We start from the raw sequence: 57,671 nt of genomic DNA, 5'->3' as shown, positions 1-57,671 counted from the left end.
CGACAAATACAGGAAACACTTAATCAAAAGATTAAATAAAAATTGTAAAAGGTTATAAACAATAGAATTAAGGCTTTGTGGTGAAAATTGTTCTTTAATAAGAATATAATATTTATGTAATTAAGCAATTCATTTATTTGTTTATGGGAGAGGGAAATATGAGTGCAGTAGCTGGAATTTATCACTTGAACGAGGAACCAATAGATCTAGAACAAGCCGGAAAAGTAATGAAAGCTTTGCAGAAGTTTCCCGCCGATGATGTTCGAACATGGAATGACGAGAACATTTTTCTCGGCTGCCATTTACAATGGATTACACCAGAATCAGTTGGTGAATTATTACCATATTATGATACTGAAAGAAAAGCAGCGATCACAGCAGATGCAATAATTGACAATCGTGAAGAATTGTTTGAGAGATTACAAGTTCCCTCTTTTAAGAGAAGTTCAATAACTGATAGTGAGTTAATTTTACTTTCTTATTATAAATGGGGAGAGGATTCTCCTAAGTATTTAGTTGGTGATTTCGCTTATATGATTTGGGATGGGAGAAAACGACTACTTTTTGGAGCAAGGGATTTTTCTGGCACTCGCACACTTTATTATTATCAGAATAGAGGGAAATTCGCCTTTTGTACAGTAATCGCTCCTCTATTGTCTTTACCTTATCTTCATAAGCAATTAAATGAACAATGGCTTGCTGAATACTTAGTAATATCAGGAACGATTGATGCAGTCGATTCTAATATCACTCCCTATAAAAATATAGAGCAATTACCACCAGCTCATAGTATTACTGTGAGCGAAAATAAAATATCGCTATCAAGATATTGTACTATTACTCCAGGAGAAAAGTTGAAACTAACGTCAGATAATGAGTACGTAGAAGCATTCCACGAGGTTTTCCAAAAAGCAGTAAATTCAAGATTACGTACTCATCTTAATGTTGGTGCTCAATTAAGCGGAGGTTTGGATTCAGGTGCAGTTGTCAGCTTTGCTAGAAAAGCTATGAAATCAGAAAATAAGATTATACATACTTTTAGTTATATTCCCGCTAAGGGTTTTAAAGATTTTACGCCAAAGCAATTAGTTCCGGATGAAAGGCCTTTTGTTCACTCAACTGTTAAATATGTAGGGGGAATTAATGATCACTACTTAGATTTTGGAGATCGAAACTCTTATTCGGAAATAGACAGTTTGTTAGAAGTATTAGAAATGCCTTACAAGTATTTTGAGAACTCATTCTGGCTAAAAGGCATGTTTGAGGAAGCTAAAGAAAAAGATGTTGGAGTACTGCTCAATGGTGATAGAGGGAACTTTACTATATCTTGGGGATCCGCTCTAAACTATTATGCAATTCTTTTAAAAAAATTTAAATGGTTTCGCCTTTTTCAGGAACTAGATTTATATAGTGAAAAAATTGGTGGTGCCAGACTAGGTTTGATACCCGTCATAGCAAGAGTCGGATTTCCAATTATTGATAAAATTATTCCTCAAGGTAAGCCTTATAGGCTTCCAACTATTATAAATCCAGAATTTGCGGAGAAATCTGGAGTATATAAAAAACTGAAAAAGTTTGGTATTCAAGAAAATGGTTGGTATCCAAAGTCAAATTTATATAATGAAAGAAAAAGACATTTTGAAGATATCTTTCAATGGAACGCGAGTAATACTCTTGCTGCGAAGCTATCGTTACATTATTCCATTAGTAAACGAGATCCAACTAATGATATTCGGGTCATTCGTTATTGTTTATCATTACCTGAAGACCAATATGTAAAAAATGGATTAGATCGAGCACTTATTCGAAGGGCAACAGAAAACCTTTTACCAGATAATGTTAGATTAAACCAGCGTGCTAGAGGTGTTCAAGGTGTTGATTGGATTTATCGAATGATACCTTATTGGGATACATTTCTAGATGAACTACAACAGCTAATTAACGATAAAAGAGTTTTAGAATTTATTGATGGTGATGTAATTAAAACGGCTCTAACAAAGACAAAAGAAGGAGCGAGTATAGAATATGCGACTAATCCAGACTATAAAATTTTGATGCGTTGTTTAATTGTTTATCGGTTTCTTAAAAAATTTGCTTGAAAGGAGGTGAGAACATGAGAAAAGAATGGAAAAAACCTGTATTAGAAGTGCTTGATGTAAATATGACAATGCTAGGAGAAGATGGCGACTATACTGATGCTGCTTTCCCTGAAAACACTCCTAAAAAAGACCTTACTTTTAGTTGATTTTTTAAAAAAGTAAAATTAGATTTATTTTAAATGTATTAACTTTTAGATCTACTAGGAATTCATACATATGATACCTTGTAGGAAACTAGTAAAAAAGGGTTTACTTGTATCAAGGCTCCTATACATAAGAAGAGTATAGGGGCTTTTAAGATACTATTTTTGAATTGATAAAAATCGAAGGTGTAAATAGACATTAAAATAAGAATAAATAGATTTAAGGAAAAATGTAGCGGAGGAAATATGGATAAGACTGCAAAAGGAATCACCTATAAAGCTTTTGGATTGAGTATATATAGTTATTTTCATCTGCCGGAATTAAATCAAGTAACTATTCAGGACGATGAAGTGGATATTGTTATCGAAAATGATGACTTATCCAAGTTATGGTTGGAACAGGTAAAAGAAAATGAATATTTCTTCGTAAAGAAAAATTTTATACTTTTTCGAGTACCTGATGTTGCGATTTTTCTTGTAAAGAATGGGAAAGAGATTATTGTTTCTCCTATAAGAACAATCGATGAACAACAAATTAGACTTTATATCCTTGGTACTTGTATGGGGGCTATTTTATTACAAAGAAACATTCTCCCTTTACACGGTAGCGCAATAGCGATTGATGGTAAGGCATATGCAATTGTAGGGGATTCGGGTGCGGGTAAATCAACACTTGCTTCTGCATTGTTAGATAAAGGGTATAAACTCATTAGTGATGATGTCATTCCAATCTCTTTTTTAGGAAATCATATTCCTGTCGTAACACCAACATATCCACAACAAAAACTTTGGTTAGAAAGCTTGAATCAATTTGGAATGGAATCAAAAGAATTCCAACCAATTGTTTTAAGAGATACCAAATTTGCAATTCCAGTTGCACACCAATTTGCTTCCAATCAGCTACCACTAGCAGGAATATTTGAATTAGTTAAAAACGAGCATGATGAGATTGCCATACAATCTATTGAAAAACTTCAGAGATTGCATACATTATTTAAACATACATATCGTAATTCCTTTATTATACGTTCTGGTTTAATGCAGTGGCATTTTCATACCACTACAAATATAGTTAACAAAATATCATTTTATCAATTATGTCGTCCAACAGTTCGTTTTACAGCACATGAATTATCAGATTTGATCTTATCAACTATCAAAGGGGAGGAAAAAGTTATATGATAAAAATTCAAAGTCTATCAATTTCAAACTTTATTTGTCAGGTAGAGGGGAACATTGTCAGTGATATGGACGATGAAAAAGTCATTTTAAGCATTCAAAATGGTAAGTATTATAATTTAGGTGATCTTGGCGGCAAGATATGGGAACTAATAAAATCACCCATTTCAATTGAACAATTAGTTAAAGGGTTGATGGCTCATTATGAAGTAGAAGAAAGTGAGTGTTCGGAACAGGTATTGAATTTTTTAAAGTCATTATACGACGAAGGTTTAATTCAAGTGGAAAAAACATCTTAATTCTTATTACATTATTTGGAGAGGATATTGAGGCATTGAGAAAAGTATGGATTTTTTTATCGATGGATTGGAAAACAAAAAAATTATTAATAGAATCTTTTTTCTATTTAGGATGGGCTCGATATTTGAAAAGTATTCCCTTTTCAAAGATGGCACCAACATTAGGTAATCAAATGGAAGAAACAACTTTCAATCCTACGCCCTCGTATAATAAGACTTTATCTAGTATCTCTAGGGCCATTAATTTAATGAGTCGTTACACATTCTGGGAAAGTCAATGTCTTGTAAAAGCTATAGCAGCTATGAAAATGCTAGAAAAGCGTAATATTGAGAGTACACTTTATTTAGGTACTGCTCGAGATGAGAAAGGGGAACTAGTTGCTCATGCATGGTTACGAAGTGGTCCTCATTATATCACTGGTTTTGAAGTGATGGAAAGATTTACAGTTGTTGGTAAGTTTGCAAAAAGGATTGGAAAATAAGTTATTGAACTAAATATACAAGCCTTTGTTTCAAGATCACTTACATGATTAATTACTTGAATCAATAATAGAGAATGTTTTTACATTTCATTGGAGACATATTACCCTAGGGGGACCCATTTGTGAAAGAGATGTTTTATTTTCTTAAAATGATACATTCCTACTCTGGAAGTATTCTTTACTTTAATCTTGTAACAATGGTACTTATTAGTTTGCTAGAAGGAGTAGGTATTTTATTATTAATTCCAATGCTTAGCATGAGTGGAATTCTAGTAATGGATGCTGAGGGAATACCCTTTATTCATTTATTTACTTTCTTACAAGATATACCAAGTTCATTTAGCTTGCCACTTATTTTAGGCATTTATGTCATTATTGTCGTTGGTCAAAATTTACTCCAAAGCCATATTACCATTCAAAATTCTATCATTCAGAATGGATTTTTACGATATTTACGGTTAGAAACCTATCATTCATTAATACATGCAAATTGGAATTTTTTTATTAATAATAGAAAATCTGATCTCATTAATATATTAACGACAGAAATTACTCGAACAAGTGCTGGTACACAGTCATTTTTACAGTTTATATCTTCTCTTATTTTTACATTTATTCAGATTGCTCTTGCATTTTGGCTTTCACCAAATATAACGATCTTTGTTTTAATAAGTGGTTTAGCGTTAATCTATTTTAATCGGAAATTTCTAAAAAAATCATTAGCACTTGGAAATAGAAATTTCCATTTAGGAAAGAACTATCTAGCAGGTATTACTGATCAAATCAATGGTATAAAAGATATTAAAAGTAATACATTGGAAAAATCTAGACTAGATTGGTATCGATCCATAACGAAAAGCATGCAGGAAGAGCAAGTTGAATATACAAAATTAAAAACAAAGTCACAATTTTATTATAAAGTCGCATCTGGTTTATTAGTTGCAATATTTATATTTATTGCAATAAACATGTTCGAAGCTCAAGCTAGTCAATTGATGTTAATAATAGTCATTTTTTCGAGATTATGGCCGAGAGTTGCAGGTATTCAAGGGTCGATGGAACAAATTGCAACGATTCTTCCTGCCTTTAAGGCAGTTAAAGAATTACAAAATGAAAGTATAATGGCTAGGGAGTTTCTTTCTGAGGTGGGGGATGATGAAAATACAATTCCCCTTCAAGTTAATGATGAAATTGAATGTCGTAATGTTTACTTTCGATATAATCCAAGTGATTCTTCAACATATGCATTAAAAGATATTAATGTTTCATTTCCAGCTTATCAAATGACAGCAGTTGTTGGTCGTTCAGGGGCTGGCAAAAGTACTTTGATTGATTTGTTAATGGGTCTCAATCAACCGGAAAAAGGCATAGTATTGATTGATGGAGAATCTTTTACAAGTAACAAACTATTGTCATTGAGACGTGCTATAAGTTATGTGCCCCAGGAACCCTTTTTGTTTAATTCTAGTATTAGAGAAAACTTAATGTTAGTTGAACCAAATGCGACTGATCAGCAAATTTGGGAAGCGCTGCAATTTTCTTCTGCTTCTGAATTTGTTGAGAAGCTTCCTCAGGGACTTGATACATTAATCGGTGACCGTGGAATCCGACTTTCTGGTGGAGAGCGTCAAAGATTAGTTCTAGCTAGAGCTATTTTAAGGAATCCTTCTATCCTAGTTCTAGACGAAGCGACAAGTGCTTTAGACTCTGAGAACGAAAAAAAATTCCAACAAGCATTAGAGCAATTAAAAGGGAAGATGACAATTATCGTTATAGCTCACCGTCTTTCAACAATCCGAAATGCAGACCAAGTAATTGTGCTTAATCAAGGAGAAGTAATCCAAAAGGGCGGGTTTAATCAATTGGCAAAAGAGAAGAAGAGTATGTTCGGTCATCTCTTAAATAATCAGTTAGAAGTAATTGAAAAATAAATTTCTTTTGGTCATTTTTCTTCAAACACTCACTTATTATTTGTGGGTGTTTTCACACTAATCTGATAATAAAAAATTGGAGAGAGGCCAATGAGAAAAGGATGGCATAAATTTACGTTCGGTCTTTTTTTATTACTGTTCGTTTTAATCATTTATACGATTTGGGACAATAACCGAGTAAAAGTAGTAAATCAGGACATTGTAATCGACAATTTACCAGATGAGCTAGAAGGTTTTAAAGTATTACAAGTAACCGATTTACATGAAAAAAAATTTGGTGCAAATCAAGAAAGATTAATCGAATTAATTAATTCGATAGATTATGATGCTATTATTTTTACAGGTGATATGCTTATAAGTGAAAACAGCAAAAACTATGAGCCATTTTATACATTGTTAGAGGGTATTAATAATAAAGAACATGCATTATTTGTACCTGGTAATACAGACCCTAGCAGTTATGAAGTTTTCCAAGAAAATAAATTAAGTAAAGTTGAATTTATGGAGGGAATGGAAAAAAGAGGTGTGAAGCTGCTTGAATCTGAATATACAGTTGAAAAAAGGGATGCTTCCCTATATTTTGTGGATTTTGAATTATCTATTTTGAATCAAAAAAAGAAAGTTGTCATTCCAGAAGGGGCAAATTCAAAAGAATGGTTATTAATGAAGCATCGTAATCAGTTATTGGATGATCTGTCAAATTTATATAGAGCTATTAAACCTGATGATGTATTAATTGCGTTAAACCACTATCCAATTGTGGATTCTAGAATTGATCAAATAAGAGATGATCCGAATCAGGTTTTTAGAGAGTTTGATTTAATTTTGGCAGGACATTATCACGGTGGACAAATTAGACTTCCGTTTGTAGGTGCTTTGTTTGTTCCAGAACCTTACTACAAGCGGAGTGGGTTGTTCCCACCACAAGATAGAGTAAAAGGATTATGGGAGTATAAACAAACGAAACAATATGTAAGTACTGGTTTAGGCAGTAGTCAAACAATTTCATTTTTGAAGTTTCGCTTGTTTAACACCCCTGAAATAAATGTACTGAGTTTGAAGAGGAATAGATAATATTCTTGCTAGATAAAAAAGTTAAAAGAATTAATTTAATGGAGCTAGTTTTAATATTGTGGCTTAGTGCGATAATTTGTAAAAATCTTAAAATGTCTAATATTATTAAAAATAAGTAAGATCGAGATGAAATAAGAAAATGTTCTTAAAAAAAAACAGAATTTTAACTTATATAGAATATTTTGAACAAAAATAACTTTTAAAATAAAATCGTAAACTATGTCATATTCTCTTAGTAAATAAATAACTAGTCACTGAATATAACAAAGAGATAAATTATTTTCATAGATGGAGGTATTTTTTTGAGTAATCGTTATGAAGAACTGGATTCATTAAGAGGTTTGGCAGCTTTATCTGTTTTTTTTAGCCATATATATTTAATTTTTAATGAGACACTTTTATCGAAATTACTTTTTGAATATGGATTATTACGTGGTATGGTAGCTGGAAGTGAGGCGGTTACTTTATTCTTTGTATTAAGTGGATTTGTCTTATCTATACCTTTTTACTCTAATAAAGATTTTAATTATGGAGAATTTGCTGTAAAACGTTTTTGTAGAATATACATACCTTATATAGTTGCAATAGTTATTACATTTATTTTTAGAGAAATATTTTATACTGGTAAAATACACGGGTTAACGGATTGGTTTAATGTAAACTGGTCAGTTTCATTAAATGCTAATGCAATAATAGATCATTTATTATTACTAGGTACCTTTACAAGTAATCTTAATAATGTTGTTTGGTCATTGGTACATGAAATGAGGATCTCTCTTATGTTTCCGTTTATTATGTTTTTATTAATCAAATTAAATATGAAACAAGGAATTGGACTTGCATTTACATTGTCAGTTATGAGTATTCTTTTTTCACTTACTGCAGATAATCCATTTCTAGGGACTGAATTGTATTACTCTGTTCATTTAACATCCTTGTTTATTGTTGGAGCATTACTTGCTAAATTTAGGTATGATATTATCAATTATCTCTTAAATTTAAAATTTAAAAGTAAAATGTTTATATTCATTCTAGGTTTAATCTTGTACCTATATGCCCACCCATCGTTTGTATTAAATATATTAATAAGAGATTTTAATCCATTCTATAGAGCAGTGATTGATACATGGATTACTTCCATTGGGGCTGCTATTCTCATTATATTTGCATTATCGTCTGTAAGATTTTCAAAAATATTAAAAAATAAATTAGTAAATTATTTAGGTAAGATATCATATAGTTTATATCTATATCATCTTGCTGTCTTATTCACATTTATCCATTTATTTTATAATATTATGCCTCTTTGGGTTATTTGTTTAATTTCCATAATTGGAACATTTATTATATCAAGTTGTATGTATCATTTGATTGAAAAACCAGCAATTAAAATAGGTAAGTTATTGACAAAAAACACTAATTCAAAAAATATTGGGAAAAGCAGTAGTGACAGGCCTATTAATATTTCATAAATACATTTTTATAATTGTTCAATAACTCGATGCTTAGTAATTTTCAGTTAATGTGTAATAAAGTTAATTTATGGAAATGTTATTTGGTAGTCCTTTATATTAAATAAAATACTAGGACAATTTAAAAAGGTGCATACTTTTAATAACAATATAGATTAGTGTGTAGAAGTTTCAAGCATTTCTCAAAGAAAATTTAAGTCCACCAATACTCTTGGTTTCTATAGAAACTTTCAAGGGGAAATTGCTAAATCATTGAGCATCTAATTCTGTTAATGGAAATAAATAAAAGGAAGGAAAAACAAAGTTTTCACTTAGTTTTCCCTTCCTTTTTATTTAAGAAATAATAAAGATTTAAATAGACCAAAAAATCTTTTTTTATATAAATTAGCATAACTAATTTTTTCATTTGTTTCTAACTCTTGTGCCAAGTCATACTTTGATGGATGAATCCATTCTTTAAACGCAATTAACCGATGATTAGCTGTATCAAAACTAAAAATAAGATAATCAAAATAATCAAGATAGACTTTTACATTCCTTAAATTCGAATTTCTAATAGCTTCATATTGCCACCAAGGACCAACTTGATTGTTGAATGGAAGTTTTTGAATGGTATTTAATTGTGGAAAAGCTCGATAAACAATAGATAATGTCCGTTTCATTCTTTTAACCATTTTATGTTTTGCTGCATCAATAAAAAGAGAATCATAATCAATCTCTTCACCCAGAAAATAAATAATCTCCGTAATATCCAAGAAGTGTTTCATTGAATCTAAATTATGTCTCCAGGCGTGTATACATATCATGTAAAAAGTGTGATAAGCTGATAGTTCTTTAATATGTTTAAAGTTTTCCAAGGGGATTGCTTGTTCCCAAAATCCCTCAATCTTAAAATTACTTGTGTTCTCCTTTAAAATATTCCAATGAATTTCTACAGTAAGTGGAATTGGGCTGTTTGATACCTCTTTACTTAAACTACAATGAAAATGGTCTGGAGCATTTTTTTCCTCAATTGTGTAACCAATTTCTTTTAATGTCTTTATTACTTTATCGAGATCCTCGGGTTTTATTAGAAGATCAATATCAGATGTTGATCTAGCAGCTAAGTGACCAAAGTATTTTTCAGCAAACAAGACCCCTTTAAGAGGGATGGCTGGTATAGAGAGTTTATCAAATGTATTTAGAATCGTTTCGGTTTGTTTTTTTAAAAAGGTATTTCGTAACAGTACTTTAATAAATGTATTCTTTAGTCGATTTTGAAAAAAGAGAGGAGTAAGCTCAAGACGTCCTTGTTCTTTTAATTTAAAATAAACTTGAGGTGAAATTGAAAAGTATTCAATATCTTTAATTACTTGTTCATAAACTTTAGATTCACTTGGCAATGAAGCTTTTGGATTATATACGGATTGTAAAAACTCAATTAGCATATTTTCTTTCCCCTTCGTAACTAGAAATGACATTTAGTTGTGAAACTTGATTGTGATCCATTAATAACTGAGTTTTCGTTAATTTGCGATAAAGCCCTTCTTCCTCCATAAGCTCTTGATGAGTTCCTTGTTGAACAATTTTCCCTTCATCTATAACAATAATCAAATCAGCATGCTGGATCGTTGATAGACGGTGAGCAATGACGAGTGTTGTTTTATTTTTCATTAATCGATCTAACGCTTCTTTTACCAGTCTTTCAGATTCACTATCTAAAGCAGATGTTGCTTCATCAAGTAAAAGAATTGGTGCATCTTTTAATATTGCCCTGGCAATAGAAAGTCGCTGTTTTTGTCCCCCTGATAGTCGGACGCCACGTTCACCTATTTCGGTGTCATATTGATTTGGCAGGGTCATGATGAATTCATGAATGTTAGCATGAATGGCAGCATTCACCATTTCCGACTCTGTAATATCTGGTCGTGCTAATAATAGGTTTTCTTTAATTGTTCCTCCAAATAGGAAGGTTTCTTGAGTAACAGCTGCAAAGGAACTTCTTAGTACAGAAGGGGAAAGATTATGAATTGGTATGTCATCCATTAAAATCTGACCTGACTGTGGTATATAAAAGCCTTGGATCAAATGAAAAAGAGTTGTTTTTCCTGCTCCACTTGGCCCGACAAAAGCAATGACTTTTCCAGTTGGTATGTCTAAGTTTAATTGATGGAAGATTTGAGTGTCAGATTCATAATAAAAGGTAACGTCTTTAAGTCTAATCGATTTTGAGAAGGTGTTAGTTTTAGTATATATGGGTAAATCTAATGCTTCAGGTTGCTCATCCAACACAATTGAAATTCTTTCAACTGCAGAAGCTGAACTTTGAAAGCTGCCCCATAATCCTGCTAATCCTGTTAGAGGATTTATGAGGTGCTGCATGAGGGTGATAAAGGTTAGTAATGAACCAATTGTAATACTCCCATTTGTTACGAAAAATGCACCTAGACAAAGACTAATGATATAAGAAATAGATGATACGGCGTTACCTGCTACATAAAATGACCCGCGGAGCTTCGCGTTTTTCATTTCTAATCCAAAGAATTCATTGTTTTGTTCAGAGATTTTTTTAGCGAAAATTCTCTCGAGTAAAAAAGAACGAATGACAAATAGACCTTGAAAAGCCTCACTTAAGTTGCTGTTTAGTTCACCAATTTTATTGTAAATGAGTCGGCTGTTGTTGCGAATTAAGATACCAAACATGCCACCTATAACAATTGCAATTGGGAAGAGCAATAAACTAAAGGCAGCTAATTGCCAATGAATATGTAACATATAAAAAAATACAACCATTGAGATTAATGGCAGTTGAATGAGATACATGAGATTACTGCCAATAACTCCGTTAATACAATTGATATCATTTGTAAAATGAGTTAACAGGTCACCTGAGCGAATATTTGATAGTTTCGGTGTTGGTAATAACATAATCCTTTTTAATACATGTTCTTTTAGTTCTCTTTTAATGTTGCTTGTGATATACGATTCTAAATAAATATTAAAATAGGATACGACAAAATCAATGCAGATCAACACAATGGCAACAAATAATAAACTCTTTAATTTGTGAAATTCTCCTTGTACAGCAGTATCTGTGATTGTACCGTAAAACCAGGCAAAACTAATGGTAAGAAAAATTTCGATAAATAAAATAACAAAAAGTCCTAGGTATGCTCTCCAGTTTTTTAAGATATAAGGAAGTAACAAAATAAATGCTTTTTTAATCCCTTCTATATTAAAAAGCTGGATGATTGATAATAATTTCCTTGCGATCATACCGAGATTCCAGAGCCAGTTTTTAGATGTTCTTTACAACTAAGATAAGTTTTCAATAGTTTTGATGTAATTGGAACAGATGTAATGATGTAACTCCATATAATGGCTGAGAAATCATCCATATAAATAAGCTTTTTATTTCGATGTATTTTAACTAATTTTCCAATGATTTGTTCTTGAAAAATAGGTTCATCATGACAAAGATTTGTATCACCTTTTAGTTCAAATGTAAGCTTTCCATTACGATTGTTCACTCGTATGAAGCGATGAGCAATGAGTTGGCCACAGTTAGTATAATAGAGTAAAATATCACCTTTTCTTACATCCTTACTATTAAAGGCTGTAAATCTACATACGTTTCCTTTTTGAATAAAGGGGTACATACTTGTACCGTAAGAGGGAAGATCCATCCAACCATAGTTCTTGATTGTGCGAATTAGAAGTGAAATTGTCTCTTTATTAAACTGCATGCTTCACCAATCCATATTGCATCAGCTCTAGTAAAAAAGCTTCGATGTCATTTTGATGTAATTCATTTTCAAATTCATATTTTTCAGACATATATGTAATTAATGATGTTATTGTTTGTGGTTGTTTAAGCAATGTCCAACAAATACCTCCTAAAACATTAAGCTTTGTAACTGTATATTTATCTGTATTCATGATGATCCACTCATTATCAATCTCAATCGTTTCGTAATTCGTTGTTTGAATATAATATTTCATTAAGAGATCAACTCCCAGAATGCGTCATTTTTTTGGAAATGGAGGTCATAAACAGGGACATTGTCCACTACGCATTTAAGTAATTTAAAAATATTCTTAGTTTCTTCTGGATCGTACGTCCAGTAAAAGACTTTATCTAGCAATAAAAGAAGACTATCTGATTTCGCTACTTCAGTTCGTCTATTAGTAACAGACTGATTTAATAGTTGGATACTGCCTAGTGAATAGGATTCCTTCGCTGATTTTTCATTCATTTCGCTTCTAAAAGGAGAGTCAAATACAATAAGTTCATCACCTGTTATTTTTAAAATCGTAGCTTCATCAGATAATAATGTTCTTGGATAAGAGAGTTGCGCAGCAGTTGATTTACCCGCACCTGATTGACCGGTGAATATATGTGCTTTATTCCTTTCTACGACACAGGATGAATGGATCAGTAAACCCCAATTTATATGTACAATAAAACAGCTGTATAAATTCATAAGTGCGTGCTTTAATGATAAGTCATTATTTACATGAATGATTGCGTGAGAAAATTCTTGATCAACTTCAATTAAGTAATCAGCACGTTCAAAAATAAGTTTATTTTTTTCTTTTGTCGTTTTGACTTCATCATTTAAAAATGGAATACCAAAGCCTGTCATAATATCTATTGTCATATGTATAGCTTGGTGTTCATCATCGACCATATGGATAAAGTTATGACGGAAAAAATCCCGATATAAAAAAGAACGATTTTTAATATGAAAAACATGTTCTCCAATTTTCACGATACTTTCTTTCATATTTATTCTCCTTGGGTACTTGTTGATTTATGGTTGTATAGACCACTGAACAACAAGTTATAAATATATTACCATTTAGTTTTCTTTGGATCATATGGGTCATGTTTATAGTAATCTCCGTCACTTTTACCAGGATCACCTGAAACTGGACCATGCCCTTTATTCCAACTCTGTGATGTCTCAAAACGTATGGCTTGATGTGCTAAAACAAGTGGTCGCGACTCTTTTATTACCTGCTTTTCAGTCAAATTTCTCACCTTCCTAATCAGCCATTCTTTATAAAGAACAACAAAAAACTAATGTAATAGTGAACAAATAGTCTATTGGAACTATCTTATTCACTATTACATTATAAAGCGAAAAAGAGTTTATTAAAAGCTGATAATTTCGACATTAACTTGAGATATATGACAAAATTCGTATTTTAAAAAGAACAGAAGGGGATTAAGAAATTCAATGAATAGAACAAAACAAAAAAGCACAATCGGTGAAAAAATCACCAACCATGCCATTATTTATCATTATCATTCTGTAGCTTCCATTTATTAAATTCCAAAAACTCACGAAATTGCTCTTTTGAGACACCTGATTTCATCGCATCTTGTACAAGTTTTGTCCATTCAGAGTCAAGTTCCTTCGGATCTATATCATTTTCTTCATTTAGCAGAGTGTTAACAGATACACCAAGTACACCTGAAACTTTATCTAAAAATTGAACAGAAGGATTTGACTGGAGATTGCGTTCAATCGAACTTAAGTATGATTTTGCAACTCCTGCTCGCTCAGCTAGTTCAGATAGTGATAAATTTTTTTGCGTACGGTATTTTTTAATTCGTGGACCAATCACGTCAAGTCACCTTCCTTTGTTAGCATAAGTATAACATATAAAGAAGGTTTTAGTTTTATATGGAGAACAGAATTAAAAAAATTTACATTAATACGTAATCAATCTATAGCATTATTTAATTGTTGAGTGTGAGTTGCTTTTTGGGAGAAAAATTCTGTTATCTCGTCAACTGTAATCCCGACTTCAAGCGCTTCTAAAATTAACTCCACCCATTCATAATCAAGCTCCCCGTCATGTGTGATCTTTTCAACGATTTCCATATTCAACTATTCTCCTCCTAAAATACTAGCCTGTATTTCAGGCAGCCCAGCCATCATAGTATTCACTTTAGACCCGTGACTTTGCGTCCCTATTTTTCAATAAGTTTGCCCTTTAACTGATAGGAATGGCATTACCTGGTAATTTTATCTATCCAAAAGTCCTTTATGTACATCTAACTTTTTAACTATTCTTATTATAAAAAGGAATTTTCAGGAAGTGTGCAGAACGGTGTCGAGTGAAAAAATATTTTTATGAGTATATATATATATTGTGGATGTAACGATATATAGGTATTTGTGGCTATGTTTTACATATAAAAACACTTATTTAAATAGAGATTTAAATTATATTTTTTAAAGAGTAAATGCTATTTTTGTCGAACTATTTATACTTTTCAGTAAATTAAACAGAAGTGGAATCGATTGAAATTTCAACTCGAAGAAGACAAAGCAATTAGTCATTGCTTTGTCACACTACCCAAATATCGCCTTAGTCGTCAAATAAAATATCCCGCCATTTTGTATCGAAACACGAATCTCAGGTTCATATAGCTCCCGTAATGCTTCCTTCTCTAAATAATAGCAATCTGGCTTTTCCTCAATATCTTCATAAAAGTGATCTAAAAGCTTGAGATCCTCATTCCATCTTTGTCGTGCAGAATCTGCCCATGAATGATCTTGTGTTCGAATTGTTTGCTCAATAAAATTCTCAATTCGCTTTATCCCGCTTTGGGGTTTGATAAGTGGTGTCATATTAAAGCATAGATCCGGGATTTTTGGTGTTAGGTTAATCTTTTCTAGTTTGTCTTGAAAGTTTTCAACTAATGCTCCGCTTACAAGGTGTAGACCAATCGAGTAGAGATGATCTTTTTTCATATCACATTGATAGGAAACCATGATATTAACACCGAGCCATGGATGAAGGGGAACGTTTGCCCCAGTCGATTGAACTTTTTCGAATAAGCGAATATAGCTGCCAAGCTTTGTGGTTGATTGAAAGATTTGATGTAGACGAGGGGAGCCAAAATGCATAACTTCGCCCTTCAGGTCATTTGGAGCTTGCTGCTGATCAGTAATTAAGGTTAGTTTCATTGGGTTTGGGACACCATTTGTTTTTTCAAGGTAATGCCAATAGAAAGGTCTGTTCATTAACTCTTTGTCCATGTCAATTGTTAATTGAACCATCATGTAACCAGGTTTATTTTCGATAATGTCACAAGCATTTGCTGTAAAGAAATTTTCTAAGTAATTATGTATTTGCTCTTGTTGCATAAAAGGTCCACCTTTCATCAAGCATGTTAAGGATTTCCGCTTGCTGCTTTTCTTTGTTCCTGAGAATGATGTGCATAGTCAAGAATAGAAGTTAAGTTTTCCATTTTAATCTTCATTTCGCCATCACTTTTAGAATTGAGCAAAATGTCTTGGATGTGATCTTCGAAATTTTTAATTTCTAATTTTGTTAAAATTTCATCTAGTTCACCGATCACTTTTTCAAATAAATTAATTTTTTCATATAGTAACTTGAGAATGTGTTCTTCAACGGTATTTCTTGTTGCCATGTTGAAAATATGAACATCTTGTTCTTGTCCTAAGCGGTGAATACGACCGATCCGTTGTTCAAGTCTCATTGGATTCCATGGTAAATCATAGTTTATGATGTTGTGGCAAAATTGGAGGTTGATCCCTTCTCCGCCAGCTTCTGTTGCAATTAATACTTGTACACGATTTTTAAAGAGATCTTTCATCCAATCTTTTTTTCCGCGTTTGAAGCCACCGCGAAATGGTACAGATGTGATCCCGTTTTGCTGGAGAAACCATTGTAAATAAAATTGGGTGGCACGATATTCTGTGAAAATGATTACTTTATCATTTAATTTCTTAATAAGTTCAACAACCTTGAGTGCCTTTGTATTTTGTGTGACACCATCGATCGCCATCATAATATTTTTGATGACGTCATAAGATAAGATAGCTTCTTCACCCTCAGGACGATCAAGCATTTTCTTTAGTGTCATGTATACAGCTTCACGACTGCTGCATGCTTCACGTTGTAATGTCATAATTGAAAATGTATTTGCCGCATATTGAGAATGTGATTTTAATGCTGTGATTGTGTCATATAGATGCTGCTCAGTTTCTGAAAAATCAATAGGTATTGTCTCAACAACACGCTTCGGCCATTCGATTCCAGTATCTCCGCGACGATTTCGGATCATAACCTTGTTTACGAGCTCACGTAAATGTTCATGATCTTCCAATGAGCGATCTTTTGCAGAAAACGCTTCATTAAAAAATGCCTCATTTCCTAAGTGTCCAGGTTTTAATAATGATACAAGATTAAAAATTTCTTCAATTCTATTTTGAACAGGTGTTGCAGTTAGCAATAAACAATACTTCTTTTTTAAGTTTTGTACAAATTCATAGTTTTTCGTTTTATTATTTTTCAGTTTATGTGCTTCATCGATAATCACTAGATCATAAGATTGATCATAGACAATCTCTCGATGGGGACTCCGTTTTGCTGTATCAATTGAAGATACGACAACATCACAAGCTTCCCAGACATAGCTTTTCTTTTGCTCTACAGCCGGAATAAAAAATTTCTCATTTAATTCACGGGCCCATTGGGACACAAGTGAGGCAGGCACTAAAATTAATATCTTTTTAACAAGTCCGCGAATCATATATTCTTTTAAAATTAACCCTGCTTCGATTGTTTTACCTAATCCCACTTCATCAGCTAAAATGGCTTTTCCGTTCATTTTTTCAACCACTCTTTGAGCAACTTCTAATTGATGTGGGAGCGGTGTGAAATGAGGAAGATGCTTTGGTGCTTGTAAACCTTCAAAAGATGGTACAGCTGAATATTGCTGAACTTCATAAGAAAGTTTATAAAGCTCCCAGTTTGACCATGGTCCATCATTTTCCAGCTTTTCAAAAAAACCATCCTGCCAAGATGAATCAAAGGTAGTCTTTACATTCATTTTAATGACAGTCCTTTCTTTTTTATGATGTAATGTTCATCATTTGGTTAGAAAAAGTAGAAGTGAAATGAATATCATGTTAATTTTGATGAAAAGACGAACGTTATATATGAAAATATAATAAATCATTAAGGAAAAATGTATTGCCGAAAGTCTATGTGCATGGTAGGATGTTAAGTAAGTTCTACAATGCTTATCTTTCAGGTAGATGAAGCATTGACGTTAGTTTTTTTGTTTACTTTAATGTCTAAAATGTCTGAATGTCGATTTAAACTGTTTTTTAAGTATTACCAATTTGAAAACAAAATATGTGCGGGTGAGAATAAGGGGAGAGACTATATGTTCGTGGTATAGCGCCGAAGGAGCAAACAATTGTGAATCTCTCAGGCAAAAAGACTCTTATTTGACGCAGCTCTGGAGAGTGTTTGCAATTAGTTGCAAACTACCAAAGGGGAAAGCCTTTTGTGGGACGGTATGCTTATTTAGTTATTTAGATTGAGCATAAAGCTTAACTAGATAGCTAGGATAAGCACACTGTATTCCAATTTTACATAAGGTAAACTTTCAGGTTAAAAGGACAGAGACTTCCAAATGATAATGTGGGAGTACTATGTCCTTTTTTTGTCTGAAATTTTAAGTAATTTAGTGAGTTTCCATGGATTTAAAAATAGAAGGGAGTATCTCCAATATGACAGAGTTAAAACGAACACCTTTATATGAAGTGTATAAAAACTATGGTGCTAAGACGATTGATTTTGGCGGCTGGGATTTACCAGTACAGTTTTCTTCTATTAAAGCAGAACATGAAGCAGTTCGTCATCATGCTGGGTTGTTTGATGTTTCTCATATGGGTGAAGTTGAGGTGCTTGGGGAAGGTAGTCTTGCTTTCTTGCAAAAAATCGCGACAAATGATGTGTCATTACTTAAAGATGGCGGCGCGCAATATACAGCAATGTGCTATGAAGATGGTGGCACTGTTGATGACTTACTCATCTATAAAAAAGCAGACAATAATTATTTACTCGTAATAAATGCATCGAATATTGAAAAAGATGTAGAGTGGCTCTGTTCGCATGTATTTGGAGATGTAACCGTTAGGAATATTTCAAATGAAATCGCCCAGCTGGCACTCCAAGGACCACTTGCCGATAAAATTCTGCAAAGCTTAACGGATACGGATTTATCTGAAATCAAATTCTTTAAATTTAAAGATGCTGTTAAAGTAGCTGGTGTTAATTCATTAGTTTCAAGAACAGGTTATACAGGTGAAGACGGCTTTGAAATATATTGTGCTTCAGAGGATGCAAAGCTGCTTTGGGTAAAAATATTGGAAGCCGGTAAAGAAGACGGTGTCCTCCCATGTGGATTAGGTGCACGTGATACATTACGATTTGAAGCAAATCTTCCATTGTATGGGCAAGAGCTTTCAAAAGATATTACACCGATTGAGGCTGGTATCGGGTTTGCTGTCAAACCAAATAAGGAAGCTGATTTTATTGGGAAAGCTGTATTAAAAGAACAAAAAGAAAAGGGTCCTGAACGTAAATTAGTAGGGATTGAATTAATAGATAAAGGCATTCCGCGTCATGGCTACGAAGTGTTTGTTGATGGAGAGCAAATTGGTTTTGTTACAACAGGAACACAATCTCCTACCTTAAAGAAAAATATTGGCGTCGCTTTATTAAAAGCTGATTTTACAGATTTAGGTACAGAGGTCGAAGTACAGATTCGTAAAAAGAGATTAAAAGCAGTGGTTGTAGCAACGCCATTTTACAAGCGTCAAAAATAATATGTTCAACAAGTAAAAAAGAGTAATCATCTAACTATGAGAGGGGTTCACAAGTAATGAAACATCGTTATTTACCTATGACGGAACAAGATAAACAGGAAATGCTGCAAACAATTGGCGTAGATTCTGTTCATGAATTGTTTCAAGATATTCCAGAAAAAGTTCGTTTTCAGGGTGAGTACAACATTAAAAAGGCAAAATCTGAAACCGAGTTGTTAAAAGAATTATCACAATTAGCAGCTATGAACAAAGATTTACGAAGTAATGTGTCATTTTTAGGTGCCGGTGTTTATGACCATTACATGCCTGTTATTGTCGATCATGTCATTTCCCGTTCAGAATTTTATACAGCATATACACCTTATCAGCCTGAAATTTCTCAAGGTGAGCTTCAAGCGATATTCGAATTCCAAACGATGATTTGTGAGCTTACTGGAATGGATGTGGCAAACTCATCAATGTATGATGGGGGAACATCGTTAGCAGAAGCGGCTATGCTTGCTGCTGGTCAGACGAAAAAGAAGAAAATTCTCGTTTCTCAAGCTGTAAATCCTGAATCTCGTGATGTGATTAAAACATATGCGAGTGGTCAATACATTGAAGTTGTTGAGATACCATTAAAAGATGGTGTGACTGATTTAGAGGCTCTTCAAAAAGAAATGAATGATGATGTTGCGGCTGTTCTCGTTCAATATCCAAACTTTTTTGGTCATATTGAGCCTTTAAAAGAGATTGAACCAATTGCTCATACGGGTAAAAGTATGTTTATCGTTTCTTCTAATCCATTAGCATTAGGCGCTTTAACACCACCTGGAGCATTAGGTGCAGATATTGTTGCTGGTGATGCTCAACCATTTGGAATACCAACTGCATTTGGTGGACCTCACTGTGGTTATTTTGCAGTAACAAATAAGCTTCTTAGAAAAGTTCCAGGACGCCTTGTGGGTCAAACAACAGATGAAAATGGGAAGCGCGGTTTTGTTTTAACCCTTCAGGCTCGCGAGCAACATATTCGTCGTGATAAAGCGACTTCTAATATTTGTTCTAACCAAGCGTTAAATGCATTAGCTGCATCTGTCGCTATGACTGCACTTGGGAAACAAGGTGTGAAAGAAATGGCTATTCAAAATATCCAAAAAGCCAATTATGCAAAAAAGGCTTGTCAAAAAGCAGGATTAAATGTTCCATTTGCACAGCCAATTTTTAATGAATTTGTTGTGAAGCTATCAAAACCAGTTCGTGAAGTAAATAAAAAGCTGTTAGAAAAAGGAATCATCGGTGGTTTTGATTTAGGAAAAGTTTATCCTGAACTTGAAAATCATATGTTGATCGCTGTTACTGAATTACGTACAAAAGAAGAGATCGATACATTTGTGAAGGAATTGGGGGATGGCAATGAGTAATCAAGATCAAGCATTAATATTTGAAATAAGTAAACCAGGCCGTGTAGGGTATAGCTTACCAGAGCTTGAAGTTGAAGCACTCTCATTAGACGAACTGATTCCTTCTGATTATATTCGCAAGTTTGAAGCGGAGTTACCTGAGGTTTCAGAGCTAGATATAATGAGACATTATACGGCTTTATCAAAACGTAATCACGGAGTTGACTCTGGTTTTTATCCATTAGGTTCTTGTACGATGAAGTACAATCCTAAAATAAATGAAAATGTTGCTCGTTTGGCTGGTTTTGCACATATTCATCCATTACAAGAGGAAGAAACAGTTCAAGGTGCTATGGGATTATTATTCGATCTTCAGCAGCATTTAAAAGAAATCACTGGCATGGACGAAGTGACTCTTCAACCTGCTGCAGGAGCACATGGTGAGTGGACAGGCTTAATGATGATTCGTGCGTATCATGAAGCAAATAACGATACGAAACGAACAAAAGTTATTGTTCCTGATTCAGCACATGGTACGAATCCGGCTTCTGCAACAGTAGCAGGCTTTGAAACAATTACAGTAAAATCAGATGAAAATGGTCTAGTAGATTTAGAAGATTTAAAACGTGTTGTGGGGGAAGATACAGCAGCCTTAATGCTAACAAATCCAAACACACTTGGTTTGTTTGAAGCAAATATTTTGGAAATGGCAAAAATTGTCCACGATGCAGGTGGGAAGTTATATTATGATGGTGCGAACCTTAACGCAGTACTAAGCAAAGCTCGACCGGGAGATATGGGTTTTGATGTTGTCCATCTTAACCTTCATAAAACATTTACAGGTCCACATGGCGGTGGTGGTCCAGGTTCGGGTCCTGTTGGTGTTAAAGCAGACCTTATTCCATATTTACCAAAACCTGTACTCGTGAAAACAGAAGAAGGCTATCAATTTGATTACAATCGACCACAGTCGATTGGTCGTGTGAAGCCATTTTACGGAAATTTTGGCATTAATGTGCGTGCCTATACGTATATTCGGACAATGGGTCCTGACGGGTTAAAAGCTGTAACCGAGTATGCTGTTTTAAATGCGAACTACATGATGCGCAGACTGCAGCCGTTTTATGATCTGCCATTTAATCAGCATTGTAAGCATGAATTTGTGTTATCAGGTAAACGTCAAAAGAAACTTGGTGTTCGTACACTTGATATCGCTAAACGTTTACTAGATTTCGGCTATCATCCGCCAACAATTTATTTTCCTCTAAATGTTGAAGAATGTATTATGATTGAACCAACAGAGACAGAGTCGAAAGAAACACTTGATTCCTTTATCGACGCAATGATCCAAATTGCGAAAGAAGCGGAAGAAACACCTGAAGTCGTTCAAGAAGCACCACATACAACGGTTGTAAAACGTCTTGACGAAACAACAGCTGCTAGAAAACCAATATTAAGATATCAAAAATAAATTGAAAAACTGACTTATGTAGGGAGAACCTTACAATAAGTCAGTTTTTTTGTGTTTCTTTGCCGAATTGCAAAGGAAACACAAACATTATGACTAGTTTTTAGAAGCTTTGTCGACTAGGAGGAAAACAGTCCAACCTATGAAGAATAAATAAAATAAGAAAAAATAAAAAGAAGGTTGGTGGATAGATTGGCGATCAAATATGTAACAATATCAAAGGCAGCATCCTTAATTGGAGAAAAAACGTATCTTTTGAAAGAATGGGAAAATGAATTTCCTGAATTCCTTTCTATAAAAAGAGATGAGAAAAACAACACACGTTTACTTACATCAAAAAATATTGAAACACTAAGAAAGATTAAGTCGTTTAAGGACAGCAATATGGATGTACAAACGATTAAGCAGCTCTTGCAGAATCAAACTGTAGAAAGAACGAATGTGAAAACCGCTATAGTCGAAAATGAAGTGAAAGATATCAAAGAATCCCTCTCAAAAATTACTGCATTTATTGAATCATCAGATGTTCAGAAGATGTTAAAGATTGATGCACGCTTAAAGGAAATCGAACAAAATGTTGTATTCTCTGTCAGTCATCAAATCAATGAAACAGCTAAATTGCAAACTGAGGTAGCAAGAATTGAATTTGCAGATGTTCAAGAAATGATCTCTAATTTATCCGTTCATTCTGAAGCAGAACGTGAAATGTATAAAGAGGAAATTGAAACAGAACGAAAAGTCCTTAAAAGAGAAATTCATCGTGAACGGGAGTTTATTAAAAGACAAACAGATGATAGAGAGGAACGTTTCTTAGCTTTTGTTAAACAGCATCAAGACAGACAAGAACGTATTAAACTCGAACAGAGATCTGGATTCTCTTTTATTAAACAAATGATCGGATTCGCAAAATAATTAATTAAACAAAAATAAGGTCACATCCGAATGTAAAGAATAGGGTGTGACCTTAATCTTTAGTTTTTCTTCTTGATTTTCCCTGTCCAGCCTTTAAAGCCGCCTTTTAGACAGTTTAAATCTCCATAACCTTTCCGTTTTAGCATTTGAGCTGCACGGCCGCTGCGTACTGTGTTTTGGCAGTATAAGTATACTGGCTGGTCTGAACGGATTTCTTTATAGCGTTGACGTAGCTGTGATAATGGAATGTTTCTTGCCCCTAAAATATGCCCGCCTTCAAATTCGTTTGGTTCACGTACATCAATAAGCTGTGCTTTGCGATAACCACCGCGAAATTCTTCTTCTGTTAAATGTTTCATTATTTTTCTTTGATAGAAAAAAGTAAATGCAGAGTAACTAATTAGCGCTGCGGCTAAAATGATTAAAAACCAAGTTGATGATGTCAAAGTGCTCGACCCCTTTTTATGTTGTAATTCTTGATTGATTGATCAAATGAACGCTATTGTAGACCTATATTATTATATAAGAGCTTGTCTTAAATGTCATTAGATAATATGCAAGATTATTTTCATCTAAGCAAACTTCTGCTAGACTTACAAGAGTGAAAATCTTTATAAAGAAGGGTTACTAAATGACGAAAGAAGTTTGGCGTTATATTGATTCAGGTAATTGTTCACCAGCCTTTAATATGGCTCTGGATGAAGCGTTATTAGAATGGCATAGTAAAGGGGAGATTCCACCGACCATTAGATTTTATGGCTGGAATCCTGCAACACTCTCAATCGGTTATTTTCAAAAAGCGGAAAAAGAAATTAATCTAGAAGCAGTAAAAAAGTATGGACTAGGCTTTGTAAGAAGACCAACAGGTGGACGTGGAGTCCTTCATGATAACGAACTTACATATAGTGTAATCGTATCAGAAGAGCATCCTGACATGCCTAAAACGGTCACTGAAGCATACCGAGTGATATCTGAAGGGATTTTAGAGGGATTTAAAAATTTAGGACTTGATGCGTATTTTGCGATTCCAAGGACAGATGAGGAAAAGCAAGGATTAAAATCACCTCGTTCTGCGGTTTGCTTTGATGCACCTTCATGGTATGAGCTTGTTGTAGAGGGAAGAAAAGTTGCTGGCAGTGCACAGACACGTCAAAAAGGTGTTATTTTGCAGCATGGATCTATCTTGCTTGACCTTGATGAGGATATGTTGTTTGATTTATTTCATTATTCCAGTGACAGGGTGCGAGAACGAATGCAGCGTGCCTTTAAAAATAAAGCAGTTGCAACTAATATGCTTCGCGAAAAACCAGTTACGATAGATGAAGCGAAAAAGGCTTTTAAAGAAGGTTTTGAGAAAGGCTTAAATATTGAATTAGAGTCATATGAGTTAACACCTGAAGAGCTTGAATTCGTTGAGAAAATTGCTAAAGAGAAGTATGAAAGTGATGAGTGGAATTTTAAAAGGTAAAATAGGATAAGTAAGAAGACGTAATCTAAGGGATGCGTCTTCTTCATCATGCGTGCAAAAAAAGGATGAATTTTTTTGGGGGAATTTCGACAAAAATATTGAGAACCTTAATAAATCAACAAAAGATCACAAATGAAATTGCGCAAGTGACAAAATTCTTCAAAATTCCTCATTTTTTTGAATAAATCCTATTAAACCTCATCTTTTCTGTCTTTTTTAGTAAGTTATTGATTTGACAAATTGGTAAAATGTTGACCTAAAAACTATATGTAGTATTATATAATAAAACCTAGACACTATATATTGAATTGTTCTGTGAGATATGGTAAGTTTAATCAGAACATTTAATAGAGAGATAGATAGAGGAGTTGTGACAATGACTGTTGGTACTGAGCAAAAAATGAGCGTAAACGTGGAGAAACTCAATAAAGATATTAAAGCATTCCCACAAGTTCATCCAATTACAGAGGATATGAAATTAACACATAAGGGTGTATCAAGACTTGTTATGCTTGATCGTTATACGTTTAAGGATACGGAGAAAATCACCTTATCTGAAGGAGACTTTGTTGTCCTGACAATAAAAGAGGATCCTAAGTTTCCTGCGCGTGGTCTTGGTTATATTAAAGAAATTGACTGGGAGGCTAAGACAGCAAGTGTACTTGTAGACGAAGAGTATCGTCATTCTTTGGATAAACCTGAAGAAGTAGAAACAGGTACGGTGAAACGCTCATTAGACGTCATTGAAAAACCGCTTGAAATCTTTTACGAACAAATTGCAAAACGTAATGCAACGGGATTAGCATCGGTTGAAAAAACGGAAGAGAAACGTAAAGAATGGTTCGAGAAGTTTTATCAAGAACTCGTTCATTTAAACTTTATTCCAGCAGGACGTGTCTTATATGGAGCAGGTGCTGGGACAGATGTAACATATTTTAATTGCTATGTTATGCCATTTGTACAAGATTCACGTGAAGGCATTTCTGAGCACCGTAAGCAGGTCATGGAAATCATGAGTCGTGGTGGCGGTGTTGGAACAAATGGTTCAACTTTACGTCCACGTAACACATTAGCACGCGGCGTAAATGGGAAATCATCAGGATCTGTATCATGGTTAGATGATATTGCGAAACTTACACATCTTGTTGAGCAAGGTGGATCACGAAGAGGCGCACAAATGATCATGCTAGCGGACTGGCATCCTGACATCATTGAATTCATCATCTCAAAAATGCAAAATCCAAGAATTTTACGTTATTTAATCGAAAACACAAACGATGAATCGATTAAAAAATACGCTCAAGATAAATTGAAATTTAAGCCGCTATCACAGCAGGAAATTGATATGTATCAAGGGATTGTAAACTATAAGCACATTCCTGGAACAGGTGGCTTTAGTGAAAAAGTGATTAAAGATGCTGAATTGAAGCTGCGAACAGGCGGAACTTACAGTGTCCATAACTCTGAGTTTTTAACAGGAGCAAACATCTCCATTACATTAACGAAAGATTTTATGGAAGCAGTTGAAAATGACGCTGATTATGATTTAAGATTCCCAGATGTTGAAGGCTATAATGAACAACAGATGAAAGCCTACAATGAGAACTGGCATAAAGTCGGCGATGTACGTGAATGGGAAAAACAAGGTAATAAAGTTAGAACATATCGTAAAATCAAAGCAAAAGAACTTTGGAATCTCATTAATATTTGTGCGACATATTCAGCAGAACCAGGTATTTTCTTTATTGATAACGCGAACGATATGACAAATGCTAAAGCATATGGTCAACAAGTTGTTGCGACAAATCCATGTGGAGAACAGCCTCTAGCACCATTCTCTGTATGTAACCTTGCTGCAGTGAATTTAGCTGAAATGGCTAACAAAGAATCAAAAACAGTAGACTTCGAAAAGCTAAGAAAAACGGTTGAAGTCGGTGTTAGAATGCAGGACAACGTAATCGATGCAACTCCATACTTCTTAGCAGAAAATAAAAAGCAGGCACTTGGTGAACGCCGCGTCGGTTTGGGTGTAATGGGTCTGCATGACCTCCTCATTTACTGTGAAACAGAATATGGTTCAGAAAAAGGAAATGAGCTTGTTGATAAAGTATTTGAAACAATCGCAACAACAGCTTACCGTGCATCAATTGAATTAGCAAAAGAAAAAGGAAGCTTTCCTTTCTTAGTTGGTGAAAGTGAAGCTGATACGAATCGTCTTCGCGAAGCATTTGCACAAACTGGCTATATGAGTAAGATGCCTGCTGATATTTTAGAGGGTGTAAAAGAATACGGAATCCGAAATTCACATTTACTAACTGTTGCTCCTACGGGATCTACTGGGACAATGGTCGGCGTTTCAACTGGCCTTGAACCATACTTCTCATTCTCTTACTTCCGCAGTGGCAGATTAGGGAAATTCATTGAGGTAAAAGCTGATATTGTTCAAGAATATTTAGATCAACACCCAGAAGCTGATCCTAATAACCTTCCTTCATGGTTTGTATCAGCGATGGAATTAGCTCCAGAAGCACATGCTGATGTCCAATGTGTCATCCAGCGTTGGATTGACAGCTCAATTAGTAAAACAGTTAATGCTCCAAAAGGCTATACTGTAGAACAAGTTGAAAAAGTGTATGAACGTTTATATAAAGGTGGTGCCAAAGGTGGTACTGTCTATGTTGACGGAAGTCGTGATTCACAAGTTCTGACATTAAAAGCTGAAGAAAACACATTTGAGGAAACAGAAGAAGAAGTGAATCAAGAAAAAGGAAAAGTTGTTCTTGTTGATACTATTAACGATCTTCGTTCAACAAATGTCACAATTGGAAATGAAGTAGGAAATACATGTCCAGTTTGTCGTGAAGGTACTGTAGAAGATCTTGGCGGCTGTAATACGTGCACTAGTTGTGGTGCACAGCTTAAGTGTGGACTATAAAAAGTCTTCTAAAAGGGTCTGACATTGTCAGACTCTTTTTTTCGTAAATGACATGTTTTCCTTTACACATAAATGGAAGGTGAGTACCGAACATCATAACAATTGCTTGCATTTTTTCAAAAGACGCAACGGAACATTCTTACCTAATGAATGATTCGAAAAGTCCTAACTGATTTCAAAACCTTGTATTACGGGACAATCTCATGTAAAATTGACATGATTTCGGTAAAAAAAGATCGGCAATTTGGAGGCGACCTCATGCCAACACCAAGCATGGAAGATTATATTGAACAAATATACATACTTATTGAAGATAAAGGATATGCACGTGTTTCTGATATTGCAGAAGCATTAGCTGTTCACCCCTCATCAGTAACGAAAATGGTACAAAAATTAGATAAAGATGAATACTTAATTTATGAGAAATATCGTGGGCTTGTTTTAACCAATAAAGGTAAAAAAATTGGGAAGCGACTTGTTTATCGTCATGAGTTACTTGAACAGTTTTTAAAAATTATCGGGGTTGACGAAGATAAAATTTATAATGATGTTGAAGGAATTGAGCATCATTTAAGCTGGAATGCCATTGATCGTATTGGTGATCTTGTTCAGTACTTTGAAGAAAGTGAACAAAGGGTTCATACATTGCGCAGTATCCAAAAAAAGAATGAAGAACAATAACAAAAAATGCCTGCTAAAGTAAAAAAGATCTACTTTAGCAGGCATTTTTTATTTAGGTATTTTCTAAGAGATATTGCTTTTAAAAACGAAAACTATTTAAGGTTGATTGGAGCAGATTGCGAGACTCCTGCGGGATAGGTGAGACTCATGCAGGCGTTTACGCCGAGGAGGCTCACCGCCCGCCCCGCGGTCATCGTGCACCTCTCGCTGCAATCAACCACAACGCACTACTTGGTAAATAGCAACAAAGTTTGCGAAAACACCCTTTATTTAAGTCCTATATTGCTGCTTTTTTGAAATGGGTCTATTTTTTTCCTTTTGCTCTTACACTATAAAGGAGGAGTGGCGGAAGGAGGAAAGTTATGTATATCGATGGTGTGTTTTCAGGTGGGGGAATCAAAGGCTTTGCTCTGATTGGTGCTTATCAAGCAATTGAACAAAAGGGATATACATTCAAACGAATAGCTGGAACGAGTGCAGGCTCAATCATTTCAGCATTTATTATTGCTGGTTATACAGCGGATGAAATTTTAAAAATGATGGAAGAAGTTGACTTAAAAGAATTTTTAGATGAGAGAAAATCATTTTTACCTTTCTCTCTCACAAAATGGATGTCCTTATACTGGAAGCTCGGTTTATATAAAGGGGTTAAGCTGGAGGAATGGTTACTAACAAAACTAAGAGAGAAAGGAATATCAACATTTGCTGATATTCCAAACGGTTCCTTAAGAGTCATTGCCTCAGATTTAACGAACGGGCGAATGATCGTATTGCCAGATGACCTTCCTAAATACGGAATACACCCTGCTTCATTTTCAGTAGCACGAGCTGTTCGGATGAGTTGCAGCTTACCATATTTTTTTGAGCCAGTTCGACTAGCATCATCAACTGGTACGAATATTATTGTAGATGGTGGAGTACTTAGTAATTTCCCAATTTGGTTGTTTTATCAAAATAAAAAGTCAATAAAAAAAAGGCCAGTTCTTGGCATTAAACTAAGCTATAATGAACAAGAACGACCGAAAAGGAAGATTAATAATGCGATTGAAATGTTTAGCGCCCTTTTTGATACAATGAAGGATGCACATGACGAAAGACATATCTCAAGCAGGCACGAAAAGGATATTATTTTTATTCCTGTCGAACATATCGTTTCGACTGAAATGGAAATAACAGCAGAAAAAAAACTAGCCCTTATCGAGCTAGGAAGAAGTAGAACGAATGATTTTCTAAAGAGTTGGACGCTTTAGAAAAACGCTCTGTTTTTCTTTTTGCCTTTTTTTCCTTCAATCACCGTTAAATGTGATGGTTGTTTTTTCTTTTTTATAGCAGAGGTTTTTGTCGCTTTTTTAGCCTGTGAAATGTTTCTGATAGTAGAAACACGGTTATTTCTCTCGTTAAATCGTCTTTTGGATCTCTTTGCTGCCTTTGCATAAGAAGAATATTCTGTACCCATTTTCTTTTTGAAAAATAGACGGTAGATAAGATAAATAACTCCAGCAATTGCAGCATATATTGCAATTTGTTTTAATAGCCACATTGGATTAGTAACCAAAGTTGTTATTAGTCCAATTGCACCTAATAAAATAATTGCCAAGACGATCCCATTCATCACACGACGATTCATTTAAAACACCTCCAAGAAAAGATACCAATCAATGAAAACTTACATTAAACAATTTGTTCTGCAGCTTTTGTCTCTGTTTCTTTTTCTAAGCGCATCAGCTCGTTAAAGCTTGCAATAGCAACCTCAACTTGATCATTTGTCGGTTCCTTTGTTGTTAATAATTGTAACCACAGACCTGGATAGCCTAAGAAACGTAATACTGGGACATCACGAAGTTTATTCGTTAGCTGTAATACTTCAAATGAAATCCCGAGTACTACTGGTATTAATGCTAAGCGGTTTACAATACGTAGCCAAAATGGATCTGTTGGAACAAGGGTATAAATGAACATACCAACAATGACAGTAAATAAAATAAAGCTGCTTCCACATCTATAATGTAATCTTGACATGCTTTGAACATTTTCTACTGTTAGATCTAGGTTATTTTCATACGTATTAATGACTTTATGTTCAGCTCCGTGGTATTGAAAAACACGTCTGATTAAAGGTGTAAAGGATATAGCATATATATATGCTAGTAATAACAATAATTTGAAGGCACCTTCGATGAGAATTTGCCCAAAATCTGATGGTACAAGCGGACGCATAAATTCAGCTAAGAATACGGGGAGGAGTGTGAAAATTACTTTTCCAAAGAAAAAGGAGATAACCCCTACAGCTGCAATGCCGAGCCACATCGTGAGTTTTGAATCACTCTTCTTTTTTTCTTCGATAATCTTTTCATCATCCTCAGGATTCACTTCAAACCGCTCTGTTGCAAAGTTTAAGTGTTTTGAGCCATTTGCACTTGCTTCGATGATCGCAATGATACCTCGTAAAAAGGGAATCTTTTTTAACTTTGATAAAAGAGGTTGAGTTTTCCTTGGTAAATGAAAATAATCAATTGTATGATCATTTCTTCGTATAGCTGTTACATAATGATGCTTGCCACCGAACATAACGCCTTCAATAACAGCTTGCCCGCCATATGCAGGCTTGGTTTGATTTGACATGTGACACCAACCTATCTATTCTGATTCTTATGTTAAGAAATAAAGTATATCTATTATCTCTATAATACAGAATTTATAAGGAAACCTCTAGAGTGTTATTCAGAATAGAATGAGTTTACATGACTTTTTAACAATCATTTTTGGAAAGTCATTTATCAAGTTGAAATATTTTCCTTTATTTACATTATACCCATGCATTCAGTTACTAGACATGTAATTTTTATTCTTGTAAAAAACTTGGTAAAAAACATGTCTTTAGAAAAAATGGACATAGTAGTAATGGAGGTGTAGGTTTATGGCAGATCATAAAAAAACAGAAGAGGAACATAACAGCGAGAAAGATAATCCAAACCTTGAACAAAACAAAAAAGAACAACCTATTTCGCAAATTGGTAAAGTCATTGTAATCGGTTTTGTTGGCGGTGTGTTTTGGAGCTTATTGGCCTATCTTGCATCTATACTCAATTTCACTGAAGTTAGCCCCAATCTCCTTCTTCAGCCAATTGCCCTAGGGGACTGGAAGGAGGGACCAATAGGGAACTTCATCAGCATTGTTCTTATTGGGATTATTTCTATTGGAGTGGCATTGGTTTATTATGCGATTCTAAAGCGTTTTACATCAATGTGGGTAGGGATTGTTTTTGGAGCATTGTTGTGGGGACTTGTCTTTTTTTTACTAAATCCAATATTTCCAAATTTGAAAACGGTTTTTGAATTATCCCGTGCAACAATTTTGACAACAGTTTGTCTATATGTTTTATATGGAGTTTTTGTCGGTTACTCCATTTCATTTGATTATAATGAGCTAAATACGAGTCAAGATCACAAATAGGAAAACATAGTATCAAAGTGTTTAGATATGGTAGAATGTTCATTACATGAACATTCTTTTTTGTATTTTCAAAAAGTTTTTAATGATACTTATTTATTGTTGATTTTTGAAAAGAGGTGCAACCTAAAATTATGAAATTTTTAGTCATTAACGGACCAAATCTTAATCGACTTGGTTTACGTGAGCCTGCAATTTATGGATCAAAAACATTAACAGACTTAGAAAAGGATTTATTTGCATTTTGTGAAACAGAAATGATTGAAGTCACTTGTTTCCAATCAAATCATGAAGGGGATATTATTGATTCTATTCATGAAGCGGAACATCAATTTGATGGAATTGTTTTAAATCCTGGTGCATTTACACATTATAGTTATGCGATTAGAGACGCAATTGCAAGCATAACACTGCCAGTTGTTGAAGTACATATATCAAACGTTCATGCACGAGAAGAGTTTCGTCATACATCAGTAACGGCTCCTGTTACAATTGGTCAAATTATTGGTCTTGGTTTTAAAGGCTACGAGCTAGCGATGCTCGCATTAAAAGAGCGATTAGGAGGGAAACAGAAATGAAGCTAGAAAAAATTCGTAATCGGTTTAAAGAATTATCAATTGATGGACTATTAATCACTAGTGAATTTAATCGTAGATATATGACAGCTTTTACTGGGACAGCTGGTGTTGCGGTTATCTCTGAAGAAAAGGCGGTTTTTATTACAGACTTTCGCTATACTGAACAAGCAGCTAAGCAGATTGAAGGATATGAGATTGTTAAACATTCAGGACCAATTATAGAAGAAGTTGCGAATATCGTTTCCAAATTAGGTATTAAAAAGCTAGGGTTTGAACAGGACCATCTAACATATCAAACGTATTCTTCTTATAAACAGGTATTATCACAAACAGAATTTATCCCAGTTTCAGGTGCAGTAGAAAAGTTACGCTTGATTAAGTCACCAGCAGAGATTAAGATATTAAAGGAAGCAGCCCTGATTGCTGACGCTGCGTATAAACATATATTATCGTATGTGAAACCTGGGTTAAAAGAAATTGAAGTTGCAAATGAACTTGAATTTTTTATGAGAAAAAATGGTGCTGTATCATCATCCTTTGATATTATTGTTGCTTCAGGCTACCGTTCTGCCTTACCTCATGGGGTAGCAAGTGACAAAGAAATTGAAAAAGGTGATTTTGTTACGCTTGATTTTGGTGCATACTACAAAGGATATTGTTCAGATATCACAAGGACGTTTGCTGTTGGCCAACCAAGTGAAGAGTTGCAGAAGATTTATTCCATCGTTCTAGAGGCACAATTACGCGGTATGAACGGAATTAAACCAGGGATGACAGGGAAAGAGGCAGATGCCCTGACACGTGATTATATAACAGAACAAGGATATGGGGAATACTTTGGACATTCGACAGGTCATGGTTTAGGTATGGAAGTCCATGAAAGTCCAGCCTTATCGTCTAGATCTAATACAATCCTTGAGCCTGGTATGGTTGTGACTGTTGAACCGGGAATTTATGTAGCAGGTCTCGGCGGCGTAAGAATTGAAGATGATATTGTCATCACAGATACAGGAAATGAGGCACTAACTCATTCACCAAAAGATCTGATTATTTTATAATTGGGAGACATAGTCTTTACATAGAAAAGAGGGTTATATCAATAATCGATAATAGCCTCATGTTTTCAATCCCATATTTATAGTATTTTAGGAGGATTTTTTCATGATTTCAGTTAACGATTTTCGTACAGGATTAACAATTGAGGTTGATAACGGCATTTGGCGTGTTATGGATTTCCAACACGTAAAGCCTGGTAAAGGTGCAGCGTTTGTTCGTTCAAAACTTCGTAATCTACGCACAGGAGCTGTTCAAGAAAAAACGTTCCGTGCTGGTGAAAAAGTAGCGAAAGCTCAAATTGAAACACGTAGAATGCAATATCTATATGCAAATGGTGATCAACATGCATTCATGGATACAGAAACATATGATCAAATTGAATTGCCATCATCACAAATAGAATACGAATTAAAATTTTTAAAAGAAAACATGGAAGTTCAAATCATGATGTTTGGAACGGAAACATTAGGAGTTGAGCTGCCAAACACAGTTGAATTAGAAGTTACTGAAACTGAACCAGGTATTAAAGGTGATACTGCTTCAGGCGGTACGAAACCAGCAACTTTAGAAACTGGGCTTACTGTTCAAGTGCCATTCTTTATTAACCAAGGTGATCGCCTTATTATTAACACATCAGAGGCTTCTTACGTTTCACGGGCTTAAATCTAAACATATAAAAAGAGATGCAAATTTTGCATCTCTTTTTTGCATTTAATCAGTAGTCGGGTAGGGATTGTGTTGGTGGGCTGGAATCTGTTCTGTTTTTGTTTCGCAAATGTGCAATCGTTAGTCACATCACTGCTGCTTATCATCACTAAACGAAGTTTTTCTTTCTCTAACCAAGTTTTAAACCATCCCTTTATCAATTGCTTTTATCAATGCTTTAGCCGTTTTTTTTAACTCCGCTACGATTATCCTCTATATATTCTTCAGCAATACCTCTAATTTCAAGAATACATTCCGGAGCATGTTTACATACACTTAATAATCCTTTTAATATTCGTCCTCGATGTTTTCCGTCCCATATTAAAAGTGAATCCTTTAGAATTGGAAATGCTGCAAGTGCCTCTTTCTTACCAGATTCTGCAAAGTTACAAATAGTTTGAACAGAATAATCTCGTACAATTGTACTTTTATCAGTTGTAATAAGTTCTTTTATTATTGGCATGACTTTAGAAATTTGCTCTGTTATGTATGGAGTTATTAATGATATTGCATGAATCGCTTCCCAGCGGACTCGTGTTGTTTTTATGGATAGTAAAGGGATCAAATAATCAAAATAAGGGACTACTAATTCGGGTTTCACTTCAGCTATTTTTGTTAATACTTCCGCACAATCTCCAACCAACGCTTTGTCTTTACTTTTTAAGCCTTCTTTAATCTCATCTAATAAAGATGGATTTTCGATGCATTCATTTGCAATATTTCGATTTCCTTCTTCCGTTTTCTCACCTAATTTCGATGATAGTTTGGAAATGATGGTCATCCTTCCACACCTCATTAGTTTCAAAATGATTGTTAACGTTTTTTTTCTTTAAAAATATTGGTACAAACCGCTTTAATAAGCAGTTTAATTATATTTCTTTAAACCTTCTTTGTCTAAAATTCCTCTTTAAAGCATATGGTGTACAAACCGTATTTGAGGAGGAGCACATGAAACGTTTATTTTCCCATATAGATTCTACTGTTTTAACTATGGCTGGTTTGCGTTTTTTATCTGCATCGATCGAATTAACTGCAGCAATCTTAATGTTAATGTTAAATGATGTAAAAAAAGCTGTAACGATTAATTCTTTATTAGCAATTGTAGGACCAATTATTTTTATCGCAACAATGACAATTGGGATTTTTCAGATTGCTGATCAATTATCATACGCAAAATTGCTCTTTATTGGACTTGGAGTGTTCTTTATATTGTTTGGAATTTATAAATAATTATTGTTGCAGAAGGGGAGGAAATCATCATGACAATTAAGTCATGAATGTGGTCAAGCATGCATACATTGAAAATAACGAAAAGTCTAATAGGAGGAAGCGACATGAAAGAAATGTTAGATATGCTTCCAGAATCAATCAGTACCCAAATATTGAAGCTACATCCTTCTAGTTTGGCCAGAATGGAAGAAATCCGGATTCGTGTAATGAAACGTGTTGAGGTCATCATTTCAGGTAAGCCTGTGTTTCTTTCCTATGTAACAACCTATGAGGACTCAATTAATTTACTTAATGAGCTTAGCCACTATTCGATTTATACATTGGAAGAAGAATTAAAAAAAGGTTATATAACGGTTCGTGGCGGGCATCGAGTCGGTCTTTCTGGAAGAGTCATTACAGAAGATGGACGAGTTAAAGCAATTCGTGACGTCACATCATTTAATATAAGAATTGCTAAAGAGAAGGTAGGGATCGCAGAGAGATATGTTCCATACCTATTTCAAGAAAAGTGGATGAATACATTAATTATCGGTCCCCCGCAAACAGGGAAGACAACATTGCTTAGAGATTTTGCAAGAGTTATCAGCAGTGGTTTTCAGCACATTGAATCAAGAAAGGTTGGAATTGTGGATGAACGTTCTGAAATAGCTGGATGTGTAAAAGGTGTGCCACAACATCAGCTTGGAGAACGAATCGATGTTCTTGATGCATGTCCGAAGGCTGAAGGTATGATGATGATGATTCGTTCAATGAGTCCAGACGTATTAATCGTAGATGAAATTGGTACAAAAGAAGATGCAGAAGCTGTAATGGAAGCTGTCCATGCCGGGGTGCAGCTATTTGTTACTGTACATGGTTATCGAGTTTCTGAACTCTTAAAGCGTCCTACATTAAAGATGTTAATCGAATCAAATGTGTTTGATCGGTTTATTGAATTATCTAGAAAAGACGGCCCAGGAACCGTACAACAAATTCTTAATCAGCATGGTCAGCATTTTAATTTAGAAAGAAGTGTGACCTAAAATGATCAAGTGGATGGGTGCAATATTTATCATAATCGCAACAACATGGGCAGGTTTTGAAGCTGCAAAACATTTAAGTGCTAGAACTAGACAGCTAAGGCAGCTAAAGGTTGCACTGCAATCGTTAGAAGCTGAAATTATGTATGGACATACATCATTAATCGTTGCAGCTCAAAACATATCGAAACAATTACCAAATCCATTATCACAGCTTTTTGAGACCTTTGCAGCAAAACTTATCAAGGGACATACAAGTGTAAAGGGTGCATGGGAGGAGAGTCTTGAAGACGTTTGGCGCTTCACTGCCTTTAAACAAGGAGAATATGAGGTCTTAAAACAATTCGGAGAAACTCTTGGTCAGCATGATCGTATCTCACAACAAAAGCATATTAAGCTAGCATTGTCGCATTTGGAAAGAGAGGAAGCTGATGCGATTGATCGGCAAAATCGTTACGAACGAATGATGAAAAGTTTAGGAGTATTAACAGGGCTGCTCTTAGTCATTTTATTGATGTAGAAGTTGAAGGGAGTTCGTTGCAATGGGCGTAGATATTAATACGATCTTTCAAATTGCCGGGATAGGAATCGTCGTTGCATTCCTTCACACAATTTTAGATCAAATGGGAAAAAAAGAATATGCACAATGGGTCACACTTATAGGCTTTATTTACATTTTGTTCATGGTTGCATCAATTGTTGATGATCTATTCAATAAGATAAAATCGGTCTTTCTGTTTCAGGGGTAGGGGGGGCTTCTTATCGAAATCATACAAATCGTCGGACTTGGGCTGATTGCAACCTTTCTTGCATTAATTGTAAAAGAACAAAAGCCTACCTTTGCTTTTATGCTAGTTGTGTTTGTTGGTTGTGTCATCTTTTTATTTTTAGTAGACCAGGTATATGAAATTATAAGAATGGTAGAACGAATTGCAATAAATGCAAGTGTTAATCTCATCTATGTTGAAACAATTTTAAAAATAATTGGGATTGCTTACATTGCAGAGTTTGGGGCACAAATTACAAAAGATGCAGGACAAGGTGCAATTGCTTCAAAAATAGAATTAGGAGGCAAAATTCTGATTCTTACAATGGCGATCCCGATCTTAACTGTCATTATTGAAACAGTGCTTGGGATGATCCCTGGAACATAGAAGAATAAGTCGCTTCAACATGCTCTGTTCAATGTTACAACTAATATCACTCTTTATTATGTATTAGCTCTAATAAATAGATGTATAAGGCGGAGGTGTTTAAATGCGAACGTTTCTATCTCTTTTTTTTCTTTCAATCATTCTATTCAACCCAATAAATGTACAAGCCCAAACATCACCGCAGCCGGAAGTACAAGCTGACACGCCTAATGCCGATGTCATTGTGGATGAGCAAGTCGATAAATTGGAAATTAGTGATATAAAAAAATATTGGGACGAAGTAATGACAGAATACGGCGGCTTTTTGCCTGAAAGTCAAAAAGGCAGCTTACTTCAATTTTTAAGTGGAGAAAAAGAGCTGAGCTTTCAGGAGTGGATGAAGGCCTTCCTAAAATTTTTATTTCATGAATTAATTGCTAATGGAAAATTATTAGGGACGTTAATCTTGTTAACGGTTTTTAGTATGCTTCTGCAGTTGTTACAAAATGCATTTAATCAAAGCACAGTGAGTAAAGTAGCTTATGCACTTGTATATATGGTGTTAATCATCATTGCGCTAAATAGCTTTCATGTTGCCATTCAATATACAAACGATGCCATACAATCGATGACCAATTTCATCCTTGCATTAATTCCTTTGTTGTTGGCATTAATGGCTTCTTCAGGTGGGTTAGCCTCAGCAGCCTTTTTTCATCCAGTCATTATCTTTTTAATGAATACAAGTGGATTGCTAATCAAAAATATTGTGTTGCCATTGTTGTTTCTCTCAGCATTGTTAAATATTGTTAGTACACTAACAGAACAATATAAAGTCACACAGCTTGCTGGATTACTAAGAAATATTAGTATTGGTCTTCTAGCATCGTTTTTAACCATATTCCTTGGTGTCATATCTGTACAAGGAGCATCTGCTGCTGTGACAGATGGAATCACAATACGAACCGCAAAATTTATTACAGGGAATTTTATTCCTGTTCTTGGGAGGATGTTTACAGATGCAACAGATACCGTCATCAGTGCCTCTATTTTATTGAAAAATACGGTTGGAATCATTGGTGTTGCAGTCCTGTTATTTATCGCGGCTTTCCCTGCAATTAAAGTGTTATCCTTAGCATTTATTTATAAATTTGCTGCATCGATCCTTCAACCTCTTGGTGGAGGACCTGTTATAAAGTGTTTAGACATCATCAGTAAAAGCGTCATATATATTTTTGCAGCACTAGCGATTGTCTCTCTCATGTTCTTTTTAAGTATTACTGTCATCATCGCTGCAAGTAATTTAACAATTATGATGCGTTAAAAGAACCTGAATGTAAGTGCAGTAATCACCTAATAACCGTTAAAGTATCGTTAAATAGTAAGAACTGGAAGTCTACTTCCTATTAATGCTTAGGAAGGGAGGAATTTATCGTGTCTTTCTTAACAGAATGGATTACCAATATTATTGTTTTTATTTTACTGGCAATTGTTATTGATCTTTTATTACCGAATTCATCCATGCAAAAATATGCAAAAATGGTCATTAGTCTTTTACTAATCATCGTAATCATTAATCCTATCTTTAAAATATTTTCAAAAGATATGAATGATATTCTAGCAGAATTCCAGCTTGGAGCATCAACAAAAGAAGATGACGTAAAAAATTTAATAGAATTGCAGAAAAATGAAATACAAGCCTCACAACGTGCATATATTTTAGAACAAATGGCTGTCCAAATGAAAACGATGGCAAAAGAGGAGCTGGTGAAGAAATATGATGTAACGATTGATACAATCCTTCTTTCCGAATCAGAACAAGTAGTCGATATTAACTCTCAAAAAGATCTTACACATATTCAGGTATTTCTACAAAAGAATCCAACAGAAGAAGCAGAAAGTAAAGAAAAAGTTGAAGCAGTTGAGGCCGTTCAACCTATCGCAATTGACACAACAAAAGAACAACAAATAGATGAACAAGAAGTAACAATGAATGTAGAAGAAATCACAGCATTTTTAGCAAAAATTTGGGAAGTAGAAGAAGAAAAAATAACACTAGAATTGGAAGGGGGGGAGGAGTCAATAGATGAACAATAAAGAGGGCTTTTTTCACAAGTTAAAGTCTTTGCTTGGCCAGTCAGATTCTAAGAAACCATCTAAATATCAGTATTTTATTCTAGTTTTCGTATTAGGAGTAGCATTTATGCTTGTAAGTAATCTATTTAGCAGTAAAGATAATCAAACGAATGACATTGTACCTACTTCTTCATCTTCTTCTAACGAAAGCACAGAAGTCTTTAAGCAAGAAAAAGGTGAAAAAACCGGCTCCATCTCTGATTATGAAGCAGAATATGAAAATCAATTAAAGGAAGTATTAGAAACAATTTCTGGGGTAGGAAATGTATCAGTTGTCGTTAATGTTGATTCAACTGAAACAAAAGTAGTTGAAAAGAACACCGTTACAGGTAGTCAGGTAACGAAAGAAACTGACCGTGAAGGCGGAAAAAGAGAAGTAGAAGATCAATCGACTGATGAACAAGTTGTCATTATACAAGAAGGTGAAAAAGAGGTTCCGATTGTCGTACAAACAAGAAAACCAGAAATTAGAGGAGTCTTGATAGTCGCCCAAGGTGCTGACAACATTCATATAAAGAAAACAATTATTGAGTCAGTTACGCGGGTTTTGGGTGTACCAAGTCATCGCGTAGCAGTAGCCTCGAAAAAAATGAAGGAGGATGAATAGATGATGTTGAAAAAACAAACGGTTTGGTTATTAACGATGTTAAGTTTAGTGGTGGTTTTATCTGTTTATTATGTAACTTCGCCAGAAGGTGGAACTAGCGACATGGTGATGACAGAGGATGAAAAAGAAGTTAGTGAAAATGAAATAGCTAAAGAACAACCAGTTGAAGAGAAACAACCTGCAGAAGAACAACAACCTGCTGAAGAAGAAAAGCCAGCAGAAGAAGAAAAACCAGCTGAAGAAGAAAAACCAGCAGAAGAAGATAAGCAGCCGGCACAAGAAGGTAAAGGCACTGAAAAAGGTAAAAGTGAAAATGGAGAAGTCCAAACAGAAGAATTAGAGGATGGTACTGTCATTTCTAGTGTTGCCAGCGATGAATTATTTACTGAATTACGACTCCAAGTTGACGATGAACGTAATAAATTAAAAGAACAATTACAATCAATTGTAGCAAGCAATGATGCGTCAGCAAATGAGAAAAGTGAAGCATATGATGAAATGGAGGCTCTAACTGATGCAGCACAAAAAGAAGCAATCCTAGAAACGCTGATTAAATCACAAGGCTATGAGGATGCATTAGTACGTGCTGACGGAAACAATGTAAAAATTACGGTGAAAGCAAAAGAACATAGTAAATCATCTGCCAACAAAATTATGGCACTTGTGAGAGACGAAATGGAAAATATGGAAGATGTGATTGTTACATTTGAACAATAACAGGAAAAAAGTCAATCCTAAAGGGTTGGCTTTTTTTCATGAACATTTTACTGGAAAGTTTTTAGTAGTTTCCATAACTGAGACTTAACGAGACTTTATGGGCAGTTTTCACTAATAAACATGATCTTACTTTGTTTTTAAAAAGTATCTGTATCCAACCTATTGCTGCGGGGAAATGAGAGATCTCCTTTACTTGGGGTTTTCCTGTAGGCAATTGTAAGATAAAATGAAAAGCAGGAGGAACGAATCATAAAATGACTTCTGGATATAAAGGTAAACTTTTGAAAATACTGGGTATATAAACTAGAAACCTTCGTAAATGGGTACAATTGTTGTTGAATTTATTTGGTTATGTATAATAAGATGTAAGTATGGGACTAAGTTTTAGTACTAGATTATAAATTTATAAAATCATGTTTTCAAATGATTAAAGGAGTGCCTAATCATGCTAAAAATACAAGAAATAAGAGAAATCATCAATTTAATTGATCAATCATGTATTAATGAGTTTACATTTGAGCACGAAGGTTCAAAAATTACTATGAAAAAACAAACTCAAGAAGTAGAAACAGTTGTACGAAATGTTGTTGCTGCTCCAGTTGCAGAGCCAGTACACGTTCAGCCTGTACAAACTCAAACAGTATCAGCTTCAAATCAAGAAATAGTTGAGGCACCTAAAGCCGATACATCAAATTTACATAAGATTATTTCTCCTATGGTAGGAACTTTTTACTCTGCTTCTTCACCTGAAGCAGGTGATTATGTACAAGTCGGTTCAAAGGTAACGAATGACACTACGGTTTGTATCGTAGAAGCAATGAAACTCTTTAATGAAATTGAGGCTGAAGTAAAGGGCGAGATCGTCGAAATACTAGTACAAAATGGACAACTTGTTGAGTATGGACAACCTTTATTCCTTGTTAAGCCTGAGTAAGGAGCTAAAATAATGATTAAGAAATTACTAATTGCCAATCGAGGAGAAATTGCTGTCCGTATTATACGGGCATGTAAAGAATTAGATATTGAAACAGTTGCTGTATTTTCTGAAGCTGATCGTGAAGCATTACATGTTCAACTTGCTGATGAAGCATACTGTATCGGGCCAACCGCATCAAAAGATAGCTATTTAAACTTCACAAACATTATAAGTGTTGCAAAACTTACAGGTAGTGAAGCGATACATCCTGGATATGGATTTTTAGCAGAAAATGCAGATTTTGCGGAGTTATGTAAAGAATGCAATATTATCTTTGTTGGTCCTAGTGCCGAGGCTATTTCTAAAATGGGAACAAAGGATGTAGCTAGAGAAACAATGCGCCTAGCGGGAGTGCCAATTGTTCCAGGCTCACGTGGAATTATTGAAAATATCGATGAGGCAAAAATGTTGGCAAAAGATATGGGATATCCTGTTATAATAAAGGCAACAGCAGGTGGTGGCGGAAAAGGCATCCGCGTTGCTGCAGATGAAGAAGCATTAATAAAGGGTATTGAAATAACCCAGCGTGAGGCGGCAACTGCATTTGGTAATCCAGGTGTATATATTGAGAAATATATTGAGGATTTCCGCCATGTTGAGATTCAAGTATTAGCAGATTCACATGGGAATGTTATTCATCTTGGTGAGAGAGACTGCTCAATTCAACGAAGACTGCAAAAGTTACTAGAAGAAACACCATCACCAGCATTAGACGAAACAATTCGTGAACAGATGGGGGATGCGGCTGTTAAAGCAGCAGCAGCAGTTTCCTATACTGGAGCTGGAACAGTAGAATTTATTTTCGATCACATTAATAAAAAGTTTTACTTTATGGAAATGAACACACGCATCCAAGTTGAACATCCTGTAACAGAAATGGTAACTGGCATCGACTTAATAAAAGAACAAATTAAGGTCGCTTCCGGTGAAAAATTATCAGTTACCCAAGAAGAAGTAACGTTTAATGGCTGGGCGATTGAATGTCGGATTAATGCAGAAAACCCTGAAAAGAACTTTATGCCGTCAGCAGGGAAAATTAACTACTATTTGCCACCTGGTGGTTTAGGTGTTAGAGTAGACTCAGCGGTATATCCTGGTTATACCATTCCGCCATATTATGATTCAATGATTGCAAAACTTATAACTTATGGTGCGACAAGAGAGGAAGCAATTGCTCGAATGAAGCGGGCATTAAGTGAATTTGTTATAGAAGGAATTTCTACAACAATCCCATTCCATTTAAGACTACTTGAGCATGAAAAATTTGTTTCAGGTGATTTTAATACGAAGTTTCTAGAGATGTACAAGGTCATGGATTCGTAAATATTTTCGGAGGTGCTGACCAGTGAAAGATACTAATAATGTTTTAGAGATGAATCAAGAAAACAACGGTTTAGGTAAGGTTGAAATTGCTCCTGAGGTTATTGAAGTCATTGCAGGTATTGCAGCTTCAGAAATTGAAGGTGTAGCATCAATGCGTGGTAACTTTGCAGCTGGTGTCGTCGAACGACTTGGAAAGAAAAATCATGGTAAAGGCGTAAAAGTTGAGCTTGCTGAAGAAGGCATTATCATTGATGTCTACTGTGTCATGATTTTTGGTGTTTCAATTCCAACAGTTGCACAAAAGATTCAAGATAATATCCGTCAAGCATTACTTAATATGACGGCATTAGAGGTCAATGAAGTGAACATACATGTTGTTGGTGTTCAATTTGAGTCAAAAATACAAGAAATTGAAGTTGATCAAGAAATGTAAGTATAAATTTACAAGCGCTTTTCCAGTAGGATGTGAGGGGCTTGTCGCAAGAACTAAGTATGAGAAGATTTACTTAGTGATGAAAAACCAAAGGGGACTGCCCTTTGGTTTTTTTATTGATAGAAAATTATTAGAATGCCACCTGACTGGTTATATTGATAATAGAATTTTTTGAAAAACGAATGTTCAAAATAATTTAAACGTATTTATTCGTTAATACATAAAAACAATTCATTTTCGGCATGATTCTATAAGGTAGATATGGTATGATCACTTTATGACATTCGACATTATTTTTGGACATTAAAGGAGCAAGTAAAGAATGAAACGAAGAACAGCAAGAGAAAAGGCACTTCAAGCGTTATTTCAAGTGAATGTAAGCAATACAGAACCAAACGAAGCAATTGAGCACGTACTGGAAGAAGGTACTCCTGACACATTTATGAACAATCTTGTTTTTGGAACAATTGAGCATGAAAAGGAACTAGATGCATTAATATCTCCATATTTGGTTAATTGGACAATTGATCGCTTAGCAAATATTGATAAAACGATCTTGCGTATGGCAGCATATGAATTGAAATATGAACAAGATGTTCCATCTAACGTAACGTTAGATGAAGCTGTTGAATTAGCAAAAGCGTTTGGTGATGATCATTCAAGTAAATTCGTTAATGGAGTCCTCTCTAAAATTAAAAAACACCTGGAGGGTTAAACAAAATTTGAGGAGGAATTAAGAATGACAGCAACGATTATTGATGGCAAACAATTATCTCAAACAAAACGAAGTGAATTAGCGAAAGAAGTAGAACAAATAAAAGCAAAAGGTTTACTTCCAAAGCTCGTAGTGATCTTAGTTGGCGACAATCCTGCATCTCTTTCTTATATAAGAGGAAAACAAAAAGCATCTGAAGAAATTGGCGTGGGCTTTAAATTAGAACATTTTCCTGCAGCATTTACAGAAAAGGAATTGCTGGATGTAATTGAACACTACAATAACAATGATGAATATCATGGGATCTTAGTTCAACTTCCGCTGCCTGCCCATATTGATGAAACAGCTGTTGTTGAAGCAATTTCACCTCAAAAAGATGTTGATGGTTTTCATCCAATCAATATCGGTCGGATGATGACAGGTCAAGAAACATTTTTACCTTGTACACCAGCAGGAATCGTCGAAATGATAAAATCAGTTGGGGTTGAAATAACCGGGAAAAATGTTGTGGTTGTCGGGAGAAGTAACATTGTCGGTAAACCAGTTGGACAACTATTATTAAATGAACATGCTACAGTCACATACTGTCATTCTAAAACAAAGAATTTAGCCTCATATACGAAAGAAGCTGATATTTTAGTTGCAGCTGTTGGACGTGCAAATTTTATTAAAGGAAATGATATTAAGCCGGGAGCAGTCGTAATTGATGTAGGTGTTAACAGACTTGATACAGGAAAATTATGCGGTGATGTCGTATTTGACGAAGCGAAGGAAGTAGCAAGCTTCTTAACACCTGTTCCAGGCGGTGTAGGTCCTATGACGATTACAATGTTGGCACATAATACTGTACAATCTGCTAAACAATTCCTATCAAAGCAAAATAGCTAAAAAGCAATTGTCTAAGAAAAATGGACGAGAGAAGCCTCAGGTTAGAGGCTCTCTTTTTGAACGTTTTTTCTTTTTATTAGTGAGTGCAGTAAAAGGAGGTTGTACGATGAGTGAGATAAAATATGTAACGGTTACAGCCTTAACAAAGTACATAAAACGGAAATTTGATGTAGATCCGCATTTATCAGATATTTGGATTAAGGGTGAAATTTCTAATTTTAATTTACATAGCAGAGGCCATATGTACTTTACACTAAAGGATGAAAATGCACGTATACAAGCTGTTATGTTCGCTGGAGCAAATAAATCGCTTAAATTTAAACCAGAGAATGGCATGAAGGTGATTCTGCGTGGTGAAATTTCAGTGTACGAACAGAGTGGCGGGTATCAAGTTTACGTGAAAGAAATGCAGCCCGACGGAATCGGGAGTTTATATTTAGCTTATGAAGAATTGAAAAATCGATTGCAAAAAGAGGGCCTTTTTGATCAAACATACAAAAAACAGATTCCGAAATATCCAAACCGTGTCGGTGTCATTACCTCACCTACAGGTGCAGCGATTCGTGATATATTAATAACCATTAATCGGCGTTATCCGCTTGCAAAGGTTATTTTAATACCAGCCCTCGTACAAGGGGTTCATGCTGGTGCATCTGTAGCGGAAGCGATAAAGAAAGCGAATAAGCTGGGAGCACTAGATGTTTTAATTGTTGGTCGAGGTGGAGGTTCAATAGAAGAACTCTGGGCATTTAATGAAGAAATCGTAGCAAGAGAAATTTTTGCTTCGCAAATACCGATTATCTCTGCTGTTGGGCATGAAACTGATTATACAATAGCTGACTTTGTAGCGGATTTACGAGCTCCAACACCAACAGGTGCTGCCGAACTAGCTGTACCCCATATTTCTGACTTAATGGAACGTCTATTGGAACGTAAAAACAGACTAAAAAGATCCATGCTGGAAAGAATATCCTCGAATAAAGATCGATTAAATCATTATCAAACATCATATGCCTTCCGCTATCCTAAACAGCTTTATTTACAGAAGGAACAACAATTGGATCTAGTAGTTGAACGCCTTCAAAAAGAAGGTCAAAGGCTGATCAAATATAAAAAAGATACCTACTCTCATCTACAAAGCCGACTCACAAATGTTCATCCAAAAGATCAAATGAATCGCTCAAAAGAAGCACATCAAGCTTTGTTGAAAAAATTAAATCGAGAAATGAGTTCCATTCTTAATATCAAATATGCGCAATTTAATGAATCAATTGCAAAACTTAATGCACTAAGTCCACTGAAAGTAATGGATAGGGGATATAGCCTCGTATATCAAGAGGGAAATCTAATCAAAAGTATTAATCAAATAGATGAAGGTCAAATGCTTAAAGTCCAACTTAAAGATGGTCAACTTGACTGTAAAGTACATGGAGTAGAGGAGAGATCCGTCAATGAGTAAAGAAGAACAGATAAAAGATGAAGTATCGTTTGAGACTGCAATGCAGCAATTAGAGGATATTGTTGGTAAGCTTGAAGAGGGAGATGTCCCTTTGGAAAAGGCGATTGAATACTTTCAAAAAGGAATGGAGTTATCAAAACTTTGTCATGACAAACTTCAACATGTAGAGAAACAAATGGATTTTATTTTACGAGAAGATGGTGAATTAAAACCATTTGAGCTTCAGGAGGAAGAAAGATCTTGATGATACAACTTACTGATTTTTTACAGACACGAAAACAGAGAATTGAAGAGGCAATGCCTGTTTATATAGAGAAACTCCAAGCTCCTGAAACGTTGAAAAAAGCGATGCTATATTCATTAGAAGCAGGTGGAAAACGTTTAAGGCCGATTCTAGTTCTAGCTGTGCTTCATACATATAAACAAGCTGAAGATGCTGGAATTGCAACAGCGTGTGCTATTGAAATGATCCACACATATTCTTTAATCCATGATGATTTACCTTGTATGGATGATGATGACCTACGACGAGGAAAGCCGACAAATCATAAAGTTTTTGGAGAAGCCATGGCTGTGTTAGCAGGTGATGGACTCTTGACACAAAGCTTTTCTTTAATAGTAAATGATCCATTTTCTTCTTCAGAAAAAAAACTGCGAATTATATCTGAACTCGTTCTTTCAGCAGGAGCTGAAGGGATGGTTGGAGGACAAGTTGCTGATATGGAAGGTGAATCAAAGAATTTGACTCTACTTGAACTGCAGTATATTCATGAAAACAAAACAGCTAAACTTCTTTCTTTCAGTATTATTTCCGGGGCTATATTAGCAGGTGCACCAGAAGAAGATATCGAAAAACTTCGCAAATATGCGTATCATCTTGGAATTGCTTTTCAAATTCAAGACGATATATTAGATATTGAAGGAAGTCAGGAGATAATTGGTAAACCAATAGGATCTGATACAACAAATGAAAAGACAACATATCCATCGTTGTTAACCATACAAGGCGCAAAAGAAAAACTATCTGATCACATCGAACAAGCTAAAGAATTCGTAGATAGCTTATCTGTTCCAGCAGAATTACTCATTCAGATGTGTGATTTAATTGCAAAGCGAGACCACTAATCATACAGAAAGATACATTCACAATAAAAGCCGTCCATTTGGTACGGTTTTTTATTCTATCTTCAATTATCTGCACATTAGAGCCGTTTAAAGATAAAACATTGTAAAATCGGCTATTTTATGGTAAGTTTTTGCTTGCACATCATTATACTAATTTATGTATCCTATTAACAAATATACTTTTGGTTTTTAAATAAAAGATTTTTACGGTAAAATAATAAGACAAGCATATTTTGATTACAAATCAATGTAAAGGATTTCTCATTAATCTACGTTTATGATATTTAAATGATCGTGTTGAATGAATACTAACATATGAATCAAACTGAATTGAAAGTGAGTGATCCATTTGGATCTTCTATCCATTAAAGACCCGAGTTTTTTAAAAAATTTATCAAATAAAGAACTTGAAAAACTTAGTAATGAAATTCGTAAATTTTTAGTTGAAAAGCTTTCAGAAACAGGCGGACATATCGGACCTAATCTAGGTGTTGTTGAACTAACAGTTGCCCTCCATAAAGTATTCGACAGTCCAAAGGATAAATTTATTTGGGATGTTGGACATCAGTCCTATGTGCATAAAATTTTGACAGGTCGAGCAAAAGAATTTGATACATTGCGCCAATATAAAGGATTGTGCGGTTTTCCAAAACGAAATGAAAGTGAACACGATGTATGGGAAACAGGTCATAGCTCCACTTCTTTATCTGCAGCAATGGGAATGGTTATTGCCAGGGATATAAAGAAAACAAATGAACATATCATTCCAATTATAGGTGATGGAGCACTAACTGGAGGTATGGCGTTAGAAGCGTTAAACCATATTGGTCATGAGCAAAAGGATATCATTGTTGTTTTAAATGACAATGAGATGTCGATTGCTCCAAATGTTGGGGCTCTTCATAATGTTTTAGGTCGTCTAAGAACAGCTGGTAAATATCAATGGGCTAAAGATGAACTTGAATATATCTTGAAGAAAATTCCTGCTGTTGGCGGGAAATTAGCGTCCACAGCTGAACGAGTAAAGGACAGTTTAAAATATTTGCTTGTATCGGGCGTGTTTTTTGAAGAGTTAGGATTTACTTATTTAGGTCCAGTCGACGGACATAACTATGAAGCGTTATTTGAAAATCTTCAATATGCTAAAAAAACCTCAGGGCCCGTTTTACTACATGTCCTCACGAAAAAAGGTAAAGGATATGAGCCGGCTGAAACAGATACCATTGGTACTTGGCACGGTACAGGTCCATATAAAATCGAAACAGGTGATTTCTTAAAGCCTAAAGTAATCGGACCAGCCTGGAGTAAAGTTGTAAGTGAAACAGTACGGAAGCTTGCACGTGAGGATGGCAGAATTGTTGCGATAACCCCTGCTATGCCAGTTGGTTCAAAGCTTGAAGCTTTTGCTGAGGAATTTCCTGATCGCATGTTTGATGTTGGTATAGCTGAACAGCATGCAACTACTTTGGCTGCTGGTTTAGCTACTCAAAATATGAAGCCATTTTTAGCGATTTACTCAACGTTTTTACAGCGTGCGTATGATCAAGTTGTTCATGATATTTGCCGTCAAAATTTAAATGTATTTATCGGTATTGATAGAGCTGGACTTGTAGGTGCTGATGGCGAAACACATCAAGGTGTCTTTGATATAGCTTTTTTAAGACATATACCGAATATTGTGCTCATGATGGCCAAAGACGAAAATGAAGGTCAGCATTTGGTGAATACAGCACTAAAATACAATGATGGACCAATAGCTCTTCGCTATGCTCGTGGAAATGGTATCGGAGTGAAAATGGATGATAACCTGAAGGAAATTCCGATTGGTACTTGGGAAGTCCTAAGAGAAGGAAAAGATGCCGTCATCCTTACTTTTGGAACGACCATTGAAATGGCGATGGAAGCTGCAGATGAATTAGCGAAACAAGGTAAATCGATTCGCGTCATCAATGCACGTTTTATTAAACCGCTTGATGAAAAAATGCTTCATGAAATTTTAAAAGAAGATATTCCAGTTTTAACAATTGAAGAAGCAATATTACAAGGTGGTTTTGGAAGTTCGGTTTTAGAATTTGCACAAGAAAACAGTTATTCACATGCAACAATTTCAAGAATAGGTATTCCAGACCGATTTATTGAACATGGTAGTGTCTCAAAATTACTTGAAGAAATTGGTATGACTACAGAGAATGTTGTAACCTTACTTAATGAACTGGTACCGATAAATGAGAAAAAGGTATTAAGATCATGAGCGGGAAAAAGGAAAGACTGGATATTTTATTGGTTGAAAATGGGTTATTTGAAACAAGAGAAAAAGCAAAGCGTGCTATAATGGCAGGACTTGTTTATGGCAATGAAGAACGCTTAGATAAGCCCGGTGAAAAGGTCTCACGTGACCTCACTTTAACGATAAAAGGGAATACTCTTCCATATGTAAGCCGTGGTGGATTAAAGCTTGAAAAAGCGTTAAATGAATTTGATTTAACTATACAAGATAAAATCATGATTGATATAGGTTCATCAACAGGTGGCTTTACAGACTGTGCGCTGCAAAATGGTGTTAGACTCTCGTATGCAGTAGATGTAGGTTACAATCAATTAGCATGGAAACTACGTCAAGATGAAAGAGTTGTCGTTATGGAGCGTACGAATTTTCGATATTCAACTCCAGCAGACTTTGAAAAGGGTATGCCGGAATTCGCTACGATCGATGTGTCATTCATCTCGCTAAAGATTATATTACCTGTATTAAAAACAATTTTAGTTCCGCATAGCGACATAATTGCTTTGGTTAAACCTCAGTTTGAAGCGGGCAGAGAACTTGTCGGGAAAAAAGGGATTGTTCGTGATCCGGGTGTTCACGAGTTAGTTTTAAATGAAATCATAAGCTTTTCTCTAAAAGAAGGCTATGATATTTATAACTTATCTTACTCACCGATTACAGGCGGAGATGGGAACATTGAGTTTTTGATACACTTACGTTTTGAAGGGGCACAGGAGGTAGGTAAAAATCAATTTGCCCTTCCTGTAAGAGCTGTTGTAGATCAAGCACATAAAACTTTAAAAGAAAACAAACAAAAAGAAAAGCAGGAAGGATAGCAGTTGCTATTATCCTGTTTTTTTCATGAGGCATAGAGTATGTTTCGTGATCTAGCTTAAGGGATGTCGAAATAATCTGGATATTCATGCAGTCTATTAATAATTTTTGTATGCAAGATAGATGTGATGTATCTCTGTTTATCAGCTATCTATGTCCTTTTCCAGCAACTATATCTGTACTTTTAAATAACTTTAATATAAGATAAAAAGTATAAACATGCAGAAAGTTTAGACAGATTCAGCATTGATGAAGAGGTGCTATTATGAATAAAGGACAAAGACATATAAAAATCCGAGAAATTATCTCAAATAATGATATTGAAACACAGGATGAATTAGTTGATATATTAAAAGGAATGGGATTTAATGTAACACAAGCAACGGTTTCTCGTGATATTAAAGAACTTCATTTAGTTAAAGTTCCAATGATGGATGGCCGCTATAAATACAGTTTACCTGCTGACCAGCGCTTTAATCCATTACAAAAATTAAAACGATCACTTATGGATGCATTTATAAAAATTGACTCTGCAGGCCATATGATCGTAATGAAGACATTGCCGGGAAATGCAAATGCAATTGGTGCTTTAATTGACAATCTTGATTGGGATGAGGTCCTAGGAACGATTTGCGGTGATGATACCATTTTAATTATCTGTAGAACGTCTGATGATACGAAATCAATTTCAGAACGCTTTTTAGATATGCTGTAAAATTTAAAACAAATCGTCAACGTCAGCCAAAAATGATACTATATACTTAGTATGTATTTAGGCATTGACGCTTTAGTTTTATACGAACAAATTTGATAAGAGGTGTGATTCTGTTTGTTAGCGGAATTATCGATTAAAAACTTTGCCATAATAGAAGCATTAACAATTTCCTTTGAAAAAGGACTTACAGTTTTAACTGGAGAAACTGGCGCAGGTAAATCCATTATCATTGATGCGATTCATTTGTTAGCTGGAGCTAGAGGATCTTCTGAATTCGTTCGCTATGGTGAAAAACGAGCTGAGCTTGAAGGTCTTTTTCTTTTAGACGATGACCATCATCCTGTTTACTCAAAATGTGAAGAGTTTGGGATTGATGTAAGTGACGGGATGATCGTGTTACGGAGAGATTTATCCTCTTCTGGTAAAAGTATTTGTCGGATTAATGGAAAGCTTGTTACACTGGCTATTTTAAGAGAAATCGGGCAATATTTAGTTGACATACATGGTCAGCATGATAACCAAGAATTGATGAATGCAGATAATCATCTTAGCCTTCTTGATCAGTATGGCGGACAGAAAGTCAAGCAAGCACTTGAAATTTATCGTGATATTTTTAAAAATTATGATATGCTGCGAAAAAAAATTACTCAGCTTTCGGATAACGAGCAAGAAATGGCTCATCGTCTCGATTTGCTTCAATTTCAACTAGATGAAATCGAGAGTGCGGAATTAAAGCCAAATGAGGATGTTCTCCTTCTAGAGGAAAAAAATCAAATTGCTAATTTTGAAAAAGTATATGATTCATTGCATAATTCCTATAATGCGCTACATGGAGAACATAAAGGATTAGATTGGGTCGGACATGCAATGAGTAATTTAGAAGATGTTGCCTCTATCAATGAAACATTAAAAGGACTATCTGAAACCATTTCAAATGCATATTATTTATTAGAAGATCTTTCCTATCAAGTTAGAAATGAATTAGAATCGCTTGAATTTGATCCAGAGCGCTTGAATTTTGTTGAAAGCCGGTTAAATGAAATTAATCATTTAAAACGAAAATATGGACAAACTGTTGAAGAAATTCTTGTTTATTCAGCGAAAATAGAAGAAGAAATTGATACAATTCAAAATCGGGAAAGTCATTTAGATAAATTGCAAAAAGAGTTGCAATCTATCCTGCAAGATCTGTCAATAGAAGCAAAAAATGTCACAAGTATTCGTAATAACTATGCGAAAATACTGATAGAAGAAATTCATCGGGAATTAAAAGAATTATATATGGAGAAAACGACGTTTGATGTAAATTTTTCTTCTAAAATGACTGCAGAGAACGAGTTGAAATATACAGCAAGTGGGATTGATGAAGTTGAATTTTATCTATCAACAAATCCTGGAGAGCCATTAAAACCTCTAAATAAAACAGCTTCAGGTGGGGAGCTTTCTCGTATTATGCTTGCGATGAAAAGTATATTCTCTCAACATCAAGGGATAACTTCAATTATATTTGATGAAGTTGATACAGGTGTAAGCGGCCGAGTTGCACAAGCAATCGCCGAAAAAATTTACCGGGTTTCAATCGGTTCACAAGTCTTATGTATCACTCATCTACCACAGGTGGCAGCAATGGCTGATACACATTTATATATTGCAAAGCAAACAAAGTCAGGTCGAACAAAAACGAGTGTAAAACCACTTGCTGACGAAGAGAAAATAAAAGAAATCGGCCGTATGATTGCAGGTGTCGAGGTAACAGAGCTCTCTAAGGAACATGCAAAAGAGTTGCTTTCTCTTGCACATACTTCCAAAGGTTAAAAAAGGCTCCACCTTTATCGGTACGGGTTCTGATTTTTCAGGATCGAAATGGTGTTTTAGGCGTGAATTCACATAGAATTCACGCTTTTTTTGTTATAAAATCAACTCTTTGCATGATTCTCAATTCAAAAAACACATATGATTTCTTTACTGAGACGATACTAACAATTCAATGGTAAATATATGTGCGAAATCGAGTGGTTAATTGCATGTTATCTGCGGCTAGTAATTTGGCAGATGGACAAGACAATAAGAAAACGAAAAGGATAGTCCTTAATAAGAATGGAAAAAACCTGTACTTCATAACACCGTTTAAGAACAAAACATAATTATATAGCAATGATCTGCCCATTCATAAACCCAATCTTCTTTGGGGTGATCAATACCAAGTTCATCTAGGCACCCCCACATTTTGTAATATGCTAAAACTTACAACAAATCCTTCAATTTTCTAGTTATTCGAGTTATAAATGATCGCACAAAAGGCTACATTAAAACTGTAGCCATATATAGTTGTGGTGGTGTGTGTTAGGAGCGAGGAGAGTGAAGATTTTTGCAGACAGATAAAATCAGAAAAATAATTGGTGTAATTCTCCTTGTTTCATTAATGAGTTTAGGATTTGTAAAAGAAGTAAAAGAATACATTAATATCCCTACTAGTGTGACTGTTTTTGAATCACAACATGTGACCGTGCAAAACTCGATTCCTGTAAATGCATCCGAGATAGCAGAAGAAGCATTTACAGTTCAAAAAAATAGTGATGGTAAAACAATTGATGTACATGGAAAAAAAGCTGGTGAAGGTGCGGTTGTATTTGATCTAGCAGGTTTTCCAGTAAAAAAGGTAGGTGTTAATGTTCTACCTGATTTTAAAGTGATTCCTGGTGGACAGTCAATTGGTGTAAAATTGAATACTCTTGGTGTATTGGTGGTAGGACATCACCAAATAAATACCCCTGAAGGAAATAAGTCTCCCGGTGAGATTGCTGGCGTACAGGTTGGAGACATCATTACAAATATAAATGGCAAGAAAATTGAACAAATGAGTGATGTGACACCATTTATTCAAGAAGCAGGAAAATCTGGTAAACCTCTTGATTTAGTCCTTAATAGGGAAGAGAAGGAAATAAAAACGAAGCTATATCCTTTAAAGGATGAGAATGATCGGTCATTCCGAATTGGCTTATATATTCGTGATTCAGCTGCAGGAATTGGCACAATGACTTTTTTTGATCCAAAATCGAAAAAATATGGTGCTTTAGGTCATGTTATTTCAGATATGGATACAAAAAAGCCGATAGTAGTTGAAGATGGACAAATTGTCCGATCGACAGTAACTTCTATTGAAAAAGGGAGTAATGGAAATCCTGGTGAAAAGCTTGCACGGTTTTCAGGAGATCGTGAAGTGATCGGAAATATAACTCGAAATAGCCCATTTGGAATTTTTGGTAAACTTCGTCAAGATATCAATAATGGAGTTATGGATGAGGCACTCCCAATCGCACTTTCAAATGAAGTGAAAGAAGGACCGGCTAAAATCCTTACTGTTGTTAACAATGATAAGGTTGAACAATTTGACGTTGAGGTTGTTAGTTCTGTCCCTCAAAAGTTTCCGGCAACAAAAGGGATGGTCATAAAAATAACGGATAAAGAACTATTAGAAAAGACCGGCGGAATTGTTCAAGGAATGAGCGGTAGTCCAATTATTCAAAATGGGAAAGTAATTGGTGCTGTAACACATGTATTTGTAAATGATCCGACGAGTGGTTACGGAGTCCATATTGAATGGATGTTAAATGAAGCAGGAATTGATATTTATTCAAAACAGAAAGTTAGTTAATAAATCACTGTCAAGAAAATTCAGTTTTCTTGGCAGTTTTTTATTTTCTTCTTTTTTTTTCATGCGTATTTATGTAAAATATAGATGGAAAGATTTTTCGACAAAACTACCTTAGTCTCTAAATGTCAAATGACATATTTAGTCGAAAAAGAGAGCAAATTGAAGAAACGATAAGATAACCTTTATTTTTTAAGTTTTTTTAAAAAAATAAAGGGATTTTCCCCACATTGTCGAAATTATTAGGTATAATCGTGTAAAGATATAAGACATAATGGCAAAACAAGACTGAGGAGGATGTATTTGTGAGTAAAATAAAAGTATGTATAGTTGATGATAATCGAGAACTTGTTGGTTTATTAGAGGAATATCTTTCTAGTCAAGATGATATCGAAGTTCTTGGTGTTGCTTACAATGGCCAAGAATGTTTAAATATGTTAAAAGATAAAGAACCAGATGTACTAGTATTAGATATTATTATGCCTCATTTGGACGGTTTAGGAGTTTTAGAAAAGTTACGACAAGCTGATCGTCCTCAGCCAAACGTCATTATGCTAACAGCATTTGGTCAAGAGGATGTGACGAAAAAAGCAGTTGATCTTGGTGCAGCTTACTTTATTCTAAAGCCATTTGATATGGAAGGATTAGCAAGTCATATTCGTCAAGTAAGCGGGAATGCAGCACCGCTTATTAAACGATCAAGCTCATCGATCAGAACTTCGAATGAATCACAAGGAAAAGGTAAAAACCTTGACGCTAGTATTACAAGCATCATTCATGAAATCGGAGTTCCGGCACATATTAAAGGATATATGTACTTACGTGAAGCCATTTCAATGGTTTATAATGATATCGAATTATTAGGATCCATTACAAAAGTGTTATATCCTGACATTGCAAAAAAATACAATACAACAGCATCACGTGTAGAACGTGCTATCCGCCATGCAATTGAAGTAGCATGGAGTCGTGGAAATATCGAATCGATCTCTTCGTTATTTGGATATACGGTAAGCATGACAAAAGCGAAACCAACAAATTCAGAATTTATCGCGATGGTTGCGGATAAATTACGCTTGGAACATAAAGCTTCTTGAAATGGATAGGAGTATGCAGTTTCAAGGAATAGAGTTTAACCTGAAATATCATACTAACTGACCGGTTAAAGAATACCTATGGATATTTAAAAAACAACCTTCTTTTTTATTGGACTATTCCAAGAATTAGGGAGGTTTTTATTTTCGTTAACGTCATAATACAATTGGGAACTCATTTTCTTTGAGTAGGTCTTTCGTGAGTAGGATACCAACTATAAAAAGTGGTGTGATAGATACGTTTAATTAGCAGTATTTGCTAAGAAGTTGGGAAGGATAAGAAAGGCTTACTTAACTGAGTAGAGTAGGAATATAAACGCATGTATGGAACAGGTTAGCTAATATTTAATACCTTTAAATTGAATACTTTTCATTTGAATAGAACCTTTCACTCCATCAAATTTCAAAATATGCATGACTTGTTCGACTGCCTCTGTTATACCTCTAGCATTAATAATAAGCTCACGCTGCACTTTGTTAGCATTGACAGTGAAAATATATTGTTTCAATTGTTTCACCCTTTTTCTTCATCATTTATGAGGTAATGATAGGTCAGAAATCAAAATCAATCTATGTAAGTGAAAGATTTTATTCCAATCTTAATTTGTCGAAAATATGAGGTGTAACAATACAATGAATTTTCTCACTGTTTCAAGGAAAATAAAAAAGAGTGAACTTAATCACTCCTCAGAAACTTTCCATACATAAAGATCTTCTATTGTACAGTTTAATTCTTTTGATATACTCATTGCATTATTCAAACTCATGACCTTAGTATCAAGATACGCTGTAAGTTGTTCCATTGGAATATTCGTATTAGTCGCAAGAACATCAAGCTCAGTGTTGCTTTTTGATAAAAGTTCTTTAAGATTACTTTTCTTAGCTTTATATGCAGTCAAAATTAACACCTCGCTTTTATCTAAGCATACCATACAATCAATCGTATTGATACTTACTCACTAATGCTTCGTTCTATTTTTTATTTATATAGTAAGTTATAGACTCGGGAAGTTCATGACGTACTTTTGATATTTTATTTTTCATTTCATTCTTCGAAACATTCTCCATCCTAAGTTTTTTTCTATAGCAAATTCTTGTCTATCTGTTATAATACCTTATAGAAAAAGTAAATAGCTAAGAATTGTAGGGGAACCAGTGTGACTGGTTGAGATTGGATCTGTAAGATGCTGACCCTTTGAACCTGAACTGGTTAAGACCAGCGGAGGAAACATATTCGATGATAGATTAAATATGTTTGTTGCGTACGCGCGGGTTCTTTTTCCGGGTGTTTTTTTATTTTTTCAAAAACGTTATTACATAGACAACAGGAGGAAATGTCATGAAAAAATGGATCGTGCTGCTTTGTTCACTTGGTCTTCTCCTTGCAGGGTGTG

The 57,671-nt window shown here is 34.8% G+C and carries 60 protein-coding genes and 3 riboswitches (1 of these 63 only partly in view); of the genes, 44 read left to right on the top strand and 16 right to left on the bottom strand.

The window, feature by feature from the left end; genetic code table 11:
- The first annotated feature begins 158 nt into the window (after nt 1-158).
- From GMB29_RS19345 to GMB29_RS19310, 8 genes are all read left to right on the top strand, one after another.
- Nucleotides 159-2,099: an asparagine synthase-related protein gene (locus GMB29_RS19345; protein ID WP_136353086.1), complete on the top strand. Its 1,941-nt coding sequence runs from the start codon at nt 159-161 to the stop codon at nt 2,097-2,099.
- A gap of 14 nt (nt 2,100-2,113) precedes the next feature.
- Nucleotides 2,114-2,245, top strand: a complete 132-nt coding sequence (locus GMB29_RS19340) for a paeninodin family lasso peptide (protein WP_136353084.1) — start codon at nt 2,114-2,116, stop codon at nt 2,243-2,245.
- Between the two features lie 243 nt (nt 2,246-2,488).
- Nucleotides 2,489-3,424 carry an aldolase gene (locus GMB29_RS19335; protein WP_136353081.1) on the top strand — a complete coding sequence of 312 codons (936 nt, stop codon included), beginning with the start codon at nt 2,489-2,491 and terminating at the stop codon, nt 3,422-3,424.
- Complete coding sequence (locus GMB29_RS19330; RefSeq protein ID WP_136353079.1) at nt 3,421-3,720, top strand: lasso peptide biosynthesis PqqD family chaperone; 300 nt, start codon at nt 3,421-3,423, stop codon at nt 3,718-3,720. The genes GMB29_RS19335 and GMB29_RS19330 overlap by 4 nt, the downstream gene beginning before the upstream one ends.
- Before the next feature lie 26 nt (nt 3,721-3,746).
- A complete protein-coding gene (locus GMB29_RS19325) occupies nt 3,747-4,202 on the top strand; it encodes a lasso peptide biosynthesis B2 protein (protein WP_168733831.1) in 456 nt (151 codons plus the stop codon).
- A 122-nt stretch (nt 4,203-4,324) separates the two neighbouring features.
- Nucleotides 4,325-6,133: an ABC transporter ATP-binding protein gene (locus GMB29_RS19320; RefSeq protein ID WP_136353075.1), complete on the top strand. Its 1,809-nt coding sequence runs from the start codon at nt 4,325-4,327 to the stop codon at nt 6,131-6,133.
- Between the two features lie 90 nt (nt 6,134-6,223).
- Nucleotides 6,224-7,207: a metallophosphoesterase gene (locus tag GMB29_RS19315; RefSeq protein ID WP_136353073.1), complete on the top strand. Its 984-nt coding sequence runs from the start codon at nt 6,224-6,226 to the stop codon at nt 7,205-7,207.
- A gap of 302 nt (nt 7,208-7,509) precedes the next feature.
- Nucleotides 7,510-8,679 carry an acyltransferase family protein gene (locus GMB29_RS19310; RefSeq protein ID WP_168733823.1) on the top strand — a complete coding sequence of 390 codons (1,170 nt, stop codon included), beginning with the start codon at nt 7,510-7,512 and terminating at the stop codon, nt 8,677-8,679.
- 329 nt (nt 8,680-9,008) lie between these two features.
- On the opposite strand, the gene GMB29_RS19305 is transcribed toward GMB29_RS19310, so the two are convergent.
- The 10 genes from GMB29_RS19305 to GMB29_RS19260 all read right to left on the bottom strand — a co-directional run bounded on the left by GMB29_RS19305 (nt 9,009) and on the right by GMB29_RS19260 (nt 17,536).
- Nucleotides 9,009-10,106 (bottom strand): nucleotidyltransferase domain-containing protein, encoded by a 1,098-nt coding sequence (locus GMB29_RS19305; RefSeq protein WP_168733822.1) that lies wholly within the window; start codon nt 10,104-10,106, stop codon nt 9,009-9,011.
- Nucleotides 10,096-11,934, bottom strand: a complete 1,839-nt coding sequence (locus GMB29_RS19300; protein ID WP_136353067.1) for an ABC transporter ATP-binding protein — start codon at nt 11,932-11,934, stop codon at nt 10,096-10,098. The genes GMB29_RS19305 and GMB29_RS19300 overlap by 11 nt, the downstream gene beginning before the upstream one ends.
- Nucleotides 11,931-12,404: a signal peptidase I gene (locus GMB29_RS19295; protein WP_136353065.1), complete on the bottom strand. Its 474-nt coding sequence runs from the start codon at nt 12,402-12,404 to the stop codon at nt 11,931-11,933. The genes GMB29_RS19300 and GMB29_RS19295 overlap by 4 nt, the downstream gene beginning before the upstream one ends.
- A complete protein-coding gene (locus tag GMB29_RS19290) occupies nt 12,394-12,660 on the bottom strand; it encodes a PqqD family protein (protein ID WP_136353063.1) in 267 nt (88 codons plus the stop codon). Before GMB29_RS19290 ends, GMB29_RS19295 begins: the two co-directional genes overlap by 11 nt.
- On the bottom strand, nt 12,660-13,445 hold the full coding sequence (locus GMB29_RS19285; RefSeq protein WP_136353061.1) for a hypothetical protein: 786 nt from the start codon (nt 13,443-13,445) through the stop codon (nt 12,660-12,662). Before GMB29_RS19285 ends, GMB29_RS19290 begins: the two co-directional genes overlap by 1 nt.
- 68 nt (nt 13,446-13,513) lie before the next feature.
- Nucleotides 13,514-13,693 (bottom strand): hypothetical protein, encoded by a 180-nt coding sequence (locus tag GMB29_RS19280; protein WP_136353059.1) that lies wholly within the window; start codon nt 13,691-13,693, stop codon nt 13,514-13,516.
- Nucleotides 13,694-13,956: 263 nt separating this feature from the next.
- Nucleotides 13,957-14,292, bottom strand: coding sequence for a helix-turn-helix domain-containing protein (locus tag GMB29_RS19275; RefSeq protein WP_136353057.1), 336 nt, complete (start codon nt 14,290-14,292; stop codon nt 13,957-13,959).
- A gap of 98 nt (nt 14,293-14,390) precedes the next feature.
- Nucleotides 14,391-14,552 (bottom strand): anti-repressor SinI family protein, encoded by a 162-nt coding sequence (locus GMB29_RS19270; protein ID WP_136353381.1) that lies wholly within the window; start codon nt 14,550-14,552, stop codon nt 14,391-14,393.
- Between the two features lie 37 nt (nt 14,553-14,589).
- Nucleotides 14,590-14,672, bottom strand: a riboswitch (cyclic di-GMP riboswitch).
- Nucleotides 14,673-15,026: 354 nt separating this feature from the next.
- Nucleotides 15,027-15,824: a YqhG family protein gene (locus GMB29_RS19265; protein ID WP_136353055.1), complete on the bottom strand. Its 798-nt coding sequence runs from the start codon at nt 15,822-15,824 to the stop codon at nt 15,027-15,029.
- A 26-nt stretch (nt 15,825-15,850) separates the two neighbouring features.
- Complete coding sequence (locus GMB29_RS19260; RefSeq protein WP_136353053.1) at nt 15,851-17,536, bottom strand: DEAD/DEAH box helicase; 1,686 nt, start codon at nt 17,534-17,536, stop codon at nt 15,851-15,853.
- Nucleotides 17,537-17,852: 316 nt separating this feature from the next.
- Nucleotides 17,853-17,945, top strand: a riboswitch (glycine riboswitch).
- Between the two features lie 279 nt (nt 17,946-18,224).
- Here GMB29_RS19260 and gcvT point away from each other — a divergent pair.
- The 4 genes from gcvT to GMB29_RS19240 all read left to right on the top strand — a co-directional run bounded on the left by gcvT (nt 18,225) and on the right by GMB29_RS19240 (nt 23,087).
- Complete coding sequence (gene gcvT / locus GMB29_RS19255) at nt 18,225-19,325, top strand: glycine cleavage system aminomethyltransferase GcvT (RefSeq protein ID WP_136353051.1); 1,101 nt, start codon at nt 18,225-18,227, stop codon at nt 19,323-19,325.
- Nucleotides 19,326-19,381: 56 nt separating this feature from the next.
- Nucleotides 19,382-20,728 (top strand): aminomethyl-transferring glycine dehydrogenase subunit GcvPA, encoded by a 1,347-nt coding sequence (gene gcvPA / locus GMB29_RS19250; RefSeq protein WP_136353049.1) that lies wholly within the window; start codon nt 19,382-19,384, stop codon nt 20,726-20,728.
- Complete coding sequence (gene gcvPB / locus GMB29_RS19245; protein ID WP_136353047.1) at nt 20,721-22,178, top strand: aminomethyl-transferring glycine dehydrogenase subunit GcvPB; 1,458 nt, start codon at nt 20,721-20,723, stop codon at nt 22,176-22,178. The genes gcvPA and gcvPB overlap by 8 nt, the downstream gene beginning before the upstream one ends.
- Nucleotides 22,179-22,367: 189 nt before the next feature.
- On the top strand, nt 22,368-23,087 hold the full coding sequence (locus tag GMB29_RS19240) for a MerR family transcriptional regulator (protein WP_168733821.1): 720 nt from the start codon (nt 22,368-22,370) through the stop codon (nt 23,085-23,087).
- A gap of 59 nt (nt 23,088-23,146) precedes the next feature.
- On the opposite strand, the gene GMB29_RS19235 is transcribed toward GMB29_RS19240, so the two are convergent.
- Nucleotides 23,147-23,533 carry a rhodanese-like domain-containing protein gene (locus GMB29_RS19235; RefSeq protein WP_227551393.1) on the bottom strand — a complete coding sequence of 129 codons (387 nt, stop codon included), beginning with the start codon at nt 23,531-23,533 and terminating at the stop codon, nt 23,147-23,149.
- Nucleotides 23,534-23,718: 185 nt separating this feature from the next.
- On the opposite strand from GMB29_RS19235, the gene GMB29_RS19230 reads away from it, so the two are divergent.
- From GMB29_RS19230 to GMB29_RS19215, 4 genes are all read left to right on the top strand, one after another.
- Entirely contained in the window at nt 23,719-24,555 is an 837-nt protein-coding gene (locus tag GMB29_RS19230) for a lipoate--protein ligase family protein (protein WP_136353043.1), read from the top strand.
- A 376-nt stretch (nt 24,556-24,931) separates the two neighbouring features.
- A complete protein-coding gene (locus GMB29_RS19225) occupies nt 24,932-27,490 on the top strand; it encodes a vitamin B12-dependent ribonucleotide reductase (RefSeq protein ID WP_136353041.1) in 2,559 nt (852 codons plus the stop codon).
- Nucleotides 27,491-27,748: 258 nt separating this feature from the next.
- On the top strand, nt 27,749-28,171 hold the full coding sequence (gene mntR / locus GMB29_RS19220) for a transcriptional regulator MntR (RefSeq protein WP_136353378.1): 423 nt from the start codon (nt 27,749-27,751) through the stop codon (nt 28,169-28,171).
- A 362-nt stretch (nt 28,172-28,533) separates the two neighbouring features.
- The gene (locus GMB29_RS19215) at nt 28,534-29,421 is read left to right on the top strand and encodes a patatin-like phospholipase family protein (protein WP_136353039.1); all 888 of its coding nucleotides are present in this window, start codon (nt 28,534-28,536) and stop codon (nt 29,419-29,421) included.
- Here the strand turns inward: GMB29_RS19215 and GMB29_RS19210 are convergent.
- Nucleotides 29,418-29,798, bottom strand: a complete 381-nt coding sequence (locus GMB29_RS19210; RefSeq protein WP_136353037.1) for an SA1362 family protein — start codon at nt 29,796-29,798, stop codon at nt 29,418-29,420. The two genes, GMB29_RS19215 and GMB29_RS19210, sit on opposite strands and share 4 nt — an antisense overlap.
- Nucleotides 29,799-29,842: 44 nt before the next feature.
- The gene (locus GMB29_RS19205) at nt 29,843-30,793 is read right to left on the bottom strand and encodes a DUF1385 domain-containing protein (RefSeq protein ID WP_136353035.1); all 951 of its coding nucleotides are present in this window, start codon (nt 30,791-30,793) and stop codon (nt 29,843-29,845) included.
- Between the two features lie 295 nt (nt 30,794-31,088).
- Between GMB29_RS19205 and GMB29_RS19200 the strand changes: the two genes are divergently transcribed.
- The 4 genes from GMB29_RS19200 (at nt 31,089) to efp (ending at nt 33,919) form a co-directional block, all read left to right on the top strand.
- Nucleotides 31,089-31,625 (top strand): YqhR family membrane protein, encoded by a 537-nt coding sequence (locus GMB29_RS19200; RefSeq protein ID WP_136353033.1) that lies wholly within the window; start codon nt 31,089-31,091, stop codon nt 31,623-31,625.
- A gap of 131 nt (nt 31,626-31,756) precedes the next feature.
- Nucleotides 31,757-32,200, top strand: a complete 444-nt coding sequence (gene aroQ, locus GMB29_RS19195; protein ID WP_406600280.1) for a type II 3-dehydroquinate dehydratase — start codon at nt 31,757-31,759, stop codon at nt 32,198-32,200.
- Complete coding sequence (locus GMB29_RS19190; protein WP_136353031.1) at nt 32,197-33,258, top strand: M24 family metallopeptidase; 1,062 nt, start codon at nt 32,197-32,199, stop codon at nt 33,256-33,258. The genes aroQ and GMB29_RS19190 overlap by 4 nt, the downstream gene beginning before the upstream one ends.
- Nucleotides 33,259-33,361: 103 nt before the next feature.
- Nucleotides 33,362-33,919, top strand: coding sequence for an elongation factor P (efp, locus tag GMB29_RS19185; RefSeq protein ID WP_136353029.1), 558 nt, complete (start codon nt 33,362-33,364; stop codon nt 33,917-33,919).
- 220 nt (nt 33,920-34,139) lie between these two features.
- Here the strand turns inward: efp and GMB29_RS19180 are convergent, their stop codons facing one another.
- A complete protein-coding gene (locus GMB29_RS19180; protein WP_136353027.1) occupies nt 34,140-34,742 on the bottom strand; it encodes a HEAT repeat domain-containing protein in 603 nt (200 codons plus the stop codon).
- A gap of 167 nt (nt 34,743-34,909) precedes the next feature.
- Here GMB29_RS19180 and GMB29_RS19175 point away from each other — a divergent pair, with 167 nt between their 5' ends.
- The 23 genes from GMB29_RS19175 to spo0A all read left to right on the top strand — a co-directional run bounded on the left by GMB29_RS19175 (nt 34,910) and on the right by spo0A (nt 56,280).
- Nucleotides 34,910-35,191 (top strand): YqhV family protein, encoded by a 282-nt coding sequence (locus GMB29_RS19175; RefSeq protein ID WP_136353025.1) that lies wholly within the window; start codon nt 34,910-34,912, stop codon nt 35,189-35,191.
- A gap of 104 nt (nt 35,192-35,295) precedes the next feature.
- Entirely contained in the window at nt 35,296-36,213 is a 918-nt protein-coding gene (gene spoIIIAA / locus GMB29_RS19170) for a stage III sporulation protein AA (protein WP_136353023.1), read from the top strand.
- A gap of 1 nt (nt 36,214) precedes the next feature.
- Nucleotides 36,215-36,730 (top strand): stage III sporulation protein SpoIIIAB, encoded by a 516-nt coding sequence (spoIIIAB, locus tag GMB29_RS19165; RefSeq protein WP_136353021.1) that lies wholly within the window; start codon nt 36,215-36,217, stop codon nt 36,728-36,730.
- A 22-nt stretch (nt 36,731-36,752) separates the two neighbouring features.
- Nucleotides 36,753-36,959, top strand: coding sequence for a stage III sporulation protein AC (gene spoIIIAC, locus GMB29_RS19160; protein WP_111614118.1), 207 nt, complete (start codon nt 36,753-36,755; stop codon nt 36,957-36,959).
- A gap of 12 nt (nt 36,960-36,971) precedes the next feature.
- Nucleotides 36,972-37,364 (top strand): stage III sporulation protein AD, encoded by a 393-nt coding sequence (gene spoIIIAD, locus GMB29_RS19155; RefSeq protein WP_227551763.1) that lies wholly within the window; start codon nt 36,972-36,974, stop codon nt 37,362-37,364.
- Nucleotides 37,365-37,467: 103 nt separating this feature from the next.
- Nucleotides 37,468-38,664 carry a stage III sporulation protein AE gene (gene spoIIIAE / locus GMB29_RS19150; RefSeq protein WP_136353017.1) on the top strand — a complete coding sequence of 399 codons (1,197 nt, stop codon included), beginning with the start codon at nt 37,468-37,470 and terminating at the stop codon, nt 38,662-38,664.
- A 110-nt stretch (nt 38,665-38,774) separates the two neighbouring features.
- A complete protein-coding gene (gene spoIIIAF / locus GMB29_RS19145; protein ID WP_136353015.1) occupies nt 38,775-39,437 on the top strand; it encodes a stage III sporulation protein AF in 663 nt (220 codons plus the stop codon).
- Complete coding sequence (spoIIIAG, locus tag GMB29_RS19140; RefSeq protein ID WP_136353013.1) at nt 39,427-40,083, top strand: stage III sporulation protein AG; 657 nt, start codon at nt 39,427-39,429, stop codon at nt 40,081-40,083. The genes spoIIIAF and spoIIIAG overlap by 11 nt, the downstream gene beginning before the upstream one ends.
- A gap of 3 nt (nt 40,084-40,086) precedes the next feature.
- The gene (locus GMB29_RS19135) at nt 40,087-40,800 is read left to right on the top strand and encodes a SpoIIIAH-like family protein (protein ID WP_155443962.1); all 714 of its coding nucleotides are present in this window, start codon (nt 40,087-40,089) and stop codon (nt 40,798-40,800) included.
- 445 nt (nt 40,801-41,245) lie between these two features.
- Nucleotides 41,246-41,734, top strand: a complete 489-nt coding sequence (accB, locus tag GMB29_RS19130; protein ID WP_136353009.1) for an acetyl-CoA carboxylase biotin carboxyl carrier protein — start codon at nt 41,246-41,248, stop codon at nt 41,732-41,734.
- A gap of 12 nt (nt 41,735-41,746) precedes the next feature.
- Complete coding sequence (gene accC, locus GMB29_RS19125; protein ID WP_136353007.1) at nt 41,747-43,099, top strand: acetyl-CoA carboxylase biotin carboxylase subunit; 1,353 nt, start codon at nt 41,747-41,749, stop codon at nt 43,097-43,099.
- A 22-nt stretch (nt 43,100-43,121) separates the two neighbouring features.
- Nucleotides 43,122-43,532 (top strand): Asp23/Gls24 family envelope stress response protein, encoded by a 411-nt coding sequence (locus GMB29_RS19120; RefSeq protein ID WP_168733820.1) that lies wholly within the window; start codon nt 43,122-43,124, stop codon nt 43,530-43,532.
- 322 nt (nt 43,533-43,854) lie between these two features.
- Nucleotides 43,855-44,247 carry a transcription antitermination factor NusB gene (nusB, locus tag GMB29_RS19115; protein WP_136353005.1) on the top strand — a complete coding sequence of 131 codons (393 nt, stop codon included), beginning with the start codon at nt 43,855-43,857 and terminating at the stop codon, nt 44,245-44,247.
- A 24-nt stretch (nt 44,248-44,271) separates the two neighbouring features.
- Entirely contained in the window at nt 44,272-45,135 is an 864-nt protein-coding gene (gene folD / locus GMB29_RS19110) for a bifunctional methylenetetrahydrofolate dehydrogenase/methenyltetrahydrofolate cyclohydrolase FolD (RefSeq protein ID WP_136353003.1), read from the top strand.
- Between the two features lie 106 nt (nt 45,136-45,241).
- Nucleotides 45,242-46,594, top strand: a complete 1,353-nt coding sequence (xseA, locus tag GMB29_RS19105) for an exodeoxyribonuclease VII large subunit (RefSeq protein ID WP_136353001.1) — start codon at nt 45,242-45,244, stop codon at nt 46,592-46,594.
- Complete coding sequence (locus GMB29_RS19100; protein WP_227551392.1) at nt 46,587-46,838, top strand: exodeoxyribonuclease VII small subunit; 252 nt, start codon at nt 46,587-46,589, stop codon at nt 46,836-46,838. The genes xseA and GMB29_RS19100 overlap by 8 nt, the downstream gene beginning before the upstream one ends.
- Nucleotides 46,835-47,719 carry a polyprenyl synthetase family protein gene (locus GMB29_RS19095; protein WP_227551391.1) on the top strand — a complete coding sequence of 295 codons (885 nt, stop codon included), beginning with the start codon at nt 46,835-46,837 and terminating at the stop codon, nt 47,717-47,719. Before GMB29_RS19100 ends, GMB29_RS19095 begins: the two co-directional genes overlap by 4 nt.
- Nucleotides 47,720-48,068: 349 nt before the next feature.
- Entirely contained in the window at nt 48,069-49,970 is a 1,902-nt protein-coding gene (gene dxs, locus GMB29_RS19090) for a 1-deoxy-D-xylulose-5-phosphate synthase (RefSeq protein ID WP_136352999.1), read from the top strand.
- The gene (locus tag GMB29_RS19085; protein WP_136352997.1) at nt 49,967-50,818 is read left to right on the top strand and encodes a TlyA family RNA methyltransferase; all 852 of its coding nucleotides are present in this window, start codon (nt 49,967-49,969) and stop codon (nt 50,816-50,818) included. Before dxs ends, GMB29_RS19085 begins: the two co-directional genes overlap by 4 nt.
- Before the next feature lie 263 nt (nt 50,819-51,081).
- A complete protein-coding gene (ahrC, locus tag GMB29_RS19080; RefSeq protein ID WP_136352995.1) occupies nt 51,082-51,531 on the top strand; it encodes a transcriptional regulator AhrC/ArgR in 450 nt (149 codons plus the stop codon).
- A gap of 114 nt (nt 51,532-51,645) precedes the next feature.
- Nucleotides 51,646-53,346, top strand: coding sequence for a DNA repair protein RecN (recN, locus tag GMB29_RS19075; RefSeq protein WP_136352993.1), 1,701 nt, complete (start codon nt 51,646-51,648; stop codon nt 53,344-53,346).
- Between the two features lie 607 nt (nt 53,347-53,953).
- Nucleotides 53,954-55,186, top strand: a complete 1,233-nt coding sequence (gene spoIVB, locus GMB29_RS19070) for a SpoIVB peptidase (RefSeq protein WP_235883141.1) — start codon at nt 53,954-53,956, stop codon at nt 55,184-55,186.
- A gap of 302 nt (nt 55,187-55,488) precedes the next feature.
- Nucleotides 55,489-56,280: a sporulation transcription factor Spo0A gene (gene spo0A / locus GMB29_RS19065; RefSeq protein ID WP_136352989.1), complete on the top strand. Its 792-nt coding sequence runs from the start codon at nt 55,489-55,491 to the stop codon at nt 56,278-56,280.
- A gap of 335 nt (nt 56,281-56,615) precedes the next feature.
- Here the strand turns inward: spo0A and GMB29_RS19060 are convergent, their stop codons facing one another.
- Together GMB29_RS19060 and GMB29_RS19055 are read right to left on the bottom strand one after the other, a co-directional pair.
- Nucleotides 56,616-56,786, bottom strand: coding sequence for a hypothetical protein (locus tag GMB29_RS19060; protein WP_155443922.1), 171 nt, complete (start codon nt 56,784-56,786; stop codon nt 56,616-56,618).
- Nucleotides 56,787-56,957: 171 nt separating this feature from the next.
- Nucleotides 56,958-57,176, bottom strand: a complete 219-nt coding sequence (locus tag GMB29_RS19055) for a helix-turn-helix domain-containing protein (RefSeq protein WP_196305197.1) — start codon at nt 57,174-57,176, stop codon at nt 56,958-56,960.
- 236 nt (nt 57,177-57,412) lie between these two features.
- A riboswitch (TPP riboswitch) is annotated at nt 57,413-57,522 on the top strand.
- A gap of 94 nt (nt 57,523-57,616) precedes the next feature.
- On the opposite strand from GMB29_RS19055, the gene GMB29_RS19050 reads away from it, so the two are divergent.
- Nucleotides 57,617-57,671: the beginning of an ABC transporter substrate-binding protein gene (locus GMB29_RS19050; protein WP_136352984.1), read on the top strand. 941 nt of this gene lie beyond the right edge of the window; the window shows 55 of its 996 coding nt (coding positions 1-55); the start codon lies at nt 57,617-57,619; the stop codon falls past the right edge of the window.

Source organism: Metabacillus sediminilitoris (genome assembly GCF_009720625.1).
GTDB lineage: Bacteria > Bacillota > Bacilli > Bacillales > Bacillaceae > Metabacillus > Metabacillus sediminilitoris.
Note: the sequence above shows the minus strand (reverse complement) of the source record. Positions and strands in the feature narration are given on the sequence as shown.

What these genes read in the sequence shown, in the direction of transcription:
- GMB29_RS19345 (WP_136353086.1), top strand. Translation starts at nt 159, where the DNA reads ATGAGTGCAGTAGCTGGAATTTATCACTTGAACGAGGAACCAATAGAT.
- GMB29_RS19340 (WP_136353084.1), top strand. Translation starts at nt 2,114, where the DNA reads ATGAGAAAAGAATGGAAAAAACCTGTATTAGAAGTGCTTGATGTAAAT.
- GMB29_RS19335 (WP_136353081.1), top strand. Translation starts at nt 2,489, where the DNA reads ATGGATAAGACTGCAAAAGGAATCACCTATAAAGCTTTTGGATTGAGT.
- GMB29_RS19330 (WP_136353079.1), top strand. Translation starts at nt 3,421, where the DNA reads ATGATAAAAATTCAAAGTCTATCAATTTCAAACTTTATTTGTCAGGTA.
- GMB29_RS19315 (WP_136353073.1), top strand. Translation starts at nt 6,224, where the DNA reads ATGAGAAAAGGATGGCATAAATTTACGTTCGGTCTTTTTTTATTACTG.
- GMB29_RS19305 (WP_168733822.1), bottom strand. Translation starts at nt 10,106, where the DNA reads ATGCTAATTGAGTTTTTACAATCCGTATATAATCCAAAAGCTTCATTG.
- GMB29_RS19300 (WP_136353067.1), bottom strand. Translation starts at nt 11,934, where the DNA reads ATGATCGCAAGGAAATTATTATCAATCATCCAGCTTTTTAATATAGAA.
- GMB29_RS19295 (WP_136353065.1), bottom strand. Translation starts at nt 12,404, where the DNA reads ATGCAGTTTAATAAAGAGACAATTTCACTTCTAATTCGCACAATCAAG.
- GMB29_RS19290 (WP_136353063.1), bottom strand. Translation starts at nt 12,660, where the DNA reads ATGAAATATTATATTCAAACAACGAATTACGAAACGATTGAGATTGAT.
- GMB29_RS19285 (WP_136353061.1), bottom strand. Translation starts at nt 13,445, where the DNA reads ATGAAAGAAAGTATCGTGAAAATTGGAGAACATGTTTTTCATATTAAA.
- GMB29_RS19270 (WP_136353381.1), bottom strand. Translation starts at nt 14,552, where the DNA reads ATGGAAATCGTTGAAAAGATCACACATGACGGGGAGCTTGATTATGAA.
- GMB29_RS19265 (WP_136353055.1), bottom strand. Translation starts at nt 15,824, where the DNA reads ATGCAACAAGAGCAAATACATAATTACTTAGAAAATTTCTTTACAGCA.
- GMB29_RS19260 (WP_136353053.1), bottom strand. Translation starts at nt 17,536, where the DNA reads ATGAATGTAAAGACTACCTTTGATTCATCTTGGCAGGATGGTTTTTTT.
- gcvT (WP_136353051.1), top strand. Translation starts at nt 18,225, where the DNA reads ATGACAGAGTTAAAACGAACACCTTTATATGAAGTGTATAAAAACTAT.
- gcvPA (WP_136353049.1), top strand. Translation starts at nt 19,382, where the DNA reads ATGAAACATCGTTATTTACCTATGACGGAACAAGATAAACAGGAAATG.
- gcvPB (WP_136353047.1), top strand. Translation starts at nt 20,721, where the DNA reads ATGAGTAATCAAGATCAAGCATTAATATTTGAAATAAGTAAACCAGGC.
- GMB29_RS19230 (WP_136353043.1), top strand. Translation starts at nt 23,719, where the DNA reads ATGACGAAAGAAGTTTGGCGTTATATTGATTCAGGTAATTGTTCACCA.
- GMB29_RS19225 (WP_136353041.1), top strand. Translation starts at nt 24,932, where the DNA reads ATGACTGTTGGTACTGAGCAAAAAATGAGCGTAAACGTGGAGAAACTC.
- mntR (WP_136353378.1), top strand. Translation starts at nt 27,749, where the DNA reads ATGCCAACACCAAGCATGGAAGATTATATTGAACAAATATACATACTT.
- GMB29_RS19215 (WP_136353039.1), top strand. Translation starts at nt 28,534, where the DNA reads ATGTATATCGATGGTGTGTTTTCAGGTGGGGGAATCAAAGGCTTTGCT.
- GMB29_RS19210 (WP_136353037.1), bottom strand. Translation starts at nt 29,798, where the DNA reads ATGAATCGTCGTGTGATGAATGGGATCGTCTTGGCAATTATTTTATTA.
- GMB29_RS19205 (WP_136353035.1), bottom strand. Translation starts at nt 30,793, where the DNA reads ATGTCAAATCAAACCAAGCCTGCATATGGCGGGCAAGCTGTTATTGAA.
- GMB29_RS19200 (WP_136353033.1), top strand. Translation starts at nt 31,089, where the DNA reads ATGGCAGATCATAAAAAAACAGAAGAGGAACATAACAGCGAGAAAGAT.
- aroQ (WP_406600280.1), top strand. Translation starts at nt 31,757, where the DNA reads ATGAAATTTTTAGTCATTAACGGACCAAATCTTAATCGACTTGGTTTA.
- GMB29_RS19190 (WP_136353031.1), top strand. Translation starts at nt 32,197, where the DNA reads ATGAAGCTAGAAAAAATTCGTAATCGGTTTAAAGAATTATCAATTGAT.
- efp (WP_136353029.1), top strand. Translation starts at nt 33,362, where the DNA reads ATGATTTCAGTTAACGATTTTCGTACAGGATTAACAATTGAGGTTGAT.
- GMB29_RS19180 (WP_136353027.1), bottom strand. Translation starts at nt 34,742, where the DNA reads ATGACCATCATTTCCAAACTATCATCGAAATTAGGTGAGAAAACGGAA.
- GMB29_RS19175 (WP_136353025.1), top strand. Translation starts at nt 34,910, where the DNA reads ATGAAACGTTTATTTTCCCATATAGATTCTACTGTTTTAACTATGGCT.
- spoIIIAA (WP_136353023.1), top strand. Translation starts at nt 35,296, where the DNA reads ATGAAAGAAATGTTAGATATGCTTCCAGAATCAATCAGTACCCAAATA.
- spoIIIAB (WP_136353021.1), top strand. Translation starts at nt 36,215, where the DNA reads ATGATCAAGTGGATGGGTGCAATATTTATCATAATCGCAACAACATGG.
- spoIIIAC (WP_111614118.1), top strand. Translation starts at nt 36,753, where the DNA reads ATGGGCGTAGATATTAATACGATCTTTCAAATTGCCGGGATAGGAATC.
- spoIIIAE (WP_136353017.1), top strand. Translation starts at nt 37,468, where the DNA reads ATGCGAACGTTTCTATCTCTTTTTTTTCTTTCAATCATTCTATTCAAC.
- spoIIIAG (WP_136353013.1), top strand. Translation starts at nt 39,427, where the DNA reads ATGAACAATAAAGAGGGCTTTTTTCACAAGTTAAAGTCTTTGCTTGGC.
- GMB29_RS19135 (WP_155443962.1), top strand. Translation starts at nt 40,087, where the DNA reads ATGTTGAAAAAACAAACGGTTTGGTTATTAACGATGTTAAGTTTAGTG.
- accB (WP_136353009.1), top strand. Translation starts at nt 41,246, where the DNA reads ATGCTAAAAATACAAGAAATAAGAGAAATCATCAATTTAATTGATCAA.
- accC (WP_136353007.1), top strand. Translation starts at nt 41,747, where the DNA reads ATGATTAAGAAATTACTAATTGCCAATCGAGGAGAAATTGCTGTCCGT.
- nusB (WP_136353005.1), top strand. Translation starts at nt 43,855, where the DNA reads ATGAAACGAAGAACAGCAAGAGAAAAGGCACTTCAAGCGTTATTTCAA.
- folD (WP_136353003.1), top strand. Translation starts at nt 44,272, where the DNA reads ATGACAGCAACGATTATTGATGGCAAACAATTATCTCAAACAAAACGA.
- xseA (WP_136353001.1), top strand. Translation starts at nt 45,242, where the DNA reads ATGAGTGAGATAAAATATGTAACGGTTACAGCCTTAACAAAGTACATA.
- GMB29_RS19100 (WP_227551392.1), top strand. Translation starts at nt 46,587, where the DNA reads ATGAGTAAAGAAGAACAGATAAAAGATGAAGTATCGTTTGAGACTGCA.
- GMB29_RS19085 (WP_136352997.1), top strand. Translation starts at nt 49,967, where the DNA reads ATGAGCGGGAAAAAGGAAAGACTGGATATTTTATTGGTTGAAAATGGG.
- ahrC (WP_136352995.1), top strand. Translation starts at nt 51,082, where the DNA reads ATGAATAAAGGACAAAGACATATAAAAATCCGAGAAATTATCTCAAAT.
- spoIVB (WP_235883141.1), top strand. Translation starts at nt 53,954, where the DNA reads ATGAGTTTAGGATTTGTAAAAGAAGTAAAAGAATACATTAATATCCCT.